The organism is Pseudomonas sp. GW822-FHT07A10, assembly GCF_058798795.1.
Window position 1 is genome coordinate 1 of record NZ_JBXAKV010000023.1, and the last position, 55,998, is coordinate 55,998.

At 57.2% G+C, this 55,998-nt stretch carries 56 protein-coding genes and 3 pseudogenes (1 of these 59 only partly in view); 34 read left to right on the top strand and 25 right to left on the bottom strand.

Annotated features, from left to right (window positions below):
* The 4 genes from AC1RL4_RS27375 to AC1RL4_RS27390 form a co-directional block, all read left to right on the top strand.
* A partial coding sequence (locus AC1RL4_RS27375; RefSeq protein WP_493120573.1) for a DUF637 domain-containing protein occupies positions 1-3,655 on the top strand: 3,655 nt, incomplete at its 5' end.
* On the top strand, positions 3,652-4,503 hold the full coding sequence (locus AC1RL4_RS27380) for a PoNe immunity protein domain-containing protein (RefSeq protein ID WP_230172379.1): 852 nt from the start codon (positions 3,652-3,654) through the stop codon (positions 4,501-4,503). The genes AC1RL4_RS27375 and AC1RL4_RS27380, both read left to right, overlap by 4 nt.
* A 437-nt stretch (positions 4,504-4,940) precedes the next feature.
* Complete coding sequence (locus tag AC1RL4_RS27385; protein ID WP_230172381.1) at positions 4,941-5,498, top strand: hypothetical protein; 558 nt, start codon at positions 4,941-4,943, stop codon at positions 5,496-5,498.
* Positions 5,489-5,698 carry a hypothetical protein gene (locus AC1RL4_RS27390; RefSeq protein WP_230172382.1) on the top strand — a complete coding sequence of 70 codons (210 nt, stop codon included), beginning with the start codon at positions 5,489-5,491 and terminating at the stop codon, positions 5,696-5,698. Before AC1RL4_RS27385 ends, AC1RL4_RS27390 begins: the two co-directional genes overlap by 10 nt.
* A gap of 56 nt (positions 5,699-5,754) precedes the next feature.
* Here the strand turns inward: AC1RL4_RS27390 and AC1RL4_RS27395 are convergent, their stop codons facing one another.
* Positions 5,755-6,042, bottom strand: coding sequence for a helix-turn-helix domain-containing protein (locus AC1RL4_RS27395; RefSeq protein WP_230172383.1), 288 nt, complete (start codon positions 6,040-6,042; stop codon positions 5,755-5,757).
* Positions 6,043-6,096: 54 nt separating this feature from the next.
* Here AC1RL4_RS27395 and AC1RL4_RS27400 point away from each other — a divergent pair.
* From AC1RL4_RS27400 to AC1RL4_RS27435, 8 genes and pseudogenes are all read left to right on the top strand, one after another.
* A pseudogene (locus AC1RL4_RS27400) lies at positions 6,097-7,812 on the top strand (two-partner secretion domain-containing protein); the annotation flags it as partial.
* A gap of 520 nt (positions 7,813-8,332) precedes the next feature.
* Positions 8,333-8,764 carry a hypothetical protein gene (locus AC1RL4_RS27405; RefSeq protein ID WP_225609346.1) on the top strand — a complete coding sequence of 144 codons (432 nt, stop codon included), beginning with the start codon at positions 8,333-8,335 and terminating at the stop codon, positions 8,762-8,764.
* A gap of 319 nt (positions 8,765-9,083) precedes the next feature.
* A complete protein-coding gene (locus tag AC1RL4_RS27410; RefSeq protein ID WP_230172384.1) occupies positions 9,084-9,731 on the top strand; it encodes a transposase in 648 nt (215 codons plus the stop codon).
* Positions 9,732-9,818: 87 nt separating this feature from the next.
* Entirely contained in the window at positions 9,819-10,376 is a 558-nt protein-coding gene (locus tag AC1RL4_RS27415; protein WP_230172385.1) for a hypothetical protein, read from the top strand.
* 484 nt (positions 10,377-10,860) lie between these two features.
* Entirely contained in the window at positions 10,861-11,175 is a 315-nt protein-coding gene (locus AC1RL4_RS27420) for a hypothetical protein (RefSeq protein WP_177325213.1), read from the top strand.
* Between the two features lie 314 nt (positions 11,176-11,489).
* Complete coding sequence (locus AC1RL4_RS27425; protein WP_096480013.1) at positions 11,490-12,485, top strand: isocyanide synthase family protein; 996 nt, start codon at positions 11,490-11,492, stop codon at positions 12,483-12,485.
* Positions 12,485-13,201: an HAD family hydrolase gene (locus AC1RL4_RS27430; protein ID WP_230172386.1), complete on the top strand. Its 717-nt coding sequence runs from the start codon at positions 12,485-12,487 to the stop codon at positions 13,199-13,201. Before AC1RL4_RS27425 ends, AC1RL4_RS27430 begins: the two co-directional genes overlap by 1 nt.
* 27 nt (positions 13,202-13,228) lie before the next feature.
* On the top strand, positions 13,229-14,989 hold the full coding sequence (locus AC1RL4_RS27435) for an isocyanide synthase family protein (RefSeq protein ID WP_230172387.1): 1,761 nt from the start codon (positions 13,229-13,231) through the stop codon (positions 14,987-14,989).
* Positions 14,990-15,061: 72 nt separating this feature from the next.
* Here the strand turns inward: AC1RL4_RS27435 and AC1RL4_RS27440 are convergent, their stop codons facing one another.
* Complete coding sequence (locus tag AC1RL4_RS27440; protein WP_230172388.1) at positions 15,062-15,355, bottom strand: fructose-bisphosphate aldolase; 294 nt, start codon at positions 15,353-15,355, stop codon at positions 15,062-15,064.
* Between the two features lie 507 nt (positions 15,356-15,862).
* Between AC1RL4_RS27440 and AC1RL4_RS27445 the strand changes: the two genes are divergently transcribed.
* Positions 15,863-16,285, top strand: coding sequence for an HD domain-containing protein (locus tag AC1RL4_RS27445; protein WP_230172389.1), 423 nt, complete (start codon positions 15,863-15,865; stop codon positions 16,283-16,285).
* A 109-nt stretch (positions 16,286-16,394) separates the two neighbouring features.
* Here AC1RL4_RS27445 and AC1RL4_RS27450 read toward each other — a convergent pair whose 3' ends face one another.
* Entirely contained in the window at positions 16,395-17,810 is a 1,416-nt protein-coding gene (locus tag AC1RL4_RS27450) for a purine-cytosine permease family protein (protein WP_230172390.1), read from the bottom strand.
* A gap of 460 nt (positions 17,811-18,270) precedes the next feature.
* Here AC1RL4_RS27450 and AC1RL4_RS27455 point away from each other — a divergent pair, with 460 nt between their 5' ends.
* Positions 18,271-19,182, top strand: a complete 912-nt coding sequence (locus AC1RL4_RS27455) for a LysR family transcriptional regulator (protein ID WP_018930232.1) — start codon at positions 18,271-18,273, stop codon at positions 19,180-19,182.
* A gap of 15 nt (positions 19,183-19,197) precedes the next feature.
* On the opposite strand, the gene argE is transcribed toward AC1RL4_RS27455, so the two are convergent.
* From argE to AC1RL4_RS27480, 5 genes are all read right to left on the bottom strand, one after another.
* Entirely contained in the window at positions 19,198-20,349 is a 1,152-nt protein-coding gene (gene argE, locus AC1RL4_RS27460; RefSeq protein WP_230172391.1) for an acetylornithine deacetylase, read from the bottom strand.
* On the bottom strand, positions 20,346-21,023 hold the full coding sequence (locus tag AC1RL4_RS27465; protein WP_019579502.1) for a DUF1028 domain-containing protein: 678 nt from the start codon (positions 21,021-21,023) through the stop codon (positions 20,346-20,348). The genes argE and AC1RL4_RS27465 overlap by 4 nt, the downstream gene beginning before the upstream one ends.
* 156 nt (positions 21,024-21,179) lie before the next feature.
* The gene (locus AC1RL4_RS27470; protein ID WP_018930235.1) at positions 21,180-21,596 is read right to left on the bottom strand and encodes a RidA family protein; all 417 of its coding nucleotides are present in this window, start codon (positions 21,594-21,596) and stop codon (positions 21,180-21,182) included.
* Between the two features lie 24 nt (positions 21,597-21,620).
* Complete coding sequence (locus tag AC1RL4_RS27475; protein WP_230172392.1) at positions 21,621-22,931, bottom strand: flavin-containing monooxygenase; 1,311 nt, start codon at positions 22,929-22,931, stop codon at positions 21,621-21,623.
* Between the two features lie 518 nt (positions 22,932-23,449).
* On the bottom strand, positions 23,450-24,244 hold the full coding sequence (locus AC1RL4_RS27480) for an NAD(P)H-dependent oxidoreductase (protein WP_096480018.1): 795 nt from the start codon (positions 24,242-24,244) through the stop codon (positions 23,450-23,452).
* An 85-nt stretch (positions 24,245-24,329) separates the two neighbouring features.
* Between AC1RL4_RS27480 and AC1RL4_RS27485 the strand changes: the two genes are divergently transcribed.
* From AC1RL4_RS27485 to AC1RL4_RS27505, 5 genes are all read left to right on the top strand, one after another.
* Positions 24,330-25,223, top strand: coding sequence for a LysR family transcriptional regulator (locus tag AC1RL4_RS27485; protein ID WP_230172394.1), 894 nt, complete (start codon positions 24,330-24,332; stop codon positions 25,221-25,223).
* Positions 25,224-25,318: 95 nt separating this feature from the next.
* A complete protein-coding gene (locus AC1RL4_RS27490) occupies positions 25,319-26,107 on the top strand; it encodes a DeoR/GlpR family DNA-binding transcription regulator (protein ID WP_018930239.1) in 789 nt (262 codons plus the stop codon).
* Between the two features lie 61 nt (positions 26,108-26,168).
* Positions 26,169-26,405 (top strand): hypothetical protein, encoded by a 237-nt coding sequence (locus AC1RL4_RS27495; RefSeq protein WP_007942075.1) that lies wholly within the window; start codon positions 26,169-26,171, stop codon positions 26,403-26,405.
* A gap of 123 nt (positions 26,406-26,528) precedes the next feature.
* The gene (locus AC1RL4_RS27500) at positions 26,529-26,756 is read left to right on the top strand and encodes a hypothetical protein (RefSeq protein WP_007942076.1); all 228 of its coding nucleotides are present in this window, start codon (positions 26,529-26,531) and stop codon (positions 26,754-26,756) included.
* A 58-nt stretch (positions 26,757-26,814) separates the two neighbouring features.
* Positions 26,815-27,213 carry a YfeK family protein gene (locus AC1RL4_RS27505; protein ID WP_230172395.1) on the top strand — a complete coding sequence of 133 codons (399 nt, stop codon included), beginning with the start codon at positions 26,815-26,817 and terminating at the stop codon, positions 27,211-27,213.
* 16 nt (positions 27,214-27,229) lie between these two features.
* Here AC1RL4_RS27505 and chrA read toward each other — a convergent pair whose 3' ends face one another.
* Together chrA and AC1RL4_RS27515 are read right to left on the bottom strand one after the other, a co-directional pair.
* A complete protein-coding gene (gene chrA / locus AC1RL4_RS27510; protein ID WP_230172396.1) occupies positions 27,230-28,588 on the bottom strand; it encodes a chromate efflux transporter in 1,359 nt (452 codons plus the stop codon).
* Positions 28,589-28,618: 30 nt separating this feature from the next.
* Positions 28,619-29,470: a CAP domain-containing protein gene (locus tag AC1RL4_RS27515; RefSeq protein WP_028940197.1), complete on the bottom strand. Its 852-nt coding sequence runs from the start codon at positions 29,468-29,470 to the stop codon at positions 28,619-28,621.
* A gap of 183 nt (positions 29,471-29,653) precedes the next feature.
* Between AC1RL4_RS27515 and AC1RL4_RS27520 the strand changes: the two genes are divergently transcribed.
* Positions 29,654-30,274 (top strand): cell wall hydrolase, encoded by a 621-nt coding sequence (locus AC1RL4_RS27520; protein ID WP_230172397.1) that lies wholly within the window; start codon positions 29,654-29,656, stop codon positions 30,272-30,274.
* A 35-nt stretch (positions 30,275-30,309) separates the two neighbouring features.
* Here the strand turns inward: AC1RL4_RS27520 and AC1RL4_RS27525 are convergent, their stop codons facing one another.
* Complete coding sequence (locus AC1RL4_RS27525; RefSeq protein WP_230172399.1) at positions 30,310-31,656, bottom strand: PAS domain S-box protein; 1,347 nt, start codon at positions 31,654-31,656, stop codon at positions 30,310-30,312.
* 518 nt (positions 31,657-32,174) lie between these two features.
* On the opposite strand from AC1RL4_RS27525, the gene AC1RL4_RS27530 reads away from it, so the two are divergent.
* Positions 32,175-34,076, top strand: coding sequence for a potassium transporter Kup (locus AC1RL4_RS27530; RefSeq protein WP_050438308.1), 1,902 nt, complete (start codon positions 32,175-32,177; stop codon positions 34,074-34,076).
* A 57-nt stretch (positions 34,077-34,133) separates the two neighbouring features.
* Here AC1RL4_RS27530 and AC1RL4_RS27535 read toward each other — a convergent pair.
* Positions 34,134-34,468 (bottom strand): annotated as a pseudogene (locus AC1RL4_RS27535) (hypothetical protein).
* Positions 34,469-34,578: 110 nt separating this feature from the next.
* On the opposite strand from AC1RL4_RS27535, the gene AC1RL4_RS27540 reads away from it, so the two are divergent.
* Together AC1RL4_RS27540 and AC1RL4_RS27545 are read left to right on the top strand one after the other, a co-directional pair.
* On the top strand, positions 34,579-35,460 hold the full coding sequence (locus AC1RL4_RS27540) for a LysR family transcriptional regulator (RefSeq protein WP_096480022.1): 882 nt from the start codon (positions 34,579-34,581) through the stop codon (positions 35,458-35,460).
* 235 nt (positions 35,461-35,695) lie between these two features.
* Complete coding sequence (locus tag AC1RL4_RS27545) at positions 35,696-36,745, top strand: alpha/beta hydrolase family protein (RefSeq protein WP_230172401.1); 1,050 nt, start codon at positions 35,696-35,698, stop codon at positions 36,743-36,745.
* A gap of 136 nt (positions 36,746-36,881) precedes the next feature.
* On the opposite strand, the gene AC1RL4_RS27550 is transcribed toward AC1RL4_RS27545, so the two are convergent.
* Positions 36,882-37,043, bottom strand: coding sequence for a DUF2986 domain-containing protein (locus AC1RL4_RS27550; RefSeq protein WP_007942091.1), 162 nt, complete (start codon positions 37,041-37,043; stop codon positions 36,882-36,884).
* A gap of 227 nt (positions 37,044-37,270) precedes the next feature.
* Here AC1RL4_RS27550 and AC1RL4_RS27555 point away from each other — a divergent pair, with 227 nt between their 5' ends.
* Positions 37,271-37,993, top strand: a complete 723-nt coding sequence (locus AC1RL4_RS27555) for a tetratricopeptide repeat protein (RefSeq protein WP_028940202.1) — start codon at positions 37,271-37,273, stop codon at positions 37,991-37,993.
* Between the two features lie 119 nt (positions 37,994-38,112).
* On the opposite strand, the gene AC1RL4_RS27560 is transcribed toward AC1RL4_RS27555, so the two are convergent.
* A complete protein-coding gene (locus tag AC1RL4_RS27560; RefSeq protein ID WP_231380587.1) occupies positions 38,113-38,511 on the bottom strand; it encodes a hypothetical protein in 399 nt (132 codons plus the stop codon).
* 368 nt (positions 38,512-38,879) lie between these two features.
* Between AC1RL4_RS27560 and AC1RL4_RS27565 the strand changes: the two genes are divergently transcribed.
* Positions 38,880-39,785, top strand: coding sequence for a hypothetical protein (locus AC1RL4_RS27565; protein WP_230172407.1), 906 nt, complete (start codon positions 38,880-38,882; stop codon positions 39,783-39,785).
* 143 nt (positions 39,786-39,928) lie between these two features.
* Here the strand turns inward: AC1RL4_RS27565 and gfa are convergent, their stop codons facing one another.
* Positions 39,929-40,507 carry an S-(hydroxymethyl)glutathione synthase gene (gene gfa, locus AC1RL4_RS27570; RefSeq protein WP_019579486.1) on the bottom strand — a complete coding sequence of 193 codons (579 nt, stop codon included), beginning with the start codon at positions 40,505-40,507 and terminating at the stop codon, positions 39,929-39,931.
* A 300-nt stretch (positions 40,508-40,807) separates the two neighbouring features.
* Here gfa and AC1RL4_RS27575 point away from each other — a divergent pair, with 300 nt between their 5' ends.
* Positions 40,808-41,386: a DUF4337 domain-containing protein gene (locus AC1RL4_RS27575; protein WP_096480026.1), complete on the top strand. Its 579-nt coding sequence runs from the start codon at positions 40,808-40,810 to the stop codon at positions 41,384-41,386.
* 345 nt (positions 41,387-41,731) lie between these two features.
* On the opposite strand, the gene AC1RL4_RS27580 is transcribed toward AC1RL4_RS27575, so the two are convergent.
* The 3 genes from AC1RL4_RS27580 to AC1RL4_RS27590 all read right to left on the bottom strand — a co-directional run bounded on the left by AC1RL4_RS27580 (position 41,732) and on the right by AC1RL4_RS27590 (position 43,625).
* Positions 41,732-42,061, bottom strand: a complete 330-nt coding sequence (locus tag AC1RL4_RS27580; RefSeq protein WP_157755467.1) for a hypothetical protein — start codon at positions 42,059-42,061, stop codon at positions 41,732-41,734.
* Between the two features lie 62 nt (positions 42,062-42,123).
* Positions 42,124-42,444 (bottom strand): hypothetical protein, encoded by a 321-nt coding sequence (locus AC1RL4_RS27585; protein ID WP_096480027.1) that lies wholly within the window; start codon positions 42,442-42,444, stop codon positions 42,124-42,126.
* 323 nt (positions 42,445-42,767) lie between these two features.
* Positions 42,768-43,625 carry a hypothetical protein gene (locus tag AC1RL4_RS27590; protein WP_230172412.1) on the bottom strand — a complete coding sequence of 286 codons (858 nt, stop codon included), beginning with the start codon at positions 43,623-43,625 and terminating at the stop codon, positions 42,768-42,770.
* 546 nt (positions 43,626-44,171) lie between these two features.
* Between AC1RL4_RS27590 and AC1RL4_RS27595 the strand changes: the two genes are divergently transcribed.
* Together AC1RL4_RS27595 and AC1RL4_RS27600 are read left to right on the top strand one after the other, a co-directional pair.
* Positions 44,172-44,555 (top strand): tautomerase family protein, encoded by a 384-nt coding sequence (locus AC1RL4_RS27595; protein ID WP_138867792.1) that lies wholly within the window; start codon positions 44,172-44,174, stop codon positions 44,553-44,555.
* 509 nt (positions 44,556-45,064) lie between these two features.
* Positions 45,065-46,924 (top strand): ABC transporter ATP-binding protein, encoded by a 1,860-nt coding sequence (locus AC1RL4_RS27600; RefSeq protein ID WP_493120589.1) that lies wholly within the window; start codon positions 45,065-45,067, stop codon positions 46,922-46,924.
* A 122-nt stretch (positions 46,925-47,046) separates the two neighbouring features.
* Here AC1RL4_RS27600 and AC1RL4_RS27605 read toward each other — a convergent pair whose 3' ends face one another.
* The 3 genes from AC1RL4_RS27605 to AC1RL4_RS27615 all read right to left on the bottom strand — a co-directional run bounded on the left by AC1RL4_RS27605 (position 47,047) and on the right by AC1RL4_RS27615 (position 49,200).
* Positions 47,047-47,565, bottom strand: a complete 519-nt coding sequence (locus AC1RL4_RS27605) for a cysteine hydrolase family protein (RefSeq protein WP_019579474.1) — start codon at positions 47,563-47,565, stop codon at positions 47,047-47,049.
* Positions 47,566-47,872: 307 nt separating this feature from the next.
* Positions 47,873-48,298, bottom strand: coding sequence for a GNAT family N-acetyltransferase (locus AC1RL4_RS27610; RefSeq protein WP_019579473.1), 426 nt, complete (start codon positions 48,296-48,298; stop codon positions 47,873-47,875).
* A 47-nt stretch (positions 48,299-48,345) separates the two neighbouring features.
* Positions 48,346-49,200 (bottom strand): LysR substrate-binding domain-containing protein, encoded by an 855-nt coding sequence (locus AC1RL4_RS27615; protein ID WP_019579472.1) that lies wholly within the window; start codon positions 49,198-49,200, stop codon positions 48,346-48,348.
* A 106-nt stretch (positions 49,201-49,306) separates the two neighbouring features.
* On the opposite strand from AC1RL4_RS27615, the gene AC1RL4_RS27620 reads away from it, so the two are divergent.
* Positions 49,307-49,948: an FMN-dependent NADH-azoreductase gene (locus AC1RL4_RS27620; protein WP_028940215.1), complete on the top strand. Its 642-nt coding sequence runs from the start codon at positions 49,307-49,309 to the stop codon at positions 49,946-49,948.
* Positions 49,949-49,968: 20 nt separating this feature from the next.
* Here AC1RL4_RS27620 and AC1RL4_RS27625 read toward each other — a convergent pair.
* A pseudogene (locus AC1RL4_RS27625) lies at positions 49,969-50,109 on the bottom strand (Lrp/AsnC ligand binding domain-containing protein); the annotation flags it as partial.
* 335 nt (positions 50,110-50,444) lie between these two features.
* Between AC1RL4_RS27625 and AC1RL4_RS27630 the strand changes: the two are divergent.
* The gene (locus AC1RL4_RS27630; protein WP_081791062.1) at positions 50,445-50,951 is read left to right on the top strand and encodes a hypothetical protein; all 507 of its coding nucleotides are present in this window, start codon (positions 50,445-50,447) and stop codon (positions 50,949-50,951) included.
* A gap of 110 nt (positions 50,952-51,061) precedes the next feature.
* Here AC1RL4_RS27630 and AC1RL4_RS27635 read toward each other — a convergent pair whose 3' ends face one another.
* The 3 genes from AC1RL4_RS27635 to AC1RL4_RS27645 form a co-directional block, all read right to left on the bottom strand.
* A complete protein-coding gene (locus AC1RL4_RS27635) occupies positions 51,062-51,652 on the bottom strand; it encodes a helix-turn-helix domain-containing protein (protein WP_230172704.1) in 591 nt (196 codons plus the stop codon).
* A 53-nt stretch (positions 51,653-51,705) separates the two neighbouring features.
* Positions 51,706-51,867 carry a hypothetical protein gene (locus tag AC1RL4_RS27640; protein WP_230172414.1) on the bottom strand — a complete coding sequence of 54 codons (162 nt, stop codon included), beginning with the start codon at positions 51,865-51,867 and terminating at the stop codon, positions 51,706-51,708.
* Positions 51,868-51,985: 118 nt separating this feature from the next.
* Positions 51,986-52,846, bottom strand: a complete 861-nt coding sequence (locus tag AC1RL4_RS27645; RefSeq protein ID WP_230172416.1) for a LysR substrate-binding domain-containing protein — start codon at positions 52,844-52,846, stop codon at positions 51,986-51,988.
* A gap of 251 nt (positions 52,847-53,097) precedes the next feature.
* Between AC1RL4_RS27645 and AC1RL4_RS27650 the strand changes: the two genes are divergently transcribed.
* The 4 genes from AC1RL4_RS27650 to AC1RL4_RS27665 form a co-directional block, all read left to right on the top strand.
* On the top strand, positions 53,098-53,940 hold the full coding sequence (locus AC1RL4_RS27650) for a transporter substrate-binding domain-containing protein (protein WP_026286691.1): 843 nt from the start codon (positions 53,098-53,100) through the stop codon (positions 53,938-53,940).
* A 65-nt stretch (positions 53,941-54,005) separates the two neighbouring features.
* Complete coding sequence (locus tag AC1RL4_RS27655; RefSeq protein ID WP_230172418.1) at positions 54,006-54,728, top strand: amino acid ABC transporter permease; 723 nt, start codon at positions 54,006-54,008, stop codon at positions 54,726-54,728.
* A complete protein-coding gene (locus AC1RL4_RS27660) occupies positions 54,718-55,506 on the top strand; it encodes an amino acid ABC transporter permease (RefSeq protein ID WP_230172421.1) in 789 nt (262 codons plus the stop codon). Before AC1RL4_RS27655 ends, AC1RL4_RS27660 begins: the two co-directional genes overlap by 11 nt.
* On the top strand, positions 55,493-55,998 hold the 5' portion of the coding sequence (locus tag AC1RL4_RS27665; protein ID WP_019579456.1) for an amino acid ABC transporter ATP-binding protein. The gene runs 331 nt beyond the window's last position; 506 of the gene's 837 nt are visible here — the first part of the coding sequence; the start codon lies at positions 55,493-55,495; its stop codon lies off the right edge, out of view. Before AC1RL4_RS27660 ends, AC1RL4_RS27665 begins: the two co-directional genes overlap by 14 nt.

Consider the following 55,998-nt stretch of genomic DNA (forward strand, 5'->3'; position numbering starts at 1 on the left):
GGAAAATGCCGAGGTGAACGGCGAGCAAGTGCTGGTGCCGGTGCTGTACCTGGCCAACGCCAACAATCGCCTGGCCGCCAACGGTGCCCTGATCCAGGGCCGCGACGTGACCCTGATCGCCGGTAAGGATTTGAACAATGCCGGCACCTTGCGCGCCTCCAACAACCTGTCGGCCACCGCCACCAACGACCTGGTCAGCAGCGGCCTGGTGGAAGCCGGCAATCGCCTCGACCTGCTGGCCACCAACAACCTGACCAACAAGGCGGGGGGCATCATCGCCGGTCGTGATGTCTCGCTGACGGCCACCCGGGGCGACGTGATCAACGAGCGCACCGTCACCACTCATGAGAGCGCTAGCGGTTATCGCAGCGAGCGCACTGACTTCGCCGACAACGCCGCACGCATCGAGGCGGCTAACGACCTCACCGTGAAGGCGGGGCAAGACATCAACATTGCCGGTGGTGTCATGCAAAGCGGTCGTGACATGGACCTGAATGCCGGACGAGACCTCAACGTGTCTTCGGCGCAGGTCACCAACAGCGTGTTCCGCGACAGCAAGCACAACAGCAGCGACATCACTCAACTGGGTGCCAGCATCAGCGCCGGACGTGATCTGTCGGCCGATGCAGGGCGTGATATCAATGTCAGCGCCAGCCAGATCGATGCCAAGCGCGACATCGCTATGTCGGCGGTCGACAACCTGACCATCAGCTCGGCAGCGGATGAAGAGCACTCCCTGTCCAAGAGCAAAAAACTCACGGTTCAGGAAGATCACGTCAGCCAGGTCATGTCGGGTGTCACGGCGGGTGGCAACGTGAAGTTGGATGCCGGTAAGGATCTCGCGGTTATCTCCAGCCGCATTACCGCAGGCGATGAGGCGTACCTGGTGGCGGGTGACAAGCTCGAGTTGCTGGCGGCGAAAGACAGCGACTACTCGCTGTATGACATGAAGAAAAAGGGCAGTTTCGGCGCGAAGAAAACCAAGCGCGATGAAGTCACCGATGTGAAATACATCGGCAGTGAAATCACCACAGGCGGCAACTTGACGCTGGCCAGCGGTGGGGATCAGCGGTATCAGGTGGCGAAGCTGGAGAGTGGCAAGGACATCATCCTCGACAGTGGGGGCAGCATCACTTTCGAAGCAGTGAAAGACTCTCACCAGGAGAGTCACAACAAGAGCAGCAACAGCTGGGCGTGGACCAGTATGGAGAACAAAGGCCAGGTTGATGAAACGCTGCGGCAAAGCCAGCTGATCGCTAAAGGCCAGACGCTCATCAAAGCCGTTGATGGGTTACACATCGATATCAAAGACATCAACCAACAAAGCGTGAGCCAGGCGATCGATGCCATGGTGCAAGCTGACCCGAGCATGGCCTGGCTCAAAGACGCAGAAGCACGGGGCGATGTGGATTGGCGCCGGGTTAAAGAGCTGCATGACAGCTGGGATGAAAGCCATTCCGGGCTAGGTGGGCCGGCGATGATCATTATCATCATCATCGTCACCTACTTCACGGCCGGTGCAGCCTCCGGTTTCGTGGCTTCTGCCGCAAACGCAGGGGCGGGCAGCGCATTCGCCGCCGGCGCTGCAGCGACCGCAACGACGCAAGCGGTTGCCGCTGGCTGGGCGAACGCTGCCCTCACGGCCGTGCTCACCTCCGCAGCCAGTACTGCCACGGTCAGTACCATCAACAATAAAGGCGATCTTGGCGCGGTCGTCAAAGAAGTCTTCAGCGCTGACAGCATGAAAAACTACATCGTTGCCGGCGCCGTGGCGGGTCTTAGCACCGGTCTGTTTAACGATTGGACCAGTACCAGCACCGATTCAAGCGTCGCGTTGACTGACTCAACCAACGGGGCTTTGGCTAACACGGGCAAGGTCGTAGCTTCCAATCCAGGTGGATTGAGCAGTCTGGGAGGTATCGCCCAATTCACCGCGAACCAGGCTCTGCAAAACACCACCTCTGCGTTGCTCAATAAAGCACTTGGTCGCGATGGCAGCCTGGGTGATGCCTTGCAAAGCAGTCTGGTGAATGCGTTTGCTGCCTATGGTTTCAACCTAGTGGGCGATCTCGGGAACTACTACCAACTGCCAGAAAGTGGCCTCGCCAAAATCGGCTTGCACGCAGTGATGGGTGGCTTGGCCTCGCTCGCTGCTGGCGGTGATTTCAAAACGGGCGCGTTGGCGGCAGGGGTCAATGAAGCCCTGGTCGACGGTTTGGCCTCGGTCTATGCCGGGATGCCGAAAGCGGATAGGGATCGACTGTTGGCCATGAACTCGCAGCTGATCGGCGTGCTGGCAACTGCTGTTCAAGATCCGAATGCCGACATTGACAAGCTGCAACTCGGGTCTTGGGTCGCGCAGAATGGAACGCTGTATAACCGTCAGCTTCACGCAGATGAACAAGATTGGATTAAGGGACATGCCAAAGAGTTTGCTGAGAAAAATGGCATCAGCGAAGACGAGGCCATGGAACGCTTGAGTCAGCAAGCGCTCAAGGATGTCGACTTCCTGTGGCGATCAATTCTGAGTGATGGCGACGACAATGCAGCACAAGCGTTTTTGAGTAAATCTGGACAAACATTCACCAATGACCTCGGCGGACAACAAGCGCTGTTCACCGCAAAAGGGCAACAGCTGTTCCGGCCAGAAATGTTTGCGGATACAGCTGATCCGAAGTTCTATCAGCAGTTCGTTCAAAGCGGCGTAAACCGTGACCTGAGTGCAGGTTTGCTCAAAGAACTGAAGGATTCTGGCGTTGAGATAAAAAATGGTGCTGTAGATCTCGCAAAATTGGCCACAGAGCATCTCGATGTTGTACTGAATGGGTTGTGGGAGGGCGCCAAGGCGCTGCCCCAAAGCGTGGTGGACGGATTCGCGGAGAGTGGTCACGCGATTGGAGAAGGAACCGCCGTTAGCCTCAATGACGACCTTACCAACAAGCTGAACACCATCTACGGGCAGGATGTACATACCGCTCAAACCACGCTGTTGGCCATTCGAACGCTCCTCGCCGTCTCTGGCGCGGGGAGCGCAGCGAAAGTTGGGGGTAAGCTTTCGGAAAAGGCTGCCGAGGCTATCGGTAAAAAACTGGATGAGGTAATAGATAGCTTGGCGGAGAAGGCCTTCATAAAAAGTGGAGGCATTGTTGATAGTAAAGGCAACGCGCTGATCGATCTGAAACACCTCAGCAATGATCAGAAACGAGTCATCGGTGAGGTGTTCGGTGAAGCGACGGTGCGGCAAATAGTGCCTGAAGGCGAAAAACTGGCGAGAATGCAGGGGGCGGGCGAGACGGGCATTGACGACTTGTTTCGGGTCAATCGTCCGGATGTAGATTATGTGGTTATCGAATACAAGTTTGTCGGGGACCCCAAAAAAGGTGGCAACACGAGCCTGATAAACACGAACGATGGTAAACAGGGGAGTGAAAGCTGGACGCTGGGGTCCGGGCGGTTGGAAAAGGCAGTGGGAGAGCAACATGCATCTGATGTCATGCGTGCCATTGATGCTGGTCGCACTGAAACATGGGTTGTGCGGACGGGGGGGGATGGGTCCACTGAGATCCAGGTGCTCGATTCTTTAGGTAAGCCAAAGCTCATTGATACGTCCAAAATATTAACCTCAAAAACAAATCTTTCAGGAGCACAGCCATGATCCGGGATTCATTGGGAGGGGAGGAATATTGGGACAAATGGACAAAACACAGTGAAGAAAATATCACTAAGAATCTTGAGCAAATTAAAACCCCACCAGGTAATCCGGTCTATCGGCCTCAGTTTGTTTGGGATACGTCTAGGGATATTTTGCGCCTTATGCTTCGGCGGTATTCCCAAGGCGATCCTGTTCCCGAGATAAAGCAGTTGTTTCCAAAACTGCTTGATACTTGGGAGTTGTCGAACTCTTTAGCGGATGGGATTTGTGCAGAACATAATCTGAAAACCTGTCGCGACTGGGTCTTCGATCTATCCGATCTCAACCACTATATCTGGTGTTTTTGGCTGGTTGGACTGGCTCTCGTATTGCAAATTCCCGACGGTCAGTGGGGCCGACTATTGGCTCTCGTTGGTGAAGAAGGTAAAGACATTTTGCTGGATCGGGTAATCGTTAGTCGCCAGCCTTCACGCGTTGTTGGAGATGTTCTGCTGCATGACAAACCTTATGCCCGGTTGCTCAAGGCCATCGATGCACCCAAGGAGCAACAGGCGATATTGCTGCGAGAGTTTGTCAATGGTTGGTATCCAGAACTCAACCGACGCGGCAAGCAGCAGCCGTGGTGGTACCAGTATGGTGATCCTGAAAAGCACCCGCTAGAAAAGGGCAGCTATTTTGGACGTTGGTGCATTGAAGCTGTAGCGGCAGTCGCGGCTTTTAGATTGGATGACAGCCAATGCTTGGGACATCCGCATTATCCAGGCGATTTACTGCGCCCCAACGGCCCGAGCACACATTTGCATTCGCAAGAAACAAAGGCACGGAGTTGGCTTAGATTCTTTGGTATTTAAAAGTAAGCTAGGGGAGATGACTCGAGATAAGGAAAGGACAGATCCCTTCGTCTCACCCTTCGTCTCAGGAGGAGGGATTTCTACCTCGGGTGCGGAGTGGCTACTATCCCTTTGGTATTTGTCCAGCTGCAGCTATTGGTGAACGAGCGGGATTGCTGGCCAACCTCGGCTACGACCCCGACTTCAAACGCCTCGGCGATGGTTTGTATGAACAACGCCATCGCCAGCAAGGAGGCCCTCAATCTGTCGTTGGGAGTCAGCCTTACCTCGCAGCAAGTCGCGGCGCTGAGCCACGACACGGACTAACTCGGCACGATGCGGTTCGAGTAGCGGGAGGATTTGTGTCAACTCATTAGGGATCCCTCAGGGACAGACCACGTTTAAATCGGAGTAACTACTCCCTGCTTTCAGGATAATTGTGGTCTGTCCCCTGCTTTTTGCTGAATCAATTCTCTCCGGCGGACCTGCGTGAAATTTTCTTTGAGCCGACCCTGACGGAGCAAATCGTCGGGTTGGGAATCGATCTGTTTTTCCCAACGCCGACTGGTAAGGCGAAGGCGGCTGTTACAATATCGGAGGCCGTCAGCAAAGAAGTTTTGGAGGCCTTGGAGAAAAAGTTCGGTGCAGCATTGGCCGAGGGGACTGCAAAAGGCGCAGGCGATGCGGCAAGCCTAGCGAATGCCGCGAAGCTTCGTGGACAACTGACTGGACAAGAGATATCTGGTGGCCATGCATTCGAAAAGCATGTGATTCAGCAGGGTGAATACAAAGATCTGGGCATAACTACTCGCGAGCAGTTTGCCTCGCATATTGAAAGCGTCGTTAATAACCCAACCTCATTTCGTGAGTTAAGTGGTGGGCGTACTGCTTACTGGGACAATGTCAGTGGTACGGTCGTTATTAGGAACCCTAAAGCGGTTGATGGCGGCACTGCATTCCGCCCTGTGAATGGGCAAGCTTATTTTGATAGTTTGAGGTGGTTACTGTGGATATGATTAACTCTTCGCACGATTTAGCGAATGTTAGCTTTAGCCGAGACGAGCTTTTGGTCTTGAATGCGGCTTTAAATGAAATATGTAATGGGATAGATGTGTTCGAATTCGAGACGCGGATTGGAGCAGATCGTGAATTTGTAACTGGTTTGCTTCATGGGATTGGTTCGGTGCTTGATAATATGGATCATCTATCCGGCTGATTTTCGATGACCTTGCTCTACTGACACCGGCCTCGCGCCGGTGTTGTTTTATCTGCTTACTGCAAAACCTCCCTTCCTTCGCTGCTCGCTTTGGTTGTGGCCTGAGCGATCAAGGCATCAAGCATCTGCGCAACGAATTTTTGTTGGCTCTTGGGCAGTTGGTCGATGGCTTCCAGTTGCTGTTGCCATTTCGGAGCAGGCCCACGCTTACGCACAGTGGTTTCCTGCTGCTGACCAAATAGTTCTTCGAGTGTGGTCGAAAGCATCCGGGCCAGCTCCGGCAACGCCGCTACCTGGATACGCCGCTTGCCGGACTCATAGGCTTGGATAGTCTGCTGGGACACGCCCAGCCGTTCGGCCAGTTGGGTTTGGGTGGTGCCGTGTTCTTTGAGTTCAACGACACCGTACTCAAGGACTCTCGCGCTTCACGACTGGTGGCCGGGAAAAACTTCACCGTTCACGCCAATCAGGTCGAAAACCGTTACAGCCTGATGGCGGCCAACGGCAACCTCGACCTGACCGCTGACAGCCTGCTCAACCAGGGTGCCGCGTCACGCTCGGGACAGCGGGTCGTGATAATCGGCACCCCCGGTCGTATCGACAATAGTCTCTGGGACAAAATGGAGTTCATCGATGTCCCGGCGTTCAACGCGGCGACAGCGGCGGGTAATTTCGATGAGGTACGTTTCAAGGAACTGAGCGACCGGTCGAGCGACAGTCGGTTCGCGGTACAGAGCGACGTCACCACCTGGAATGAAAACGGCAACAACGTTTACGCCGCCGTGTTGCAAGCCGGTGGCAACGTCCGACTGAGCGTCACCAACACCATCCAGAACGGCACGCTCTACGACAACACCTTCGGCCAGTTGACCGGTTCGCTGAGCAGCGACCAGACCGCCTCGGTCGGCGGCATCAATATCAACTTGGGCAAACGTAGCACCGACGCCAGCGCCCAGGTGGCCAAGGATGTCACGCGCATCGAGCGCGTGGATGCCGATGGCGTGAAGCAGGTCAGCTTCGTCCCGGTCGACTTCCGGGGTGTGCCATTTGCCGCCGTAGACCCGACGGCGTCCTCGACATTCCGACTGCCCAAGGGGCCGTACGGCATGTTCGTGCAGAGCCGCAACCCGCAAAGCCGATACCTGATCGAAACCAACCCGGAGCTGACCCAGTCCGCGGCATTCATGAGTTCCGATTACCTGCTGGGCAAGCTCAACTTCAGCGCCGATGAAGCCGCGCGCCGTCTCGGTGACGGTCGCTATGAATCCCGTCTGATCAGCGACGCTGTAATGGCTAAGACCGGCCAGCGCTTTCTCGCCAGCGGCCTGAACGATGATAACGAGCAATTTCGTTATCTGATGGACAACGCCCTGGCCAGCAAAAACGAGCTGAGCCTGTCGCTGGGCGTCAGCCTGACTTCCGAGCAGGTCGCGGCCCTGACCCACGACATCGTGTGGATGGAAGAACGCATCGTCGATGGCCAGAAAGTGCTGGTGCCGGTGCTGTATCTGGCCCAGGCCGAATCGCGCAACGTGCGCGGCGGCAGCCTGATCCAGGGGCGCGACCTGACCCTGATCGCCGGCAACGACCTGGTCAACGTCGGCACCCTGCGCGGCACTCACGACCTGTCCGCCGACGTCAAAGGCAGCCTCTATCAGGGCGGCCTGGTCGAAGCCAACGAACGCCTGAGCCTCATGGCCACGGACAGCATCCGCAACGCCCTGGCCGGCGACATTCGCGGCAACCAGGTCAGCCTCACCACCCTCAAGGGCGACATCGTCAACGACCGCACCGCCATCGCCGTGGGCGAAGGCTCCGGCATGCGCACCCAGGTCGACGCTGGTGGCAGCATCAGCGCCCGCGACACACTGACGATCAAATCCGCCCGCGACCTGACCAACTCCGGCGCCATCAGCAGCGGCGGCGACGCCAGCCTGAGCGCCACCCGTGACCTCAACCTGCTGGCCACGCGCAACGAAAGCGAAATCCACGACATGGCAGAGGGCGGCCACCGCTCCACCATCATCACCACCGTGGAAAACCTGGCGTCCAGCGTCACCAGCGGCGGCAACCTGACCCTCAGCGCCGGCCGCGACCTCAACGTCATCGCCAGCACCGAAAACGGGGACAGACCACATTTATCGAGGGTTGGATAACGTGAAAAACGGGGACAGACCACGTTTACCCTAGAAGACTTAGCCACACAGGCGGGAATACCTCGTAATCTTGTGGGGCAGCCCTCTAGTATTTTGGGGGAAATCGATAGACGATATTAAACAGTCCTTCTCCATGGATGGTGCTACGGTTACGTCTATACCCGCAAAAGCCAGTTCATCAGGCAAGGGACGAAAGCGGGGACAGACCACATTTATCGAGGGGCTGGATAATGCTCCTTCAATTTAATCGTGGTCTGTCCCCGTTTTCCCTGTTTGTGGGGCGAGTGATTGGCACTACTACGCTGAAGGATGGAGGAGCCCCCACTTCTGTGATAAAAGTGTTTACCGACAAAGCCGGTAACCTGATCACAACCTTTCCGGTTAAGGCGGGCAATTGATGCGATCTCTCTCTCCGAAAGTCTGGCACGAGTTGCAATCAGCTGTTACGCGCATGAGTGATAAGTCCTCACTGAGGAATATGCTTGACGTAATCCTTTTGTGGTTGCGGCGCAATTATGAGTGCTTTTCTGTTGAGCCGTTCTCGACCTATAATTTTTATGAACTTTCCCATATAGATGAGAAGTTGATGCCTGTAGAGTTTTCTACTTTTAAACTTAGCGAATTAGCTCACCTTAAAAAAGTAATTTTACGCTACAAGTCCAAAGACGTAGAAGCTATCGCGCGCTTTTTGCGCGATACAATAGAAGAGTTAGTTACTATTGAGATTGATGAGCAATGTCCTAGGTGTGAGTCTCATGGTATGCGCATTTTTGTAGGAAAACAGAACGGATTATTGGCTTTTCAGTGTAATGTCTGTGGTCACGCCCATTACTCAGACGGATCTAAAGTCGAGGTAGGTGGATTGGACTTTGTACGCGAGGTTAGGTTGCGAGAGCTTGGCCTGATTTAATGGTGCAAAAGCAACTGGCGGGGCGGTAGACCGTGCTACTACTGGGATTGAGTGGGGCAAGGGTATTCAAGGTCAAGGAATGCCTTGGGAGGATTGAAAAACGGGGACGAAAAACGGGGACAGACCACGTTTATCCTGAGAATGGCAGAGAATGGGGGGCAGACTACGTTTTTCTGTGTCGCACTTTAGCGATCTGAAATAGTGTGAAATAGATAGGGAGATTGTTTTTCATAGAATTGACTAAGCTATTGGCATCATTAATTGTGAGCGGATTCACCATATGCCACGCAGAGCACGTCTCTTGATGCCAGGTGTCCCCTTGCATCTGATTCAACGAGGAAATAATAGATCAGTTTGCTTTTTTTCAGAGGATGATTACCTTTTTTATTTAGAGCTGCTTGCTGAACAGACCAACAAAAATTCGTGTGAAATTCACGCATGGTGTCTTATGACTAATCATATCCATTTGTTGATTAGCCCTCATGAGCACAGCAGTACCAGTTTGCTTATGAAAGGAATAGGGCAACGATATGTGCAATACATAAATCGTACATATGGACGTAGTGGGACTTTATGGGGAGGACGCTTCCGTTCGTGCCTTGTTCAAAGTGATAGTTATGTATTGGCCTGTTATCGCTACATTGAGATGAATCCTGTCAGAGCCAAAATGGTGACGCATCCTGCGGAATATCGTTGGTCGAGTTATCGTGCTAACGCACAATCAGAGTTTTCGCATCTCATTACCCCGCATGCTCAGTACCTATCGCTTGGGGACACAGATGTATCGACTGCTGAAGTCTATCGCGAGCTTTTTAGAGGCGAGTTGGAGATAGGATTGGTTGACCAGATTCGGGCTGCCACCAATGGCAACTATGTACTTGGTGGTTCGCGATTTGTAGCCGAAATTGAAGCTATGATTGGGCGACGAGCTCGGCGGGGATGCCCGGGCAGACCGAAAAAGCACTAGATTTTTTAGATGGAAAACGTGGTCTGTCCCCGTTTATACTCTTACTTATGTCCCCGTTTATACTGCTAACAATACGTGGGTGCCAAAATGACCCTGTCTAAAGAGTTTTCAATATCGTGGGTGGCACCAATTGTGCCATCTGTGTCACTTGCAGGAATACCATTGCATGTCGATGCGGATGTATTGAAGTGCGTGTTGTTAGGGTGTTTGGTTGATGAGGGTAACTCTCTATACCAATTCGATGGCTCTCCAGTGCTTCGTTTAAAGTTTTATAGTTTGGACGAAGGCGGAAATGGTGGCTATTCTTTTGCTCTGGCGGATGTAAGTGTTGTTAATGATTTAAATAAATTTATCCCTGCTTTATCAGTTGTGATTAAAAGTGGTGAAGTGTGCGCTGTTAAAGTTTATGATTTTAGCTTTTCTGGTGAACAGGCTCAAAGTTTAATTTATAAGGGTACCTTGCCGGAAGGTATTGGTTTGGGTGGTTTGGTTTCGGATTTATTATCATTTACAACTTTGGAGTTTGACGAGGCTGAAGAGTGGTTTTATACCGACGAGGACTATGGTGGGCTTGAAGTTACCGGCTGGGGAGTTTTTCTGGAAGATCATCCCAATCAAGTTATTACTGCTTTATGTGTGATATAGGAAAAAAGGGGGCACCCGCTAGCTGGTCTCGAGTCAAGGTTAAAAGCCGCCGCGCCCTGCAGAACGAAAACGGGGGGGGTGTCCAGAAGAAAAGGGGGACGGATTTATTTGTTTGGTAACGGAAAAAACATATCTTATGACGTGCGAGCAGTGTGGCGGAGAGTTGGCTAGTTTCAGACAAGGCAGCGCTCAGGGGGTGAAGTGTACTCGGTGCGGCTGGTCGGTAGTGACAACAAATATTCAGGGCGTTAAAGTTGATGAGACGAAGTATGAAGTGCGTTGTCGCGGTGACTATCAAGATAAAGCTCATATAAGAGCTGTTTCTGAAGTGACAGGTAGCAATTTTTTAACGTCAAGAAATATGCTCCAGAAAGGCCTTGTTCTAGTATTTGTCGGTCAGGCGGAGGAGGTTTTGCGAGTTCGAACTATTCTTGTGTCTGCTGGGGTTGTTTGTGAAATTACGCCTGATTTTAACTGGGTGTAAATGGGGCGTATTCTGAGCGCGGGAGCTCAGCCTGTTAGCCCTACATTGATGTGGGAGGGAATCCCTTTATTTGATGTTTCAGACGCGATTAGGCTAATTGAGTATTGTGAGGGTAATGATATTGCAGTTCTCGGCATAGAGGGGTTTAGAATTGCAGGCGATAAGAGAGTTCCAGATATGGATTGTATTGTGGGTTTTTCTGCATCGATAAATGAGGATGGGTTTGTTGGTAAGTCGCTAGAGGTGAGTAAGCGAATTATAAAGGAAGTAGATGATTTGGAAACTTTGCTAGAGTTTTTGTTGGTTAAAATTTAGTGAGGAAAGGGGACGGATTTATTTGTCTTGTCTGGTTTGTCCCATCCTGAACAAGGTTCACACCTTCCGATCTATTTTTCAGGAGAGCGTAATGGAATCAGGACCAGACACACTTGTGTGGCCGCAGTATGGCCTTGCCAGCCTGGACGTTGCATGAGCCTGTGTGAGGGTTTTTCGGTGATTTTGGTGCCGTAATATTCCGGATTGCCACGATTGACAGCCCTCACAACTTGTAGGAATTTAGCCGCCCGCAGGTAAGGGATATCTGCTGATGGCCAAAAGATGGCCGTTGTTCACAACACAAAGGATTGTCTATGCAAGGTTCAAACACCGTTGCTCAACAGGTGTGCGGTCAGCTGGTGCACGAGCATCAGAACACCCCACACATGAACATTGCCGAGCAAATCCTCGAATGTCTGTTTCGCCGTCGTAGCCTCGCCCCGGGGCAGGATCACGAACTGTCGTCGCAGGTGCTGGAACCCCATCTGACCAAGGTCATGCAGGCGGTCGAGAGCGGTCGCAAGATTGAAATGGTCTTGCCAGCCTTTCCCGGCAAATCGCCCAGCCGCAAGAAAACCCTGAGTCATCTGCCCGATCTTGCTGAACATCATGCTATCGATGAGTTAAACCGCCTGTGCACAGAGATCCAGGAGATCTACGCACCGGGGGCGCTGATTCATATCTGCTCCGATGGCTATGTGTTCTCTGACTTGGTGCATGTTCCCGATTCCGACGTCAAGGCCTACACCGACGCTATTCAGGACTACGCCGAACAGCACTATCCCGGCACGTTCGCCCATTTCGACCTCCGGGATGCCTACCCTCAGCTGGATTGTCTGGACGCCATGCGTGAGGAGATGATGATCGAGCACGGTCAGTCATTGATCTTGTTGCAGCAGCGCTTCAAGGATGATCCGCACATGATGTTGATGTACTGCGGCATCCATCGCTTTCTTTCCGAGGATTACTCGGGACTGAAAGTATTCGCTGGCATGAGCCTCAACGCAGTGAAGAAGGTCGCCAAACCGGCCTCTCAGCGGGTGATCCAGCGCAGTGAAGCCTGGGGTGCGCTGTTGCAGGCGCGTTACCCGCATTGCCTGCGTCTGTCGATTCACCCGCAGCTGGCGGTCTCGACGAAGATCGGTATCCGGTTGGTGCCAACCAGTGACCTGTGGCGTACGCCCTGGCATTCGGTGGCCATCAAGCGACGGGGTGTGGTCACGCTCGAAAAACGCAGCAATGTCGATGAGCGCTATCACCGCCTGGTGTTCCGCAAGGGGCGTCCTTGTCACTACGCCAGTGCTCAATGATGGCGTCTCGGTTGCGGGTCGAAGCCGTACTCTTCGATTTGGACGGGACTCTGGTCGATACCTTGCCCGATATCACCTGGTGCTTGAACCAAGTGCTGCTCGAACACGGTTGCCCGGCGCTGACCTCGGAAACAGTGCGCGGATACATCGGCGGCGGCACCACGGCGATGAGCGAGCGGGTCGCCGCGCAGTTTGGCATAGTCGATGCGGTCGCCTTGCACCAGCGCTATGTGGCGCTCTATCAGCACAACCTGGTTCAATTTTCCCGTCCATTCAGCGGTGTCTTGGAATTGCTCGAAGGCTGCCGACAGTTACAGCTACCGCTGGCTATCGTGACCAACAAGGCCGAGGAAATGGCGTTGCAGGTTTCCACAACGTTGCTGCCGCAGAATGCTTTCGGGCCAATTCTGGGGCATCGCGCAGGCAGGTCGCTCAAACCGCAACCGGAGGTGGCATGGGAAGCCGCCCGGCGGTTGTCGGTTGATCCGCAACGCTGCTTGTTCGTCGGTGACACGGAGATCGATCTGCAAACGGCTCGTGCTGCAGGCATGTATTCGGCGGCAGTCACTTGGGGTTATGGCCTGACACCAGACTTGCAGGCCCAGGCCCCGAACTTGTGCTGTGAACACCCGGCCGAATTGCTGCGCATTTTGCAGCAAGCCTGCGGGGCTGCGCATGCGTTCACCGAGCATGGCGACACCGTCAAATCCTATTGATACACACACCCTCAAGGAAGTTGTTCTATGGAACATAGAGACGCCTGGATCGCTGCCGTCAGCGATTTGCTGGCCGGTTATCTGCTCAAAGGCACGGATGATTGTTTCGACACACAAGGCAGGGCGCATCTGGCGCTTCGATTGGGGCACTGCTTCGATCAGGGCCTGCCAGTGCGTCTGGTTTTGCCAGGCTTTCCCTGCAAGTCGCCAAACGCCAGCGACCAGACCTTCGGCGTGCTGCCGGACTACGGCGAGGTCATGGCCATCGAGCGCCTCGACCAACTCGGCCAAGCCATCGCCGCGTTGCACGCACCGGGCTGCGTGGTGTCGATCCTCAGCGACGGCACGACCTTCAATGACATCGTCGGCGTGGCCGACGACGTTCGCGCCGCCTACAACCGGGCGTTGCGTGAACTGTGCACCACCCACACGATTGAGTGGGTCAGCATGGAAGACCTGTTTCCCCAGGCCCAAAGTGCCGAGTCGGTTCGCGCCAGCCTGATCAAGCAGGCCCGTCTACCGTGGAAAAACCTTGGCGAACTGATCGAGCAGAGCCGCGACGATGAGTCCCTCAGCCGGGCGCATGACAACCTCTGCAGTCACCTCTACAACGACCTGCGTCTGTGCCGCGAAGACGGGCAGAGCGAGGACGAGTACCTGCAACAAATCAACTTCAAAGCCTACCAAATGATGTATCGCGGGCAGGCATTGAACGCGGCAGTGGACCGTTTCTTTGGCGATGACATTCGCTTGTCGGTCCATCAATACAGCAATGCCGGACCCAAATTCACCTTCGGCCTGGCCGAAGGACTCAAGCGTGTGTACAGCCCCTGGCACGCCGTGCCGGTGTGCAACCTCGACGGCAGCCAAACCCTTCGCACCCGTGCTCAGGTCGACCTGGACCACCATGTGCTGGTCACCTATGAGGGGCGGCCATGGCTCTACCATCAAACAGAAAACCCGCAGGCCCAAGGCTTCGAGTACGAACTGCAAAAACTTCCGCTGTTTGGCCTGGTGGTGCGAGACACGTTGGGGCTGGGTTTCGAACGACTGTCCACCGGCCTGCTGGAAGCTCTGGTGGAAACCTTCGGTTTCGTCTGCCTCAAAGGCTGCCGTTTCGACGACCAGGATAGCTTTGCTCGCAGCTGCGAACGTTTCGGCACGCTCTACGAATGGGCCTTCGGTGCCGTTCACGTGGTCAAGCCTGCGGACAAACCCCAAGGTGTGGTGCACTCGCTGGAGAAAACACCGTTGCACTGGGACCTGAACATGCTGCCCGACAGCGACGCACAAGTTCAACGCAACCCGAAATTCTGCGCCAGCAAATTCATGCTGTACTGCAAGACCGCGCCGCAGCCGGGCGAGGGCCAGACCACCATCGTCGACAGCCGCAACGTACTGCGCAAAGTCGGGCAGCAAGTCGCCCGACAATGGCAGGGCGTGAACATCACCTACTACACCAAAATGACCTACTTCGGCGGCTCGCCGCGCATGTACAGCCTGGTGGACCACCACCCCCGAAGCGGCGAGCTCATCCTGCGCTACCAAGAGGGCACCGACTCGACATTGCAGACCTTGAGCCAGTCGGTGCAGGACCATGACGAGCAGGCTCAGCAGGCGTTGCTGGAGCAGGTCAATGCGCTGGTTTATGACCCGGAGTGTTTGATTGCTCATCAATGGAGTGAGGGTGATCTGGTGCTGATCGACAACTATCGGACGTTGCATGGGCGACTGCCGATGTCGGCGGGTTCTTCGTCGCGGGAGTTGTGGCGGGTGCAGGTTTACTGATTGTTGTTGTCAGAGTCGTTGCAGGAAGCAGAAAAACCGCAGTAATGCGGTTTTTCTACGACTGAAATTTAATCACTGCCCCTTGGGCGTATCGAACCCACGCTGCTCAATCACCCGAAACACATCACTCACATCCTGAACCATGATCCGGGCGATGTTGGTGACGGTGTTGATGTCGTGTTCGGCGTAGTCGGGGAGGCTGGTGCAGGCCATGAGGTTGAGGTATTTGAGGACGGCGTTTAGGCGTTCGCTGAGGCAACTGTGGAGTTCGCGTATCGGGGCGTCGGCGTCGATGAGGAGGACGGGGTGGTCGGTGGCGAAGTGGGACATTGGGGTGTAGTGGCGGAGCGGGTTTTGCGTCGTCATGGTGTTAATCCTAATAAAAGTAGAATTGCCACCGTTCTGCTGCGAAACAAAATGGGTGGCAGCTATGCGCGGGTTCGCAGACCGGAGGATTAACACCAGGACCCGGCAGACCCGAAGGTCTCCCACGCACAACCGCCATAAAACGATACGCAGCCGGGAGTCGGCCGTGCCTGACGGAACAAGGTGTCAATCTTAAGGGCTGCGAAACCCTATCGCCAACTGATGTCAGCGACAGACCCACTCTAGGCACCGATTTTCATAGCCGCAACCGGGCTGTAGGACGCCCGGATGGTCATTTTGGCGAGGTGGTCTTCCCTGTTCTGTGGCATAAACGCAGTAAAACCGGGCGTCGCGGTGTGTCTGAGGAAACGGGCTATCAGTGTTCGGGGTTTCTTCGCAGCCCAGCGGGAGCAAGCTCCCTCGCCACAAAGGGCAGATTCCTACATATTTTGCAGACTTCAAAAATCATGGCCGCGCCGTTACGGCATTTAACCCGAGGAGAATCCCATGAGTCAGTCACTGGAACGCGCCATTGCCATCGCCGTCGCGGCGCATGAAGGGCAGGTGGACAAGGGCGGGGCGCCTTACATCCTGCATCCGCTGAAAGTGATGCTGCGGGTGAACACGCTGGAAGAGCGCATCGTCGCGGTATTGCATGACGTGGTCGAGGACTGTGGCATCAGCCTCGACGATCTGCGCAAGGAAGGCTTCAGCGAAACGGTGCTGACGGCGATTGCATCGGTAACCAAGGTGCCGGGCGAGTCCTACGAGGCGTTCGTCGAGCGCGCGGCGCAGAACCCGATCGGGCGGGTGGTGAAGCTGGCGGATCTGGAAGAGAACAGCGACTTGTCGCGGATTGCGCAGCCGTCCTGGGAGGATCTGGAGCGCGTTGAGAAGTATCGGCGGGCGATGGGGGCGTTGCGTTCGTAGCGGGTGTTGGTAACGCGTTGCGGGCGTTGCGGATGTTCCACAGCAAGAACGGCTTGCCGGCGATGGTGCTTTTGAAGGCCTCATCGCGGGCAAACCTCATCCCACAGGGTTACAGACTGTTGGCCAGTTTTCCGGTAGACAGCCGACGTCTGTAAGCCGTGTCGCGATTCGCCAGCCAGTAATACAGCGGAGAGGTAATCAGCAACCCCACCACCCAGGACAAATCTGCCCCATTGATGTGCGCCGAGATCGGCCCGACATACAGCGGTGTGTTCATGAACGGAATCTGCACCGCAATCCCGATCGCATACGCCAACAACGCCTGCGGGTTGTACCGGCCATAGATCCCGCCATCGACCTGGAAGATCGAATCAATGTCGTACTGACCTTTATGAATGGCATAGAAGTCGATCAGGTTGATCGCGGTCCAGGGCACCAGCACCACGAGCAACACCAACACCATGTCGACGAAGTGGCCGATGAAGTCTGCGGAGGCGCCGACGGCGGCGAAGCAGCAGCCGGCGAGGACGATGACCGAGATCACGGCACGGCTTTTGGCGGTGGGGATCCAGCGGTAGGCGAAGGTTTGTACCAGGGTGATCAGCGACAGCACGGCGCCGTAGAGGTTGAGGGCGTTGTGGCTGATGACGCTGAGCAGGAACAGCACGAGCATCAATGGGCCGATGGAGCCGGTGGCGAGTTTGACCGCGTCCATGGTGTCCATGCCGACGGGCGTGGCGAGGACTGCGACGGCGCCGAAGATGAACGACAGGCTGGAGCCGAGTGCCGAGCCTAGGTAAGTGGTCCAGAACGTGGCGGCGACGGGCACGTCTTCCGGCAGGTAGCGCGAGTAGTCGGACACGTAGGGGGCGAAGGCGATTTGCCAGAGCGCGGCCAACGATACGGTGGCCAGCCAACCGGAGATGTTGAAGTTGCCGCGGGTGAGGAAGTCGGCGGTCTGTATGTGGGTGAGGATGTAGCCGAAGCCCAGCACGATGCCGATGCCCAGCACCCAGGTGCCGATGCGGTTGAGCACGTGGATGAAGCGATAGCCGATGATGCCGATGATGCCCGACCCGAGCGCGCCGATGACGATGCCCACTGGCACCGGCACGCTGTCGACCACGCCGTGCAGGGACTTGCCGGCGAGGACGATGTTGGAGGCGAAGAAACCGATGTACATGATGCCGGCGATCAGCACCACCAGCAGGGCGCCGAGGGAGCCGAACTGGGCGCGGCTTTGGATCATTTGTGGAATGCCCATTTGCGGGCCTTGCGCCGAGTGCAGGGCCATCAGCACGCCGCCGACCAGGTGGCCGACCAGAATGGCGACGATGCCCCACACCAGGTTCAGCTGGAACAATTGCACGCCGAGGGCGCCGGTGACGATGGGCAGCGGCGCGATGTTGCCGCCGAACCAGAGGGTGAACAGGTCTCTTACCTTTCCGTGGCGATCTTCCGGGGGGACGTATCCAATCGTGTGTTTTTCGATGAGCGGAGCGGAGGGTGTTGCTGCGGTGGACATGGTGAACTCCAAGGCAAGGATGAGTACGTGGTCGTACTTCGGTGAGCGCCGCGCGAGCGACGCTTTTCTTGTTGGAGCGATGATGTGCAATGCGTCGGGATAGATAAATTAGTAAGTTTGTTGCTTCAAACCTTAAAAAATATATGCCCGGGGTTTGGGTGTGTCGGGTATGTTCAGCCTTGATCCTGAGCGTCCTTGGATACTCCGTAATGCCTGGTTTTGTTACCTGTGGCGAGGGGGCTTGCCCCCGCTCGGCCGCGAAGCAGTCGTAAAACCGCTGCATGCGGTGTACCTGATACACCATGGTTGCAGGTTTTGGGGCCGCTTCGCGACCCAACGGGGGCAAGCCCCCTCGCCACAGAGTTGTGCGTCGACTGATTCCGCAGGCTTCGCCAGCTCTTACAGTGATTGTGTTCCGCGGAAGTTTTTTGATTTTGATGTGTTGTGTCTGGAGGTCCCCATGGCCGCTTACAACCTGCGACAGCTTCGATATTTCGTCACCACCGCCGATTGCGGCAGCGTGGCGGAGGCTTCGCGCAAGCTTTATATCGCGCAGCCGTCGGTGTCGACGGCGATCAAGCACCTTGAAGAAAGTTTTGGCGTGCAGCTGTTTATCCGGCATCACGCCCAGGGTGTTTCGCTGACGCCGAGCGGGTCGCGGTTTTATCGCAAGGCGCTGGAGCTGCTGCGGGTCGCGCATGAGTTTGAGCAGAACGCGCTGGCGGACAACGACGTGGTGGCGGGGCAAATCGATATTGGCTGTTTTGAAACGGTGGCGCCGCTGTACCTGCCGCGTTTGATCGCCGGTTTCAAAGAGCGCTGGCCGGGTGTGGAGATCCGTATTCGCGATGGCGAGCAGCAGGAATTGGTGCAGGCGCTGACCGCCGGCAGCATCGACCTGGCGATGCTGTTCGAACACGATCTGGACAGTACGATTGAGACAGTGCCGCTGATGCCGCCGCAACAGCCCTACGCCTTGTTGCCGGCGGATCACCGCTTCGCGCAACAGGCGAAAGTGTCGCTGAATGACCTGGTGCTGGAGCCGATGATATTGCTGGACGTGGTGCCGAGCCGGACCTACTTCGTGAGCATCTTTGAAGAGCGCGGACTGACGCCACACATCGTGTTCAGCTCACCTTCGATCGAGATGGTGCGAGGGATGGTCGGGCGCGGTTTTGGCTTTTCGATTCTGGTCACGAAACCGTTTTCCGAATACACCTATGACGGGCAGAAAGTCGTGTGCATACCGCTGGCCGAAACCGTGACCGGTTCGGGTCTGTCGGCGGCATGGTTGAGAAGGTCGCAGCTGACCAAACCGGTGCAGCTGTTCGTGGATTACTGCCAGGAAGAACTGGCCCGACTGTATACCTGAGCGTCGGGCCAATCATCAGCGGCTGATTGATAACAGCATTCGTTGCAGCATTTCATCGCAGCCGTTCAATTGTTTGAGGCTGACAAATTCGTCCGGCTTATGACCCTGATCCATGCTGCCCGGACCGCACACCACTGTCGCAATTCCCGCAGCGTCAAACAGACCGCCCTCGGTGCCAAATGCCACCGTACCGAACTCCCCAGAACCGGAAAATGCCGCGATCAGCTCAGCGGCTTCGCTGTGCGCATCGGTCGCCAAACCGGGGTAGGCCGACAATTCACTGAAGCGGATTTCACTCTGATCACTCACGGCGCGCATGCGCGGCAATACTTGCTGCTCGGCGTAGGTCTTCAATTCTTGTGCCACCTCGCTTGGATCGTGTGAGGGCAGGGCGCGGATTTCAAAGTCGAAGCGGCAATCGGCGGGGACGATGTTTAAGGCCTTGCCGCCGGAAATCACGCCGGTTTGCACGGTGCTGAACGGCGGATCGAAACGGGTGTCGTGATGCTCCGGTGCCTTGAGCCTGTGGCCAATCCGCCCCAGTTCGCCGATCAGTTCGGCAGCGTATTCAATCGCATTGACCCCGAGTGGCGCGTACGCTGAATGGCAGGCTTCGCCATGAATGTCGCAGCGCATCGCCAGCTTGCCCTTGTGGCCGAGCACCGGTTTGAGTTCGGTGGGTTCGCCAATGATGCAGAGCATCGGTTTGACCGGGCGCTGTTCGAGGGCTTTCAAAAGCGAACGAACGCCGAGACAGCCGACTTCCTCATCGTAGGACAGCGCGATGTGCACCGGCAGTCGCAGCGAGGCCTTCACCAGTGACGGCACCAGGGCGAGTACGCAGGCAATGTAGCCTTTCATGTCCGCGCTGCCGCGACCGTACAGTTTGCCGTCACGCTCGGTGAGCTTGAAGGGCGCAACCGTCCATGGCTGGCCGTCGACGGGCACCACATCGGTGTGGCCTGACAACACGATGCCCGGCTGATCCGCCGGGCCAATGGTGGCGAACAGATTAGCCTTGCTGCGCTCGTCGTTGTAGATCAGTTCGCAAGGCACCTCGAATCGGGCGAGGTAGTCGCGGACGAACTCGATCAGCTGCAGATTTGATTCGCGGCTGGTGGTGTCGAACGCCACCAAGGCTTCAAGCAAATCGCGGCTGCTGCTCATCGGTCGTCTCCGGCGACACCGTAGCCAGGGGATTTGTCGGGGGCGAGGGCGCGGTCGATGTAGTCCTTGACCTGTGGGCGATAGGCGTCCCACAACTGCTGCAATTTGCCTATCGGATCTTCATCAGCCCAATCGACCCGCAGGTTGATGATCGGCCAGGTCAGTTCGCCAACCACTACAACGGCAGCCGAATGCACCGGCCCGGCTTCACCGCCTGCGACCACCGCCGCTTTCATCGCGGTGAGCAAGCGATCGGTCAGTTGGCCCTCGCCATGTTCGTACGCCTCGACCATGGCCTCGATCACGGCTCGGTCCGCGAGCATGTTGCCGGCGGCCACGCATTGCTCGCCCGACACGGCGTTGTGGTTGCCCAGGGTTTCTGAGCCGCTGAAATGCGCGGTGCGACCGAGGTGGTCAATCGCCGTGATTTGTCGGTATTGGCTGTAGCCGTTGCGGGTCAATGCCTTGTCCAGAGCCTCGGCAGGTGCGAGGCCTTGTTCCATGAGGGCGAGGGTTTCCGGGCCGAGGGATGGCAGGGTGATATTTTGTGTGGAGACCGCGCCGACACCGGGCAATAGCCAGGGGCAGCGGGCGCCGACGGCGATGCTTGAGGAACTGATTGCAATGCCGAACTGACCGGTTTCGGGGCAACGGGCGGCGATGGAGAAGGTCATGGTTTTGCTCCTTGGTTGGCCTTGGCAAAGTTGTTGTCTGTGCGGGCGTCTTCGCGAGCAAGCTTCGCTCCTACAGATGATCAGGGTCGTTCATGAAACAGCGATCTACTGTAGGAGCGAAGCTTGCTCGCGAAAGCCGCGACTCGGTCTACCTGCTTACTCAGGAATCACCGCAATCACATCAATCTCCATCAGCCACTGCGGCTGCCCCAGTGCCGACACCACCAACCCGGTGGAAATCGGAAACACCCCTTTGAGCCACTTGCCCACTTCCCGATAAACCGGCTCGCGGTAACGCGGGTCGATCAGGTAAGTGGTGGTTTTGACGATGTGGCTGAGGTCGCTGCCAGCTTCTTCCAGCAACTGTTTGACGTTGCGCATGGCTTGCTCGGTTTGCGCACGCGGGTCGCCGAGGCCCACCAGGTTGCCTTCGAAATCGGTGCCGACCTGGCCGCGAACATAAACGGTGTTGCCGGCCCGCACGGCCTGGCACAGGTCATTGTCCAGGCTCTGGTTCGGGTAGGTTTCCTTGGTGTTGAACATGCGAATACGGGTATGGGTTGGCGTGGACATCTGAGGCTCCTGAAGAACTATTCGTTAAGCGCTGACGGTGGTTTTATGCGCGATGGAGGCGGTTTCAGCTTCGCGTTGCAGGGCATCGCGGTAGTCGTGGTATGAGCGCTGAATGGCGATCTGATCAGCCACGTACTTGGCGTCGTGCCAAACACCCCAGATGAACGAAGAGCCGCGACGGGACTGCCACGGCAGGCCGAGGAAATACACCCCAGGCTCGCTCGACACTCCGCGCTGATGCTGCGGCTTGCCGTTGTCGTCGAACGCGTTGACCTTCAGCCAGCTGTAATCCGTGGCAAACCCGGTGGCCCAGATGATCGACGTCACGCCAGCCTTGGCCAGGTCGAGTTCAAGAATCGGGTTGGTGACGCAATCCGGATCCGGGAAGGTATGCCGCGCCTCAGGTTCTTCCGGCAGGTCCAGGCCATTGCGCTCGACGTAGGCGTCGGCGGCATTGAGCAGCGCCAGATAGTTCTCATCGCCGCGTGCCAGGTTGTCGGCAAGGTTGGGCTGGAACGTCGCCACGCTGCCATTGAACGATTGGGTCAGACCCACCAGCGTCATTCCGCGATGGGCTAGCCCACGGAAGTCCACCGTACGGCCACCATGCGCGCCGCTCACCGCGATGGTCACGTGTTCCCGGCCGGGTTTCATGGCGGCCTGATCCCACTCGCCGAGCACGCCCAGCCACCAGCAGAAATCACGGTTGCGATAGGCGCGAGGAGGGCGATCGTGCGCACCCACCGAGAGGTAAACCTGCTTGCCGGCACTCTGTAATTCATCGGCGATCTGCACCCCGGACGAGCCGGCGCCCACCACCAGCACGGCGCCCTCTGGCAGTTGCTGCGGGTTGCGGTATTCGGCGGAGTGGATCTGGGTGAATGGCTGATCTTTCGGTGCGATCGGCGGAATAACCGGACGCTGGAAAGGTCCGGTGGCGGCCACTACGCGGTTGGCCTCGATCACGCCTTCGGAGGTTTCAATGGTGAAGCCTGGACGGCCGACATTGCGCTCGACTTTCTTCACGTCCACGCCGGTGCGGATGGGGGCGTTGAACTTCTTCGCGTAGGCTTCGAAATAATCCGCCACCCGTTCTTTCGGGGCAAAGCCGTCGGGGCTGAGATCGTCGAACTCAAGGCCCGGAAACCGATCGTGCCAGGCCGGGCCGTTGGCCACCAGCGAATCCCAACGACCGCTGCGCCAGCGTTCGGCGATGCGGCTCCGTTCCAGTACGAGGTGAGGCACGCCGAGTTTGCTCAGGTGTTCACTCATGGCCACGCCAGCCTGACCGGCGCCCACAATCAGCGTATCTATTTTTGTTTTTTCAGTGGTCATCTCTATACCCATCGAAGTTGGAATCAGGTCGGTTGTGGCCTGCCATTTCTTGGGTCAAGACTAGGGATCACCCCTGGATCGGTAAAATATTATTAAGTTGGTATTTGAATACAAATAACCGATGCAGCGCCTGCAAAGAGGTGTTGGAGACGGTACGGAAGTCCGTCCCCACCTCGTTAGTATTTTTCCATTTACCGATCATTCCCCTTGAAAACAATCAGTCTAAAAACCCCGACCCAGGCCTCGAAGGGTTTGCTATTCTGAGGTTGTAGGTGAAGACGCAGACTGATGCGCAAAGGGATAGCGAGGAGGCGTGGGGCGCGCTCCCAAGGGTACACGGTTAGAAAGATCTCCGCGCTGAGATCCAGCCCTTATGCCGTGTGAGGCAGAACAGCCCAAAGCTAAAAATCCTGTTCTGTGAGAGGCCCGATAAATCTCGTAAGCCAGAGACCAGCACTGGCCACCTACATCGAATTCCAAAGCCCGCGTTGTGCGGGCTTTTTCGTGTTCGCGATCTGCTACAACGAATGTGCCGCCTGACTGACGTGAGCCGCAAAGCCCGTCTGATCCGCAGCAATCTCATCACGCAACGTGAGTTGCGGAATGTCATACGCCCCTGAATTTTGCGCCCGGAAAGCAATCGGCGCGGTTTCCCAGAGGTCATCCAGCCGTTGGCCGAGCGCCTCACAAGTTGCTGAAAATCTCGCCTCATCCATTCGGCTGGTCCGATAGATCACGAACGGTGGCAGCACGTCGAAGCCGGGGTAGAACAATACGCCATGCTGGATCGGGAATAGCACATCGTCGATCGGCCCATTGATGCCCCGTGGGCTGTAATGAGATTCCCAGCCACCCGTGGTGACGATCAACATCGCCCGTTTGCCCGCCAGCGTGCCTTCCCCGTAACGGTCGCCCCAGCGCGCGTCGGAATGCTCCCCTACGCCGTAGGCAAAACCATAGGCATAGACGCGTTCCACCCAGCCTTTGAGGATCGCCGGCATCGAGAACCACCACAGCGGAAACTGCAGAATGACGGTATCGGCCCAGAGCAGTTTTTCCTGTTCGAGGACGATGTCCTGTCGTTGCCGGCCTTCTTTGAAGGCACGCTTGGAGTCTTGCGACGGATCGAACCGTGCGTCGGCAGGCCGGCCGAAACTGTCATCGGCGTCCAGCGAGGCTTTCCAGTCCATCGCGTATAAATCCGAGACCTGCACCTGGTGGCCGGCAGCTTCCAGGCGTTTGACGGTAAAGTCCTTGAGCGAACCGTTTAATGATTTGGGTTCGGGGTGGGCGTAAACGAGCAGAACATTCATGGCTGAGTCTCCGTTGTCAGAAGCCAGCAGAATCAGGTCTTACCCGGTATATTGGAAATGAATAACCAATATGCCAGGTATTGTCATGAATAATCTGCGACGTCTGGACATCAACCTGCTGCTGACGCTTGATGTCCTGCTCTCGGAACACAACGTGACCCGTGCGGCGCAACGTCTGAATTTATCTCAACCTTCGGTGAGTGTTCATCTCGCCAAATTGAGGGACATATTCAGCGATCCGTTGTTACTGCCAGGGCCTCGGGGCATGCGGCCCACGGCCCGGGCCGATGAGTTGCGCGAGCCGTTACGCCAGGCACTGGAAGCCCTGGAGCGCGCGGTGTCGCCCGCCAGTCCTTTCAACCCGGCCGAGGCACGGCAGACGTGGAATGTCATGGCGTCGGACTACGGCGAGTCGACCATCATCTTGCCCGCGTTGGCCGGGCTGCGTTCGGCTGCACCCGGTACGCGTCTGGCGGTGTTTGACCTGATGCCGTCACAACTGGCCAGACAAGCGGAACAGGGGGCAATCGACCTGGCGTTTCATACCACCGAGGATGCTCCCCCAGGCTTGCGACGTCGTGCATTGTTTACCGAACGCTATGTGTTGGTGGGGCGTGCTGGCCATCCGTTGTTGAAAAAGCGGCCGACCCTCGCGCAGTTCTGCGAACTCGACCACGTCATCGTATCCCGGGATGGCGGGGGCTTTCAGGGTGTCACCGACCAGGCGCTTTCCCTGCTGGGCATGGCGCGCCGGGTGGTGCTTTCGCTCCCCCATTTTCTGTTTGTCCCGTCGGTGGTGGAGAGCACCGATATGGTCGCGATGCTGCCAGCGCGCCTGGTTCGCGATACGCATGCCTTGGCGATGATCGAGCCTCCCCTTGAAGTTCCGGGATACGAGATGTCGATGCTCTGGCCCGAGCGCTGTCACCGCGACCCTGGGCATCAATGGTTGCGTGAGTTCATCGTGAGTGCCTTGTGATGGGTATCAATCAAACACAATCCCTTGTGGGAGCGCCTTGTGTTCAATGAGGTGTTTGGCTAATCTCGCACAAACACGCAAAAACAGGCATAACCATGCACGCTGAGCATTCCTCCGCCGAACTCCCCCAACTGCGCCGCCAAAAAATCCTGCTGATCCTCGAACGTGACGGCAAGGTCATGGCTTCCGAGCTGAGTCAGCATTTCGCCGTGTCCGAGGACACCATTCGCCGGGACCTGTCGGAGCTGGCCAGTGCCGGGCTGGTGCAGCGGGTGCACGGCGGGGCGTTGCCGCGTCCCAAGGACACGGGCAAGGATTACTTCACTCGGGTCAGCGAAACCGACGAGGTGAAAACCCGGTTGGCGCAGCTCGCCGCGCGCCGGGTCAAGGACGGCCAGATCGTGATGTTCGATTCCGGGAGCACCACGCTGCAGATCGCACGCTCGCTGCCCACTGACATTGTCATTACGGCCGTCACCGCGTCGCCGATGATTGCGATCACCTTGGCCGAATACAAAGGCATCACGGTGATCGTCGCCGGTGGTCAGCTCAATCCCGCGACTATGTCCTCCAGCGGCCATGAAACCTTGCGGCTGATCGAGGGCATCAAGGCCGATCTGGTGTTCACCGGGGTCTGTGCCATTCATCCGGAAGTCGGCCTCAGCTCGCTGCATTTCGACGAGGTGCCAGTGAAACAGGCGATGCTCGCCAGCGCCTCCCACGTGATTGCCGTAACCACCGCGGACAAACTGGGGGCGGTTGAGCCCTTTGTGGTTGCGCCTTGTGCCCGTGTGCATACGCTGATTACCGAGCGTCACGTGGCCTCGGGCAATCTTGAGGATTATCAAAAACTGGGGATCGAGGTGGTGCAGGTAAGCGTCTGAGCGTCATCGCGCTCGGCGCCGCATGGGTTACGCTGATAGCAACGACGGGAGGAATGCAGTCATGACTGAGCGTCATATAACCCACTCGGAAACGCTGTCGAACGGATGCACGATTGAGGTCAAAGCCGAGATACTGAGAGACGGTTCGCTGAAGATGTTCATGGGGGTCTATTGGCCGGACGGCTCGGCCATTGTCGAGGACAAGCATCCCTCGCCGCATCTGCTGGACATGGAAGCGGCGATGGAGTGGGCCATCGAAAAAGCCAAAACCATCGGTAACAGCCAGAGAACGCTTTAAGGCCCGGCGATAACGGAATCATTGATCGGCTTGAGGGTCGTAATTATGGGTTTGAACGCACTGCGATCGATTCGCCGCTAGCGTCACCTCATCCCCGTAGTTCTGACCTTTTAGGACGTTAAAATGAAGCGCACCGCGATAATGACCCTGGCCATTGCAAGTACTCTCCTGCTGGGAGGTTGCTTTCCTTACTGGGAAGAGGGAGACAGGTACGATCGGGATCACCGTGAATACCGTCGCGACCATGACCGTGGCTATTATTACCGTGATGATCGTGGGTATGACCGGGATTACGATCGTCGTGATGATCGCCGTCGGCACCGCGATCATGACGACCGAGACGACGATTGACCTGTCTGCGCCCAGCTCCAGAGCGGCCATCACCGCTCTGATCTCCTGAGGAATAATCATGCGAAGGCTGACTGGGCATATTGTTGCACCCCTCACTCAATGGCTGATGGCGGCCGGTATCGGCCTGACCGTCGTGGTGTTCAATGCACAGGCACAAATCCCACCTCAAGCCACTCAGGAAATAAACAGCTTGCTGGACTTTGTCGAGCACAGTGAATGCCGGTTTGTGCGCAACGGCAGCGAATACGGCGGCCCTCAAGCCCGGGCGCATCTGGAGAAGAAGCTGGAGTACCTTGAAGAACAGGACAGGGTGAACAGCGCCGAAGACTTCATTGAGCTGGCGGCCACCCAAAGCAGCATGAGTGGCCGCGCCTATGAAGTGCGCTGTCCGGCAGGCATACAACCGGCCAACCTCTGGTTGAAGACCGAGCTACAGCGGCAACGGAAACTTCATTGATGGTCTTGTCGGCGCGTTAGCGCAGCAGATGCACCGCCAACCCGATCAACCCGCAGCCCATCAGTACCTCGATCACCCCCCGCTTGAAGCGGAACAAGGCGATGGCCGCTGCAATGGCGATCAGCGCCGAAGGCCAGTCGAGTTGGCCACTGAAGCCCTTGGGCCAGAGCACGTGATAGCCGAAGAAGCATGCCAGGTTGAGGATCACGCCAACCACCGCCGCGGTAATCGCGGTCAGGGGGGCGGTAAGCCTGAGTTCGTTGTGCGTCGACTCCACCAACGGGCCGCCGGCGAGGATGAACAGGAACGACGGCAAGAAGGTGAACCAGGTGACCAATGTGGCGGCGAGGGCGCCGGCCAGGAACAGTTGATCCGGGCCGAACACCTGATGAACATAGGCGCCGACAAAACCGACGAAGGCCACCACCATGATCAGCGGCCCGGGGGTGGTTTCGCCGAGCGCCAGGCCATCGATCATTTGCGTGGGTGTCAGCCAGCCATAGTGGCCGACAGCACCCTGATACACATAAGGCAGCACGGCATACGCGCCACCGAATGTCAGCAACGCCGCTTTGGTAAAGAACCAGCCCATCTGGGCCAGGGTGCCGTCCCAGCCGAACAGGGCGGTGAGAACCCCCATCGGCAGCCCCCACAAGACTGCACCCACCAACGACAGGCGCAGCAATTTGAAACTGCTGAAACGGGCGTGTTCGGGCGTCGGGGTGTCGTCATCGATCAACGCCGGGCCGAAGGACTTTTTCGCTGCGCTGTGACCTCCGGTCCTGAATCGTTCAGGTGCCAGGCGGCCGCCGAAGTAACCGATGATCGCGGCGCCCAGCACAATCAACGGGAACGGCACATTGAACACGAAGATGGCGGTGAACGATGCCGCGGCGATGCCCCACAGCCAGTTGTTCTTCAATGCCCGTGAGCCGATCCGGTGGGCCGCCTGCACCACAATCGCGGTCACGGCCGGCTTGATCCCATAAAAAAGTCCGGCCACCGCCGGCACTTCGCCAAAGGCGATGTACACCCACGACAGCCCGATCAGGATGAACAGCGACGGCAACACAAAGAGCCCGCCGGCAATCAGGCCGCCCCACGTGCGGTGCATCAGCCAACCGATGTAGGTCGCCAGTTGCTGAGCCTCCGGCCCGGGCAGCAACATGCAGTAATTGAGGGCGTGCAGAAAGCGCCGCTCCGAGATCCAGCGTCGGCGCTCCACCAACTCCTGATGCATGATCGAGATCTGTCCGGCCGGCCCGCCGAAGCTGATGAAGCCGAGCTTCAGCCAGAACAGAAACGCTTCCCGCAGGCTAATTGCTTCAGGCTTCGACAGATCCTGTTCGACGGTCGAAGAGGGGGCTTTATTCAACTGGCGATTCCTTTTTCAACTGGCGATTCTTCACGGCGTGCCAAACATCGCCGTCCAGTAAATACCTGCGTCACTCTTCGGGTCCACCGCATAGGCTGCACCCAATTCGCGAAATTGTGGGTTCATCAGGTTGGCGCAATGCCCCGGGCTGGCCAGCCAGCCATCGACCACCTTGCGCACCGTGTCCTGCCCAGCGGCGATGTTCTCACCGACCTGCTGGCCGGCGTAACCCGCCAGTTCAGCCCGATCACCCGGCGTGCGGCCGTCGCGGTCCTTGTGATCGAAAAAGTTTTGGTTGGCCATGGCCCGGCTGTGGGTTTCGGCGGCTGACCCGAGCGTGGCGTTCCAGGCCAGCGGCGTGGTGGCGGCGAAGGATTGGGCACCGCACTGGCGCGCTTGCGTGCGGGCGCTGTTCATCGCTTCAAGGAGCTTCTGTCCCTCCGCCTGCCAATCGCCCAAGCGCCCAGTCAACAGCGGGCGCGCCAGCACGATGCGCCACTCGCGGCCCTCCCGGCTGACACCGATATCGACAAATTGCGGGTCCAGCACCACCCGGCAGAAGCTCTCCTGAATCGCCTTCATCGCGGCGGGCGCATCACGCGGGCCGGACAAGCTGATCGCCTGCACATTAACCATCGGATACGCCGCGCGGGCCAGTGCCTGCTGCAGGTCACCGATGCTGTTGGCGGACAGCACCAGGCGCGGATCGCTGGCCAGCGGTGGTAACTCCGAAGACGCCTGTCCGGCACAGCGCTGTACCTGGCTGCGGTAAACGTTGATCGACTCTACCAGCTGTTGTTCATCGGCCGCCGATGCGATGACGCTGAACACCAACCCGAATGACAACACGCCAAGATGCAAAACGGATGACAGGCTGCGCATGAAAATCTCCCCCTGAACGGACTGCGCTCATGATGCGCGAATACACCCCTCCGGATGCAATGCCTTTTCGCATCCAAATGCAGTTTATTGCCTGCCTGTCGGTATGAATTGCGGCTACTACAATCAACCCAGGTCTGCGATCGTTTCGTTGCTCACGAAGTTTTCAATCAGAAGGGTCGGAACATGCGATTCAAAGGGGTAGCCACCTGCTTCGCAAGCATCCTTCTGTGCAGCCAGGTGTGGGCGACCGACCAGGAGCAAAAAAAGGAAGTGGCCGAAGAAAAGGCGCAGGTTCTGGAGCAGAAAGCAGCAGAGAAGGGCAGCGAAGTTCCGGTGCCCAAATCCGAGGTCATCACCCCCTCCGAAGCGCAGGCGGTCGATCCGGCGGGAGTCGCGCCGCTGGAGGATGCCATTACGTGTCTTGCACGCAGTATCTACTGGGAAGCCAAAGGGGTGACTGCTGCCGACATGGAAGGCGTCGCCAGCGTGGTCATGAACCGGCTCGGGCACGAAGGTTTTCCGGATACGGTGTGCGCCGTGGTCAAGCAAGGTTCCGAAAAGCATGCCTGCCAGTTTTCCTGGTGGTGCGACGGGCGTGCGGATCAGGTAAAGGAAGACGACGAATATGCCATCGCCAAGGAGATCGCGCGCAAGGCACTCAACAAGCAACTGACGGACCGCACCCACGGTGCCTTGTATTTCCACGACAAAACGGTGAAGCCCGACTGGGCGAAGCAGTACATCAAGACAGGCGAGACCCCGAAATTTCTGTTCTATAAACCTGGCGGCGGGACGGCAAAGTAGGTGCGAATCGCTTCGCACCACCTGGAGCCAACCCTCTACTGGCCGCTTATGTTACGGGTGGGAAACGCTACGGTGATGGTCAGCCCCTCGCGCTTCCAGTCACGGCGGATTTCGCCGTGAAGCTGGCCATGCACGGTCGCTTTGGCGAGAAGGGTGCCGAAACCGGTGCTGTCGGGTTCCCGGTCAATGAGCGGGCCATTCCTTTCGCTCCAGACCACGGTGAACACCTCCTCACTCTCGCTGCACGAAATATCCAAAAGCCCTTCAGGCAAAGAGAGCGCCCCATATTTCGCGGCGTTGGTTGCAAACTCATGCAACAGCAGAGCGAAGCTGGTGACTGATGCACCGTCAATCGTTATGTCAGGGCCGGTCACGAAGGCGCGTGACTGGCTGTTATCCCCGCCATCGGCATAAGGCGCGAGAATGGTTTGTATGAGGGCATGCAATGTCGTTGGCTGCTCGTTACTCAAACCGTGCGGTATGGTCAGGGTATGGGCTCGCGCCAATGCGTTCAGCCGTGCGCAAACGGCGGAGGCGAGTTCACCGGGGGTCGTTGCCGAACGTGCGCTCAGTGACACCACGCTGTTCGCCAGGGTGAACAGGTTTTTCACCCGGTGATCCATCTCTCTGATGAGCAGGCTCTTTTGTTCTTCCGCCTGTCGTCGCTCGGTGATATCGCGAGCGATTTTGGCCGCTCCGACAATACGGCCTTGCCGATTTCTGATGGGGGAGACGGCGAGAGAGATCTCGACCAGGCTGCCGTCTTTGCGCCGCCGGAGGGTTTCATAGTGTTCGATGCGCTCGCCTCGACGGATGCGCGCCAAAATGCCGGGTTCCTCATCCCGCCGATCCAGGGGGATGAGCATGTCAATGGGTTGGCCGACCGCTTCCTCGGCCGTGTAACCGAAGAGTCGCTGGGCGCCAGCGTTCCAGTTGGTAATCGTGCCGTTCAGGTCTTTGGCGATGATCGCGTCGGCGGACGATTCGACCAGCGCGTCATGGATCAGCGCGGCCTCATCGGCAACGGTCTGGTCGGTCAGATCGATCAGCATGTTAACGGCGCCTATCAGGCCGCCTTCTGCATCGAATATCGGCGATGGGCACGCCAGAAAGCGTACGCGTGTGCCATCCGGACGCTCGGCGATGGCTTCAAGCCCTCTGACAGGACGCTGCTCCTTCAATGCCATGGACATGGGGCATTCATCGTGGGGCAGCGGCGTGCCGTCAGGCCAAAAGAGCTTCCAGGAGCCGCAAAAGGAGCTCTCCCCAAGCGCCGGGGTCACTCCCCACAGCGCCACCGCTGCACGGTTGTAAAAGGTGATCAGACCCTTGGCATCAGTGGTGTAGATGGCCTCGGGCAGTGCCTCAAGGACATCGCTCAACCCGAGGTCGTGAAGGGACGGGGAGGTTTGCTCGCTACCTTCTGAGGGTGTACAGGTAGCTCCAATAGCGGTGTCGTCGTCATGGACAGGCCCTTGGCTCATTCGCAAACTCCATGCTGGTGGTGCCTTGGCACTCGATTCAGGTGATTCGGGTTGAAATACAGGATATAGCGATGTGGCCAGGTCCCGGAAAGAACCTTGCCTCTAATTAAGGACAATTTTTGGTCGCGCACAAGAAACTTGATCGAAATTCGCTCGCTGCTGTCCGTACATTTTTACGCTTTCTTTACGGTAGGTGTTTTCCCCTGCGAGGATACTTGCCGCGTTTTTTTGATCGTCGACAGGCCTGCAAAACTCTCCAGGTCGCCTGAACGAACGGCATGACACCCATGGACTAATCTCATTATCAGGCCGTGGGGTTTCATGGCTGAGTTCCAATGCTTACCCGGTAGCCCCGCAAACCCTCTTGCTCGAAGGTGGCATGCCATTTATTTCCTTCAATCTCAGAGAAGCTACCCGTGAGCGAAACAGCGATCCCCGCCCATGAAAACTCCCACGCCAAAACATCAGGAGTGGGCTTGCTCGTCGCCGCGGTCGGCGTGGTTTATGGGGACATTGGTACCAGCCCGCTTTACACCCTCAAGGAAGTGTTCGCCGGCCACTATGGCGTCCAGGCCAATCAGGACGGTGTACTGGGCATTCTGTCGTTGATTTTCTGGTCGCTGATCTGGGTCGTCTCGATCAAGTACGTGCTGTTTATCCTGCGTGCCAACAACCAGGGCGAGGGCGGCATCATGGCCTTGACGGCACTGGCACGCCGGGCCTCGGCGCCGTATCCGAAAATGAGCCGGAACCTGGTGTTGCTCGGGCTGTTTGGCGCGGCACTGTTTTACGGGGACAGCATGATCACCCCGGCCATTTCGGTGCTCTCCGCGGTTGAAGGTCTACAACTTGCGTTCGAGGGCATCGGGCATTGGGTCGTTCCGCTGTCCGTTATCGTTCTGGTAGCACTTTTCCTGATCCAGAAACATGGCACGGCGCGTATCGGCATCCTGTTCGGCCCGGTCATGGTGCTGTGGTTCGTGGTGTTGGGCATTCTCGGTACATACGGCATTCTGCAACGCCCGGAAGTGCTGCAAGCGCTCAATCCTGCTTGGGCGGTGCGATTCTTCGTGGTTCATCCGGGGATTGGCATCGCCATTCTGGGCGCCGTGGTATTGGCATTGACCGGTGCTGAAGCGCTGTATGCCGACATGGGCCATTTCGGTCGCAAACCGATTGCCCGCGCCTGGTTCATGCTGGTGCTGCCTGGCCTGGTGCTCAATTACTTTGGCCAGGGTGCGTTGATCCTCGGAAACCCGGAAGCGGTACGCAACCCATTCTATCTATTGGCACCCGACTGGGCGCTGCTGCCGATGGTCGCGTTGTCGACGCTGGCCACCATCATCGCCTCCCAGGCGGTGATTTCCGGGGCGTTCTCACTGACTCGCCAGGCCATTCAGCTGGGTTACGTGCCGCGTATGTTTATCCAGCACACCTCCAGTCAGGAGCAGGGGCAGATTTACATCGGCCTCGTGAACTGGGCGCTGATGGTCGGCGTCGTGTTGCTGGTCATCGGCTTCGAGTCGTCCAGTGCGCTGGCGGCGGCGTATGGCGTGGCGGTGACGGGGACCATGTTGATCACGACCATCCTGTCCTCGGCCGTGGTCCTGCTGCTGTGGAAAACACCGCGCTGGCTGGCGATTCCGATGCTGTTGGGTTTTCTCGTGGTCGACAGCCTGTACTTCGCCGCCAACATATCGAAGATCTTCCAGGGCGGTGCGTTCCCGGTAATCGCCGGTATTGCCCTGTTCATTTTGATGACCACCTGGAAGCGCGGCCGCAAGATCATTGTCGAGCGACTGGACGAAACCGCTCTGCCGCTGCCGCTGTTCATCAGCAGCATCGGCGCGCAACCACCCCATCGAGTGCAAGGTACCGCGGTATTTCTGACGGCCAGATCCGATGCAGTTCCCCATGCGCTGTTGCACAACCTGTTGCACAACCAGGTGCTGCACGAGCAGGTGGTATTGCTCACCGTGGTGTCTGAAGACCGCCCGCGTGTGCCTGCGGATCAGCGGTTCGAGATCGAGTCTTTTGGCGAAGGGTTCTTCCGGGTCAGTCTGCACTTCGGCTTTATAGAGGAGCCCGATGTGCCGCTGGCGTTGAGTCTGTGTCATTTGAAAGAGCTGGATTTCAGCCCGATGCGCACCACCTATTTCCTCAGCCGCGAGACGGTCGTCCCGACCAAGCGTATCGGCATGGCCCGTTGGCGCGAGACCCTGTTCGCGTTCTTGCTGAAGAACGCCAACAGCAATCTCAAATACTTCAATTTGCCGCTCAATCGTGTGATTGAGCTGGGTACGCAGGTTGAGATGTAGCGACTCATCCCTGTGGGAGCGGCGGTGCGCTGCTCCCACAGGGATTGCACCCAATCTTTAGCCTTGAAGTGCTTCCATCAGCACTTGCACCAACTGCCCACCTTGCGGCGTAGCCCAGCTTCCGGCGAGTTCTGCGATCAGCTGGTTGGTGGTGCTCAGCGTCACGCCGCCTTTATCCATCCGCCGCAGGGCGATGTCATCGGCCATCACACTCCTTCCATGCTGGAAGTCAGCACCACCGGCAATTTCAGAATGCTGGCCGCTTTGGCGAGCATCAGCGCGTTGCGTTTAAGTTCTTCGAACGGGATGGATTTCACCCAACCCATCGTTCCCACCTGGTGATCGATCAACAGCAGGGCGGCATTGTCGGCACTGAATTTTTCATACGTCATGATGATGCTCCTGGCGGTAGGGTTGCGGCATGGGGCTATCATTGATCAATCCGAATCCGGGATAAACCGGGTAAAATCGAAATGACTGATCCACTTATGGAGCAATAGCTTTGGAGTTTCTCAACGACATGGCGCTGTTCGTCGAGGTTGTGAAGGCGCGCAGTTTCCGCCGTGCGGCCGAGGCGATGGGCATGCCGAACTCGACGCTGTCGCGACGGATAAGTGGCCTGGAGAAAGAAATCGGGCTCAGGCTTTTGCATCGCACCACGCGCAAGATCGAGCTGACCGAAGCGGGGCAGTTGTACTTCGATCGCTGCAAACGCATCGTCGAAGAAGCCCGGCTTGCGCACGAGCAGCTCGGCGAAATGCTGGCCCGCCCCAGCGGTGTACTGCGGGCCTCTTTGCCGGTGGATTTCGCCAATATCTACCTGGCGCCGCTGATAGCGGAGTTTGCCCGGCTGTATCCCGGCATCAGCTTCGAGCTCGATCTGACCCCGCGTCAGGTTGATCTGGTGAGTGAGCCGATTGACGTGGTCATCCGCATGGGGGAACTCGCGAACTCGAACCTGATCGCCCGCAAGCTCGCCAGTTTGCGCCGCGGTCTTTACGCCTCACCCCGTTATCTCGAACAGTACGGCGATCCCGTCCAGCCCTCGGACCTGACTCACCACGAATGTCTGCGTCTGCGCGGAACCCGTGCTGAGCGCTGGGTACTTTCCAGCAGTGAAGGGCAGGAGGAGGTTGAGGTGGGCGGTCGATTCGAGCTCAACAGCGTGGGGATGATTCGACGTCTGGCGACGCTGGATCAGGGTGTCGCGTTACTGGCCGAAGGCATCGTTTTGCAAGACCTCGCCGATGGCACGCTGCGCAGAGTCTTGCCGCAGTGGCAGGCTTCGCCCGTCTCGGTTTATGCCCTCACCGAGACGCGACTGTTACCGGCGAAAACCCAACGGTTTATCGAGTTTCTGCGTGAGAAATTGCAGGATGCTTAGCGGGTGGTGACTGCCTTTCACTGGGCAAGACACGCGGGAAAGCGGACGCTCAGCCTTCTCTCTAAAAGACCGCGAACAGAGTTAACGATGTAAGTTATGCCCGGCGGTTCGATCGTGGGCTTTAATGTCCGTGCTCACTATGCAGCCACGTTAGCTTCGACTCCGTACGAAGGTGGATTCGCCTGGCGGCGGGTTCAGGTTGCCATGCATTTGTCTAATCAAGGAAGAAACGACATTGAAAATAGCTTTCGGCGTCCTGTTGTTGACCTGTCTGACTACTCTCGCACTCGCTGACGAGAACCCTGTCGGCTTCCAATCTTCCACACTGACGGACTCGAACAGTGACCGCTCACTGAAGATGGCCGTTTGGTACCCCAGTGCAACTACCGCCGCCACGCAATTGATCGGCGATGATGTGGTGTTTGTCGGTGCTTCTGCCGTTCGTAACGCGCCGCCAGCTGCTGGCAAGCATCCATTGTTGGTGCTCTCCCACGGGTACAGGGGGAATTGGAGCAACCAGATCTGGCTTGCCAGTGCCCTGGCTCATAGGGGTTATATCGTTGCCGCGATCAATCACCCTGGCACCACCACTCATGACCGTAGCCCTCAAGCAGCGGCGCAGTTATGGCAGCGGCCCGTTGATTTGCGCCGAGTCATTGATAGGGTTACGACTCAACCAGAAAAATTCGGCTTGGTCGCCAATGACCGAATTGCAGTAGTGGGCCATTCACTCGGCGGCTGGACCGCCCTGGAGATAGCCGGCGCTCGTTTCGATCCAGACCGCTTCGCCCTTGACTGCAAAGCTCACCCGCAGTTAGCGAGTTGCACCGTCTACGAAACGATAAACCCTGCAAGCACCTCAAAATCAAAGGCCGCGTTGGCCGCCGATTTGCGCGATAAACGCGTCTCTGCTGTGGTCACATTGGACCTGGGCCTTTCACGGGGCCTGACCGATGAAAGCCTGGCGGCGCTGCCGGTACCAACGCTGGTGATCGCTGCCGGTGTACCGTCGCGCGAGCTTCCTACTGAGTTGGAGTCTGCCAACCTGGCCAAACGCTTGCCTGCGGCGACAAGCCGTTACGTCGAAATCAGCGACGCAAGCCATTTCAGCTTCTTGTCGATGTGCAAACCTGGCGCGCAGAAACTGCTCGAAGACGATGTACCAGGCGATGGCATCATTTGCCTGGATGGCGACGGCGGTCGCTCACGTGGGGTGATTCAGCAGCAGATCACATCGCTGATAGCAGAGTTTCTTCAGTCATCCTACAAAGAAGCAAGTTTGTAAACTCGTGCTAAGGGAACTGCTGCAGCTCAACAAAAAAACCGCTGTAGCAGTTTTGGCGCCCGCGCAATCTGTCAGATCGGTTGGGCAGGGATGAGCGCTCTGGGTTGGAAGCTATCAGTCGCGAGGGTTACGTAAATCAGCTCTCAGCGGAAATGATTGAGTCCTGACTGGCTTCAGCTGCCAGCTTCAATCGGTCAGCTTTACTAATGTATTTAGTCTTGCTTTTCGGTGCCAATTTGGCACTGGCCTTTTTGGCGTTAGCCTTTAACAGCTGATTTATTTTTTTACGGCGATTCATATTTTTTGCTCGGTTTGTCAGTGCTTGAATGATACCAGCTTAAAATTTCAGGAAAAAATGATACCGGTTGCGGTGACCTGCGGATTCCACGCCGTCCGCAGTGGCTGTAGCTGCGGGAACTTCAGGGTACAGGCCAGGTCAATGGGGGCCCTGTATCGCAGATACCGAGCAGCGCTGGTGGCCTGTTTTATGACAGTGCCGTCCGAGATCAGCCGAGTCCACCCCTGATGCCAACTAAAAATTTTCTACCGGGTCTCATCCTGGCGTTCTGCGCCGTCGCGTCGCTTTGTTCGGTTGCTGCCGAGCGAAGGGCGACTTCGCAAAGTAACAGCGCATCAACCACCCTGATCGAAACCGCCTCGCGGCAGTATGGAAATGGCCAGTTGGACCAAGCCGCTGCCACGCTGGAGCGTGCCCTGCATATCCAGCCGAACAATCCAGCGACACTGCATTATCTCGGTGTGTTGCGTCTTCAGCAGGGGCAGTACCAGCAGGCTGAAACGTTGGCGGTGCGCTCGAACATGAGGGTTGGCAGCAACGTAGCGTTACGCAACCGCAACTTCCAATTGATCCAGGCGGCGCAGCAGGCCAACGCATCGAGCACCTCACCCAACGCCAAAGAGGACCAGGTTGCAGTACAGAAGGGGCTCGAGGAGGAGGCTCAAAGGCTCCGCGAAGCAGAAATGGCCGCTGCTGAACAAGCCGCTCCGAATACTGGGCGCGATGCTGGCAACTTCGCTCGCAAAATGCCCGAAGGAGAATTGCAATCGGCTTCCGTCGAGCCAGCGCCCACGTACGATGAAGTTGAGATTCCCCGCGGCCATTGGCCGCCTCCGGGTAAATGCCGAATCTGGTTTCCTGATCGCCCGCCCGGGCATCAGCCCCCACCCGGCAAATGCAAGAAGCTACGGCATCGGGTTCCGTTGGGAGCCTATCTGGTACACGGATGAGTTTCTGAGTGTCTTCTGGCGGGTCGGCGGCGGTCCAGCTTCGACCGTCGCGTCACATCAATTGTCAGACTTCCGTCTGTTCCGCCATTCCCAAGGCGTCATCGACCTCTATTCCCAGGCTAGCGACGATAGTAGCGGTGATCGTCCTCGTAGCGGTGCCGCATGGGCCGATCATCGTGGCGCTCCCAATAACGATGGCGTTCAGCTTCTCGACGGGCTTGCTCTCTGCGCCACTGTTCTCTACGCCATTCGTCTCGGCGCCAATCGTCTCTACGATCGTGCCAACGGCCGTCATGCCAGTATCGGTCGTCATGGGCCAGCAAGGGGCCAGGCTGTTTGCCAGCCATACTGGCCAAGGTTGGCCAAGGGTTGCCGGCGGCCTCGACCGGAGCCTGAACGGCTGCCACTTCAGTTGCGAAAACAGGGGTTGAGGTCTTCATTTGTGTTGCTGATGCGGAGCCCACTGCCGCGAACGCGAACAGGCCGAAGAGCACCATCCGTGGGTCATGGAATTTCATGAACGAAGACAACCTCTGATTGACAATGGACGTGTGGCTATCTGACTGCGGGAAGCCTGCGAGGTCGCGCTTACCGAGGATGTGCCTGTCCACATAGACCGATAAAAAGAGAAAAGTTCTAGGACACCGCGGCTTAAATAGCCGACGATCTCATTGTTCGGCTTCTTTGAGGTTTGCTATCTAGTGTCGGCTTCTGGCTGTTAACTGCCTGCCAAGAACTGTCATAAGCGTCCCATTCATGGCTTGACGGTCGCCTGTTGCTCACGTCCCCGGGGCCTGATCCGCGCTTTTTCGCCTCACCTGCCACTTTCGCCACACTCGGCGTGGATCTAAAGTCAGGAGGGCGCATCTTCAGGGGACTTCCAGTCATGTACAGCTCGCTTGCCATACCGAGCACCGCTCGCCAATTGCATGACCGGATCTATGCTGGCGAGATCATTCGCTTCACTGACCTGCAGCCCATGACGGCGCTGGTGGAATATACGCGTGCGTTCCTCGAAGACGCGCTGCATCCGTGGTCGCCGCAACAGATCCATCGCCATTTGAGCCACCCTGAGCAGACTGAGCGCTTTGCGAAAATTCAGAACGACTTCGCAGGCTCGGCTGAGGTCCAGCAGCGCTGGCAGGACGTCGTGCAAAGCCTTGGCATCGCCCCCGATACCCTGGCCTGCGATCGCCTGCATTTGCGTTTTCAGCCACATTGCGAGCCAGAGCAGTCGACACCGCGTGCCCGCACGACGGCCACCATCGCGTTTCACCGCGATACCTGGGGGTCGAATATCTATGCACAAACCAACTGGTGGGCGCCCATCTATCCCATCGCGGCAGGGCGTACCGTCGCCTTGTATCCAGGCCTCTGGCAGCGACCGCTGGGTAATTCGAGCGCAGATTTCGATATGCGCGCCATTTTGCAGCGATCCCATCGAGACGGCCGCAATGCCGTGGATGCCGACGAAGCCATTCCTCATCTGTTGGAAGCGGTCGACCCGCAGGAGGGGATTGCCGTCGATATCGCTCCGGGGAGCCTGATCGCCTTTTCCGGGGCTCATGCCCATGCCGGCGTCGGCAATAGTACCGGGCTGACTCGCATCTCTTTCGAGACCCGATCAATACTGATCGCCGACCTGTTGGCCGGATTGGGAGCGCCCAATGTCGATGGTCACGCGCCGTGGAAGACTATTGGACTGTTTCGCCGAATGAAGGATGCGCAACGCCTGAACGAGATCCTTGGCTGCGGCTTTATCGAGCCCTATCTGCGGCCAGCAGAGCCCTGACGCTGGCGCCGCTAGTTGCCTGGGGAAAGACCGGTGTGCTTGCGGTGAAGCCATTGCCGCGGTCCGGCGATCCGGCAATTCCGCTCCCACAGAACTGGTGAATCGGACCGCGGTCCGGAAAAGAAACCGCGGCGACCGATCAATCAGGCGGCGGGGAGCAGGCCTTTCTGTCTGGCGACATGAGTCGCCATTGCGTCCATCAACTCCGGGGACAGGCAGTCATAGGGTTCCAGGCCGATCGAGCGCAAGCGCTCGCGGATAGCCTTCATTTGCGCTGGCGGCGTGCCGGTTTCGATGATGGAGGACACGAACGCCGCGAATCCCGGCGCAGCCCATCCGCGCTGTGGCGAAAGCTCGGTGTGGACGAAGTCCAGGCCATAAAACGCATGGTCCTTGTTCTCGATGCGCCCAAAGAGATGGGCGTGACACTGCTTGCAGGCGTGGCGTTGGATGGTGGCGGATTCGTCGACAATCTCCAGTTTTTCGCCGTGGGCAATGACGCTGACCTTATCTCGAGGCACCACGGCGATAACGGCGAATGTCGCGTTTTTGGGTTTCCAGCATTTGCTGCAGCCGCACGCGTGGTTATACAAAGTTTGTGCGTCGATCTTGACCTCGACCTTGTCGGTCGCACACAGGCATTGCAGGGTGCCACCTGTGAAATTCGCGGCGGCGGGTTGGATGCCATTGTCCAGTGCAGGGTGAAGTTGCAAGGTGCTCATGCTGGCGTCTCCGTTTCAGGGTGTCAGACAAAAGTGCCTGGGGCCGTGCCCCAGGCCGGTAGTTCATCGGAACTCGATGACGGCGCAGATCGATTTGCCTTCATGCATCAGATCGAACCGCGGCGGATTTCGAAAAGGGCACAGTGCATAAACGAGTGACCTCCTTCGGTGCGACCGGTTGGTTACCCAGATCAAGAATAGTCTGCAACGGACTACTGGCCGCCAGTCAATTGTGTCCAAAGAATCAGGGACAATTCATAATGCTGTCCATCTCCACTAACACCTCCAAGATCGACACCCATGCCTGAAGAGTTCGAAGTCCCCAGCCCACACGAGCAACATATTGAGCACACCACCCATCATGCGCATGCACAAGGCGACAGCTTTGCCAGCAAGATTGCGGTGATGACAGCCATCATGGCGACCGTCGGCGCCCTGATGAGCTATCAGGCCGGCTCAACGGAGAATGAGGCGGCCATGGACAAAAACAACGCCGCTATCCAGAAAACCGAAGCCGCCAACGAGTGGAGTTACTACCAGGCCAAGTCCAGCCGGCAGAACCTGTCGGATCTGGCAAGCCATCTCCCAGGGCTGGATTCCGCCCATTATGTTGCTGAGGCGCGGCGGTACGGGGAACAGAAGGAGGAGGCGCGCAAGAAGGCTGAAGCATTCGAACAAAGGGCAAGAGAGTGGGACGAGAAGTCAGAGCAGGCGTTGCATCAGCATCACCGCTGGGCCCAGGCAATGACAGCGATTCAAATAGCAATTTCACTGGCGGCCATTACCTTGCTGACGCGTAAGGAATGGCTCAAGCGGCTCTCGTTTGGGGCCGCGGGTGTTGGCGTCATGTTGGGTTCGCTGGCTTGGCTGCATATCTGAGCGAGGCGCTCAGACGTTCACCTGTCGAATGCGACTGCTACTGGTCGATTTCTGCCCTTCACGAACGGCAGAAATCGGCCGAGTGTGTAAAAACGCTTCGCCAAAATTGAAGTGTGCACGTCTACGTTAAATCTGAAGTTTATCGGCACGTCAGCAGATGTGGATTTCGCGTAGAAGCACGATTTCCAGTCCGGTTTTGAGTACCTGTCGCGCTCAAAAACGTTTTTACACAGCCTCGGCCAGAAGCAGTCGTTGGCGATGGACGGCTTCCGGCCAAAAGCTGCCTGTCGAGTAAGCGGAAAAAGTTGACTGAAAAACCACATAGAACCTGGCCTTCAGGCAGGGTTACTCTTCTCTTTTCCAATGTCTAGCAATTCTGAAAGCTTTGTGTCGAAAGGATTGTGAAAGAACTTTCTGAGATGAGCATTGAAGCAATAGTTCGGATAGCTTTTGGTCAACAGGAAACCCATCATCTAGCCATTTGATTGCAAGTTGAGACCAATATTCAGAGTCAGACTCCAGCGCCGTTACAAGCAACTGGGACAACGATATTTCTTCCGGGATCGAGCTTTTTATGCCCAGCGTCGATACAGCAACTGAAAGGTTCTGTTTTACAGTCCCATATGACTTTTCAAGCAGTGGCAGCAGCCAAACATAACTGAAACGCAGACTCATTGTCTCAAGAACCCCATATAGCATAGTCGCTGACAGCTAATCCCGTTTTCGGGGTGACCGCATCACTCTGTCGTCGAAGCCAGCGCATTGTGTAGTTCTTGTCGGGCGAGAGGAAAACCCTCAAGCGTCATCCGGACGCTCAGCGTTTCGCGGGCTTTGGCCACCGATGCAGGCCCCAGGATCACAATGGCTCGTATGGCGACCCAACGAGTAAAATGGTTCTCTGGGTCTGAAACCAGTGAAAGTATCCTTTCAAAGTCCGCATCGTCGGATGCGTGCTCTGCCAACAACCTAGCAGTACCTAAGATATCAATTGGGTATGCAACTTGATGTACGCCCAGATACATCGCCCTGTCGATCAATTCGTCAAAAGAAGAGTCCATGGTGCCTCGTAAGGTAAACAAAAATCCCCCACGCACCTGAATCCACTTATCCTGTCAGATTCCACTAGTGGTGCGACCGTAACCTCCCAGCTTACCCGACCGATCATCCTGTGTCTGAGATCAGTAAATCATCGGCACAATTCTAAGCGTGGCGGGTGACGTGCATGTCAATCAACGCAATTCAGATGACTGGTTTGGGTCGACTGTCCCCCTTCACGACAGGCAGCAATCGGCCAGAAGCGGACACTCCTGACCGGTTGAATCCACAACCCATTGCAGCCGTTCGAGGCGTCTACGAAACCAGGGGCGATTCAGGCTTCACTTTAGAACTTGGGATAGTCGCTCCGAGATTTGGGTCGATCATCGTCATCAGGATCTGGGTCTTCGTCAGGAGCAATCGAATAACCAGAACCAGGTAGCATCGGCCCCGTCTGTCGAGCATTAGGGTCCACAGGTCGAAACCAGCTTTTGAAGGCTAACGCTTCCTCTTTAAGAAAATGCTCAATCCGTCTTTGCTGAATAGGGTTCAAGAACTTCCCAGCAATGCCTCGTCCCAGGGATTGGACTAGTGATTCGAGCTTTCTGGGATCTGGCTCATCGAAAATTTTCACTCCCTTGGTGCCGTAAATCAGCATCATCAATCCATTGCTCAGGATTGCCTCGGCACGAATCGCAGCGAAAATGCGCGCGAACCGTGTAGTTTGATCGCCACCAGTTGGGATGCTCTTCAACCAATCCAAAAGTGTCGTATGCTTTGGATAGTCTGGATACCTATCAGGAAGCAAAGACGGCACGGAGCGGTTTACCGACCCAAGCGTAAGGGTAGGGAAGTCAGTCGGCTGTGGTTTTCGGTAGTAGGCCAAGATATCTTCGTTGTTATAAACGTAGGCAATTGGAAACCCAGCACTTTCAAATCCCAGATACTCGATCAGTTGTTCGTCGTCGAATGCGAGTAGCTCACCGCTAGCGTGCACTTTCGTTTCGGCGAGCAACAGCGTCGAATCATCCAAGGTAGCTAAAAAGTCTGCGCAGACCTTCCGCAGGGAGCCACCTTGCTGATTTGCGTAATACTCCAATGCTGAGCAACGGATAGCATTGTCTCGGCAGTAGGCTTGGAGAGATGCCACTATAGCCGTCTGGACCTCGTTTTCTCTGGGCGTACGGCCCCTGTTCTTGCTCATTGACCCCTCGGTTCTTTTATCCTCATAACCATGAATAGTGAGATAGTGGCCCTGTGCCGTCAACCTAGCGACAACGAGCGTGCACCCAATCCGCTCTCCTGACTCCAGCACTAGGGATGATTGTGTCCGCAACCCTATGGACAAGTGAGCAGGCACGCTTATCACGATAATACGAATACATCAGGAAGCGCTTACCGGACGGGGCGACTTATCCTCCATCAAATCACCGTTTCTGGCCGATTTCTGGTCATTGTGAGTGGCAGCTTTGTGTCGACTGCTGCCCTTCGCGACAGGCAGAAACCGGCCAAAAGTGGACGGTGGACAAGGTGATGGCAAATGAGTAGTGTCACGGATGCTGCTTTCGACTCTAGAGGGCAGCAGGGCTCGCCGTCATCCAAGTAGCGTTTCTCCCTGAGCAATGTCGCATTTACCGCGACCACCTCTAAGCTAGACAAGGACTTACAGGACGACAAGTGGACTTTATACGACACGCCATCGCGACATGGCATGTCACCTATAGTAGTTATACGCTTGCAAGGAATCGCAATGATCACCGTCTATGGAATTGACTACAATTTAAATGCCAAAAAAGCACAGATGTCCGATGTGCTACATAATTGCATGACTACTGTTCTTGGGTTACCCGAAGACAAGCGTGCTCACCGTTTCGTCCCGCTAGATAAAACTAATTTTTATTACCCCGGCGGTAGATCTGAAAAATACACAGTAATCGAAATAAGCATGATTTCTGGGCGAACGGAAGAAACAAAAAAGAAGCTCATAAAGCAAATATTTACAGCCTTTGAGCGGAACTTGGCTATAAATCCGGTTGACGTTGAAATCACAATATTTGAGCAGCCAAGTCATTGCTGGGGATTCCGAGGGATCACAGGCGATGAGGCAACCTTGAGTTACAGGGTTAACGTATAACAAGCGGTTCAAGCCGTTCGCTTCGCTCTCCGGGACCGCGTACCGCGGCTCCTTGATTTATTTTCTCGACTCAAATCATCCAGTTTTTGGCCGGTTTAGGTCTTCCGGGAACGGCTGCTATTGGCCGAGGCTGTGTAAAAACGTTTTTGAGCGCGACAGGTACTCAAAACCGGACTGGAAATCGTGCTTCTACGCGAAATCCACATCTGCTGACGTGCCGATAAACTTCAGATTTAACGTAGACGTGCACACTTCAATTTTGGCGAAGCGTTTTTACACACTCTGGGCCGAAAGCGGTCCTTCGATGAACGTCCGTTCTTGGCCAGCCCCCTTCGATACCGGCGCATTTATCGCTGCCGACCGGGTTTCTGGCAGCGTATAAGAGGCCGCCCCCGGCAGCCCAATCCTCAGAGCGACCTGCCTAAGCGCCATACCTCTAACTTCGCAACCCCCTCAAAGCAACCGTTCAATGGCAGAATCTCCTCAACTTGATCGTTTTGGAGAACACCATGCTTCGTGCGTTTGAACGAAGGCTCGACCCCTTTCCTCCTGACGAGGTACCACCGCCACCCGACGGCCTGGCTCGCTTCCTGTGGGCCTGTACGCGGGGAGCGCGCGGTTACATTCTTGCGTTTGCGCTGCTCAGTGCCGGTGTGTCGATTTACGAAGCCTGGCTATTTTCCTTCCTCGGGCAGGTCGTGGACCTGCTCTCGACCTGGCAGGCAGGCGGTGAAGCGGCTGCGCAGGAAAGTCGCGTGTTGTGGGGCATGGGCATCATCATGGTGACCAGTGTCGGGCTGGTGGCGTTGCGCACCATGGTGCAGCACCAGATATTGGCGATTAACTTGCCGTTGCGGCTGCGCTGGGACTTCCATCGCTTGATGCTGCGGCAAAGCCTTTCGTTTTTTTCCGATGAGTTTTCCGGCCGGGTCACCACCAAGGTGATGCAGACTGCGCTGGCGGTGCGCGACATGCTATTCACCCTTATCGAGATCGCGCCCGGGATCGGGGTGTATTTCATCGCGATCATCGCACTGGCCGGCGGCTTCGCCCTGAAGCTGATGCTGCCTTTCATTGCCTGGGTCGTGTTGTTCGGGCTGGCCATGTGGTACTTCGTGCCCCGCCTGGGGAAAGTCGGGCAGGAACAGGCCAATGCGCGGTCGATGATGACCGGGCGTATCTCAGACGCCTACACGAACATCACGACGGTGAAGCTGTTCTCTCACTCCAATCGGGAAGCGCATTTCGCGCGTGCAGCGATGGAGGATTTCAAACAAACCGGCTTTCGCCAGATGCGCCTGGTCAGCCAGTTCGAGATCGTCAACCAGGCATTGGTGGTGGCGTTGATCATGGCGGCGGGGGGGTATGCCCTGTGGCTATGGCACCAGGGTGAGGTCGGCGCAGGTGCCGTGGCGGCAATCACCGCCATGGCGCTGCGCATTAATGGCATGTCGCACTGGATCATGTGGCAAATGACCTCGCTGTTCGAGAGCATAGGCACCGTGCAGGATGGCATGGCAACCCTTACCCGCGGCCCAAAGGTGCAGGATGCGCCGGACGCGGGCGTCCTGGTGACCTCCGGCGGCGCGGTCACCTTCGATAAGGTGAGCTTCAACTATAACGGCGAGCGTCAGGTGCTCGATGGCCTGAGCCTGCACATCCGTCCGGGCGAAAAGATCGGTCTGGTTGGCCGCTCTGGCGCCGGCAAATCCACGCTTATCAACTTGCTGCTGCGCTTTTATGACGTCGACAGCGGGGAGATTCGCATCGACGGCCAGAACATCGCACAAGTGACGCAAGACAGCCTGCGCGGCTCCATCGGTATGGTCACGCAGGATACCTCCCTGCTGCACCGTTCCATTCGTGACAACATCGCCTACGGCCGCCCCGATGCGACCGACGCGCAAATCCGCAGCGCCGCGGCCAATGCCCAGGCTGATGAGTTCATCAGCCAACTGAGCGACCGGCAAGGCCATACTGGTTACGACACCCTTGTGGGTGAGCGCGGCATCAAGCTGTCGGGCGGCCAGCGCCAACGCGTCGCGATCGCCCGGGTGATGCTCAAGAATGCCCCGATACTGCTTCTTGACGAGGCCACCAGCGCGCTGGACTCGGAAGTCGAAGTCGCCATACAGGAAAGCCTCGATGAAATGATGCAGGGCAAGACTGTGATCGCCATCGCCCATCGACTGTCCACCATTGCGGCCCTGGACCGGCTCATCGTCATGGACAACGGACGCATCATCGAACAGGGCACCCACACCGAATTGCTCGGGAAGAACGGGATTTATGCGCGGCTGTGGCAGCATCAAAGCGGCGGGTTTCTGGGTGAGGATCGGGAAGTGGTCGAGGCTATGGATCAGGTGTGAGCGTGAAGAGGGCGCAGCAGGGGGCGATAGGGGCGGGCCACGACCATTGCCACTCGGCAAAGGTTGCTGTCGACCCAAAGTAGGCAGATCGGCCCTGACTCGGACCGGTCTGTCGATGGCGGTTAGAAACACCAGTCCTCAGCATATACGACGCGACAGAATGGTCCTGCCAGAGTCGCATTGTGATGAGCAACAATCTCTTCAGCCTTCAGCGCAGGGGTGCTGTTGCAGGTGTGGCCATCGGCGATCAGCACTGCATCGAATCCAAAATCCCGTGCAGCGCGGCAGGTGCTGTCGACACAGTATTGGGTCTTCATTCCGGTAATGACCACGCCCTGAGCGCCACAAGCTCGTAGCTGATCGGCCAGACCAGTCTTGGTGAAGGCGTTGGGTCGGCTTTTCTCGAAGATCACTTCGTCGCCCTGTAGCTCCAGTTCCTCCACCAGTTGCGTCAACGGACTTCCAGACTCGATAGGCGAACCAGGTGGACCAATATGGCGTGCGAGAAAAATTGGCGCACCTGCACGCCGGGCTTTACTCAACAGGTTATTCAACGTGTCTAGCAGCGCTTCGCCAGCCCACGGTTTATCCGGACCATGAAACAACCCAACCTGCATATCGAGAATCAAGAGTGCATACATAGTGCTTTTCCTTGCGTTTGGACCAGCGACACAAGGGCAAAAGAAAAGGCCCTATCCATCACTGGCGGGCCTTTGAAGTTCGTATGTTATTGGCTCACGACACCTCTCACGACCCGCCTCTGGCGGTCGTGGTAGTCGTGGTCAAGGCAATTCGTGGCTGATTCATAAAGCTGACAGTAGCTGCACGGCACCGGGTTGGCAAATGAGCGCATGAAGGTGAGGACTGATTCACGATCGTTAAGGTTCGCAATTGGCCGATAGCCGTCCGCTGTAAAGCGCAACTATCGGCCCCGGATCGAAAACGTGGTCAGCACAACAACTTCTGGTAATAGAGCCGGGTATGTCCTGGTGGATAGTCTGCCAGGCGTCCGAATTCGGAGTAACCCAGTTTTCGATAAAAACCGGGAGCCTGAAAGCTGAAGGTTTCCAGCCAGATACCAATGCAGTGTTTTTTCTGCGCGACTTCTTCAGCCATGCGCATTAGCCGTTCTCCGATACCCTGACCGCGCATTGACTCGGGAACGCTGACAAGATCGATGAGCAGCCATCGATAAGAGATCTTGCCGTACAGCCCACCAATAACTTCGTTACTGTCAGCGTCTCGTAGCAACAGAGCAAAAGTTTCATAGGCGTCGTCCCCACCGTTGGCCAGGTTATGGGCCAGCAATGGGGTCAAAATTCCTAGTCGCTCTGCTTCAGACGCATTTTCCGAAAGCTGGATTTCTACAGACATGGCGCTCTCCCTGAGCAGTGAGTAACGGGGTCAACAAGGTATGATTCTTAAGTCCTGCGCGTAGAGCAATACTCCACAATGAGTTGAGTGACCGCTGCCACAATCGCCTGATCCGCTTCAGGAGCGCTGAACAAGCGAAACTGCGCATCCGGCAAATCCGGCAATCCTTGTTCCGCCCCAAGAACCGCCAGTCCTTGCCCCAACTGGCTGACTGGCATGGGCGCTACCGCGAAACCAGCAAGCGCCGCGGCTCGCAATCCGGCCGTGCTGCTGCACAACATCGCCGTTCGTTGGGCGATCCCCGCCCGAGCCAGTTGTGTCAGGGCCACCTCGCGATAAGGGCACGGCTCGGGGAACAGGGCCAGCGGCAACGGCGTCGGTAACTCGGTGACGGGCTGCGCCGACCAGGCCCACACCAGCGGTTCTTGCCATAGCAGCAGCCCCGTGTCGCTGGTTTCGCACAGAGAGCCGATGACCAGTTCCAGATGCCCTTGTTTCATCGAGGCCAGCAACGTGCCCGGAATGCCCACCTGCACGTCGATCTCCATCCCCGGGTACTGCGCTGCGAAATCCTGAAAAGTCCGCATTAATCGCGATTCGACAAAATCTTCGGATACCCCGATCCGCAGTCGCCCGTGAAACGGCGTGCGTGTCAGTTCTGCCCAGGCATCACGGTTCAGCGCGAGGATGGTGCGTGCATAAGCCACCAGGCGTTCGCCATCGGGCGTCAGTTGTTGGGAACGGGTGGTACGCCTCAACAGGGGTTTACCAATCTGTTCTTCCAGTCGTCGCACGTGCCCACTGACCGCGGACTGGGTCAGGTGCAGCTTCTCGGCTGCACGGCTGAAGCCTTCTTCATCGACGACCGTGACAAATGTCTTGAGTAGCAGAGCATCGAACATAGTTTGATATGTGATTAATTGGCTATTTATTTACGATTTATATTCCAAATTAAACTATGTTGCAATGTTTGCCGCCCCCCCCATCTCCCATTACCCGAGGCGTGCCATGACTACTCTTCTGCATATCGAATGTTCCCCGCGCAAACAGCGCTCGGCCTCCCTTGAAGTCGCCCGCAGCTTCATTGCGCGCTATCAGGAAAACACCCCGGACACCGAAATCATCACCCTCGACCTTTGGAACATGGCGTTGCCGGAGTTCAATGATCAGGCCATGGAGGCCAAATACGCCGGACTCAATGGCACGCCCTTGACCCCGGTACAACAAGACGCTTGGAACACCTTGAAAGATCTGGCCGCGCACCTGCACAGCGCGGATGTGCTGGTGATGTCCGTGCCACTGTGGAATTTCAGCATCCCGTACAAACTCAAGCACTTCATCGACCTGGTGTCGCAGAAAGACATCCTGTTCAGCTTCGATCCGGAGCGCGGTCTGGAAGGCATGCTGCACAACAAGACCGCTGTGGTGATGTATGCCCGCGGCCTGGATTTTTCGGCGCAATCGATCACCCCGGCAGAACGCTTCGACTTCCAGAAGCCCTACGTGGAAGCCTGGCTGAAATTTATCGGCGTGACGGATGTGCACTCGGTGACTGTAGAGAAAACTATCCTGGGGGAAGACGTTGACCTCGGCGCGCGTGAGGTCGCGACTCAACAGGCCAGAGGATTGGCGGATAGTCTTGGTCGTTGACGCTTCCACTGCACCGTAGGTTATTCAACGCCCAACGGGATATTCAAACCCAGCTTCACGGTGCTCATCGAAACAAGGGTTTTGAAGCGTTTGACGTTATTGTTCTCAAAGAACAGCTCGCGGGTCAGGTCGGTGTACTGCTGCATGCTCCTGACCGCAACAGCGCCAGCAGGCCTGGTTGCGAATGCACAAGCCTTGCTAGCTTCTGGCACGGGTAAAAAACTCTGCGCTGTTTAGATCGATTATTTCTTTCGGTTCTTTATATAGCGCTGGGTCGAATATCCATAACCGATAAAACCACGTCCTCGCTTTGATTCTGTATGCGATGAAATCGATAGGGGCGCTACAGCAGACAGCGGCGTCCCCGCCACGGCACTAAAGCGGTTTCAACATCAATTTCTGCTGCTCGGCCATCATCTTGTCGTCCCTTCGCCAGTCCTTAGAATCCGCCCCCATCAGCTTCGTCCAACTATCGAATCGCTTAGGGAGTTACACCATGATGAACGCCATGCAGATGCCAATGCCGATGATGAACACCAACATGTCGATGATGCCAATGATGGGCATGCCGATGATGATGGCGACCATGAGCTGCGAAATGATGGACGACGGCATGATGTGCAAAATGATGCCGGCTGCTGGCATGGACATGGCGATGTTCAAGAACAGCGCTGAAATGATGCAGATGATGATGAACTGCGGCATGCCGATGATGATGCATTGCGGCAACATGAGCATGATGTGCATGTCTCAGGCGAGCATGGCCATGCCAATGATGAACATGATGATGCCAATGATGGGCATGCCGATGCCGTCGATGAAGTGCATGATGGAATGCACCATGATGGCCGACGGCATGATGTGCAAAATCATGCCGATGGCTGGCATGAACATGGACATGATGAAAAGCTGCTGCGCCCTGATGATGAAAATGATGAACGATTGCAGCATGCCGATGATGATGAGCTGCAACGGCATGCCAATGATGTGCTGCACCTGCTGATCCTTGGCAGCAGACATTTAAAAGCCCCCGCGACCTGATGGTTGCGGGGGCTTTTTCATTCTGGCGACACCACAGATCCCACAAGGGATCTCGGTTCGGCGCGATGGAATTCAGTCCAGGCGTTCTGGGTAGGTCACCACCAGATAAGCCACGGCCTCACTGTCGGCGGGGTTACGATAGCGGTGGGGCTGGTCGGCGTAGAACAGGATCGAGTCGCCGGTGGACAGCAGGTAGCGTTCATCGTTGACGCTGATTTCCAATACGCCCTGTGACACCACCAGGTTTTCCTGCACACCGGGGCCATGCCCCTCGGAGTGGTCTTCGCCCAACGGGCTCAAACGCAGTTCGTAGAATTCCGATTGGCGTGCCACGTCGAACGGAAACAGTGCGCGGCTGACGAAGGCGCCACTGGCGCTGACCAGGCGTTTGCTCTGGTTCGCCGACAGCACCGCCACACCTTCAAAAGCCCGGTGCTCGAGAAACGCCGCCACCGAAACCTTCAGGCCTTTGGCAATTTTGCACAGCACTTTGATCGACGGCACGCTGCGTCCGGATTCGATCTGCGCCAGCATGGCCCGACTCACGCCGCATTGCCGGGCCAGAGCGTCGAGGGACAGATGACGCTTGCCCCGCAGCCGTTGCAGGTTCTGCGCGACCCGCTCGCAGATCGGCTCTTCTTCCAGTTGTTCGAGGTTATTCAAGTCCGTCACGGGTTCGTCCGTGCTCACCAGAAAACGCGAGGGTTGCTGCGCGTTCACGCGTGACGGGTCTCGGTCGATTGGGCAGCCTGGACCCACTGAAAAGCCTGCAGGCCGGCGTTGCGTGCGTACATTTCCCACATGGCCCGTGCCCGTTGCTGAGCCTGTTTGCGTTTGCGGTAGCTGGCGAAGTCAATGAGGTTGTCAGTCGGATTCATGGGGCACTTCACTGTGGTGATGAATGACGGGATGAGCTGAGAGTACGCGGATATTTTTATAACGATAAATACTGAATTTGTATTTATTAATGCTCTTTGGTTCTTATTAGTGGCCGCGTCAAAGCCCCCGACTGTTCCTGATCAACTCATAGGCCCGACGCACCAACGGGTTCACGGTGTTGGGCCGAATCCACAAGTGGTAGGTCACGTCCGGCAGCCGTGGCAGGCTATCGTTTTCGCCGAGCACGCGCATATCGGGGCCGAGCATTTCCATGCTTCTGGGCGTGACGCCCAGCCCGGCACGCGTCGCGGCCTTGATGCCGATCAGGTTCGACGCCAGGTACGCCTGGCGCCATGGAATGTTGGCGCGCTCCAGCGCCTCCAGGGCGTAGCGACGATAGATGCTCGGCTCATCCACCAGAATCAGCGGCAAAGGCTCACCGGGCGTATGGATGTACTGCGCCGAGCAAATCCACCACACCGGCGAGGTGCGCAAGGCGAAGCCTTCGAGCGTCGGGTCTTCGCGGGTGGAGATCACCATGTCGACTTTGCCCCGGTGCAGGTCATCCATCAGAAACGGGCTGCGGCCGACATCGATCTCCAGGCGCAAGCGCGGGGCCGAGCGGGCGATGTGGCTGAGGATCGGCGGCAGGATGGTGTCGGCGATGTCATGCGGCGAGCCGATCCGCAGCACACCGCTCAAGTTGCTTTCGCGCAGGGAATTCAGCGCATCGTCGTTGAGCGAGAGCATCTGCCGCGCATGACGCAACAACTGCAAGCCGGCTTCGGTCAGTTGCTTCTGACGCCCGCGCTTCTCGAACAGATTCACCCCCACTTGTTGCTCCAGGCGTTGCATGTGCTGGGTGACCGACGATTGCGTGCGGGCCAGTTGCGCGCCGGCCTCGGCGAAGCTGTGGTGATCGACCACGGCAATGAAGGTGCGCAGTAATTCGAGATCGAGGGTAGGTGAGGTCGGCATGGCCATTTCCGGGGCTGTTTTTATATCAAGGCTGCAAACATAAACATTACATTTGTTTATGTGTTTTTGGCGATGTTTTAGTGTTTAGATCGAGAATGTCAGTAATTACGGACGTTGTGAAGGTTGTTACTTGGAGTAAACACAGCAAGTTATAACGATATTAGATATTTGAATTTCCGTTACTTCAGGACTGTACCTAGGATGCCGCCTCATCAGGTCGGGGAACGCCGATCATCCATAAGGGGAAATCCATGTTGCTTGAGCGCTCACCTGTAAAACGCTGGTTGCCTGTAATGCTGGGCGCCTTGATCTCATTGGCTACCAGTGCCGGGGCTCAGGCTGATGCCACGCTGGACAAGATCCAGCAACGGCATGTGCTGACGGTGGGGGTCGTACTGTCCGGCGGCCCCTTCGGCAGTATCGATCCGGGTACTCAGAAACCACGGGGCTTGAATGTCGACCTCGCTCAGGAACTCGGTCGGCAGTTGGGCGCCGAGGTGCAACTGGTGCCGGTATTGCCCGCCAACCGCGTGCAGTTTTTGCAGCAGGGCAAAGTGGATTTGCTGATCGCCAACATGGAATGGACCGCCGAACGCGGTGAGATCCTCGGTTTTGTGCCAACGCCTTTCTACCGTGTCGGCGGTACCGCGGCGCTGCTCAAGGACAGCAAGATCACCCGTTGGGAAGACCTCAAAGGCCAGCCCGTCTGCACCTCCCAGGGCAGCAGCTACATCAAGCCGCTCACCGAGCTGGGTGTGGAGATCAAGGCGTTCAAGAGCTCGTCGGAATCCTTGCTCGCACTGCGTGGCAACAACTGCGTCGCGGCAGTGCATGACGCCACGCTGATCAATCCGCTGATTGCCGACAACGCCGAATGGCAGGGCTATCGCGCGCTGAGTCCGGAACTCAACCCGGCCCCTTCGGTGATCTGGACCCGACCTGGCGAACGCGACACCCAGGCCCGGCTCGACCCCATCGTCAAGGAACTGCACCGCAGCGGCTGGCTGATCGACGCCCAGACTCGCAACCGCATCACCCCCGCGTCACCGGCCTTGGTGGAGTTGCAGAAACAGTTCCAGGCCAACGGCGCCTGAGCGGTTCACCTTATCGTTTTCAACAGGCAGTCGAAGAGCTCGGCGGTCGCTCAAGGAATCACCGGATGGAACTGTTCGTCCACTGGGCCGCCGGATTCGGCCTGAACTACGGCTTTCTGCTGGACGCTTATCAGCGCGGAACCCTGGAGCAGGGCGCGCTGACCACGGTGCTGCTGTGCCTGTTCACCATCGTCGGCAGCCTGCTGGCGGGGGTCGGTTTGGCGGCGATGCTGACCTCGGGTAAAACCTGGCTGGCAAAACCTGCGCGGGTGTTTGTCGAAGTCACCCGCAACACGCCGACCCTGGTGCAGCTGTATTGCGCATTTCTGGTGCTGAATATGCTGCTGACCCAGGCCGTCGGCGCGGCCAACCCGCTGACGCCGTTCGCCTGGGTGGTGATCGTGATTTCGCTGCACAAAGGCGCGTTTCATGCCGAAGCCTTGCGCGCCGGCATCGAAGCCGTGCCGGCGGTGACAATGGAGGCGGCCAGTTCGCTGGCGTTCAGCAGCCGCCAGTTGTTGTGGAATGTGCAACTGCCGCTGGCCTTGCGCTTCGCCTTGCCGTCGCTGATCAACAACCTGATCGACCTGGTAAAAATGACCGCTGTCGCCTCGGCCATTGCCGTCGGCGACATCACCTACGCGGCGATCATGATCTGGACCCAGAGCGATAACGTGTTGGAGCTGATGATTCTGATCCTGATGTTTTTCGGCCTGCTGAGTTTTACCGTCAATTGTGTGGGACGCCTGCTCGAAGCGCGCCTGAGGATGCCCGGCTATGGCCATTGAATCGTCCGTCACTGCGCCGCTGGCCTGGCCGCGTCGGCATGGCGGCAAGTTGCTGCTGCTGGTGGGTAGCGTGCTCTGGTTGGTGTATTTCGTGCCGCACAGTCCGGTACTCAAGGCTTTGTTGCAATGGTCGCCGGCCTTGGTCGCCGGGTTAGGCCAGAACATTCTGATCAGTCTGGTGGCGATCGGGCTGGGCTCGTTGCTGGGATTGTTGGTCGGTGCCCTGGCATTGTCGCCGTTGTGGCTGCTGCGCTTGCCGGCGCGGATCTGGGTGCAGATTTTTCGCAACGCGCCGTGGCTGGTGCTGATCTATTTCACCACCTATGTGTTCCCGTTCGAGATCCACATCGGCGGCACTTATGTTTCGTTCCCGGACTGGGTCAAGGTCACGATTGGCCTGGCGTTGCCGGCGAGCGCCAATGTTGCGGAGATCTTCCGTGGTGCCGTCGCCTCGATCCCCAGTACCCAGTGGGAAGCGGCGCGATCCCTGGCCTTCACTCGCGGGCAGATTTTCCGCTCGATCATCCTGCCGCAGTGCTTCAAGCGCATGTTGCCGCCGTGGATGAACCTCTACGCGGTGATCACCATGGGCACCGCACTGGCGTCTTTGGTGGGCGTGCATGACGTGATCGACACCGCGCAAATCGCCAGCAACACGGTGAACCTCACTGGCTTCACCGTGGTGATTTACCTGAGCCTGCTGGTGCTGTTCTTTGCTTACTGCTACCCGATTTCCCGACTCACCCAACGCCTGGAGCGACGTTATGCCTTCTACTGAAACCGTCGCCGAGCCCTTGGTCAGCCTGCGCGACCTGCACCTGTCATTTGGCAGCAACCCGGTGCTCAAGGGCATCGACCTCGACGTGCATCGCGGCCAGGCCGTGTCGATCATCGGCCCGTCCGGCTCCGGCAAGTCGACGATCCTGCGCTGCATCACCGGCCTGTTGCAGCCCCAGCGCGGGAGCATCCGCGTCGGCGCCACCGAGGTTCACACCCTGGCCCAGGAAAGTCAGCGTATCGAATTGCGCAAGCGTGTGGGGTTTGTGTTCCAGCAGTACAACCTGTTTCCGCATTTGTCGGTGCTGGAGAACCTGGTGATCGCCCCGCGCAAAGTGCTGGGGCGCAATCGCGCCGAGGCCGAGAAAGACGCCCGCGCCTTGCTGGCCAAAGTGCGCATGGAGCACAAGGCCGATGCTTATCCAGGGCAACTCTCCGGCGGTCAGCAACAGCGGGTGGCGATTGCCCGGGCGTTGGCCATGCGCCCGGAACT

What these genes read in the sequence shown, in the direction of transcription:
- AC1RL4_RS27380 (WP_230172379.1), top strand. Translation starts at nt 3,652, where the DNA reads ATGATCCGGGATTCATTGGGAGGGGAGGAATATTGGGACAAATGGACA.
- AC1RL4_RS27405 (WP_225609346.1), top strand. Translation starts at nt 8,333, where the DNA reads ATGCTTGACGTAATCCTTTTGTGGTTGCGGCGCAATTATGAGTGCTTT.
- AC1RL4_RS27415 (WP_230172385.1), top strand. Translation starts at nt 9,819, where the DNA reads ATGACCCTGTCTAAAGAGTTTTCAATATCGTGGGTGGCACCAATTGTG.
- AC1RL4_RS27420 (WP_177325213.1), top strand. Translation starts at nt 10,861, where the DNA reads ATGGGGCGTATTCTGAGCGCGGGAGCTCAGCCTGTTAGCCCTACATTG.
- AC1RL4_RS27425 (WP_096480013.1), top strand. Translation starts at nt 11,490, where the DNA reads ATGCAAGGTTCAAACACCGTTGCTCAACAGGTGTGCGGTCAGCTGGTG.
- AC1RL4_RS27430 (WP_230172386.1), top strand. Translation starts at nt 12,485, where the DNA reads ATGGCGTCTCGGTTGCGGGTCGAAGCCGTACTCTTCGATTTGGACGGG.
- AC1RL4_RS27435 (WP_230172387.1), top strand. Translation starts at nt 13,229, where the DNA reads ATGGAACATAGAGACGCCTGGATCGCTGCCGTCAGCGATTTGCTGGCC.
- AC1RL4_RS27440 (WP_230172388.1), bottom strand. Translation starts at nt 15,355, where the DNA reads ATGACGACGCAAAACCCGCTCCGCCACTACACCCCAATGTCCCACTTC.
- AC1RL4_RS27445 (WP_230172389.1), top strand. Translation starts at nt 15,863, where the DNA reads ATGAGTCAGTCACTGGAACGCGCCATTGCCATCGCCGTCGCGGCGCAT.
- AC1RL4_RS27450 (WP_230172390.1), bottom strand. Translation starts at nt 17,810, where the DNA reads ATGTCCACCGCAGCAACACCCTCCGCTCCGCTCATCGAAAAACACACG.
- AC1RL4_RS27455 (WP_018930232.1), top strand. Translation starts at nt 18,271, where the DNA reads ATGGCCGCTTACAACCTGCGACAGCTTCGATATTTCGTCACCACCGCC.
- argE (WP_230172391.1), bottom strand. Translation starts at nt 20,349, where the DNA reads ATGAGCAGCAGCCGCGATTTGCTTGAAGCCTTGGTGGCGTTCGACACC.
- AC1RL4_RS27465 (WP_019579502.1), bottom strand. Translation starts at nt 21,023, where the DNA reads ATGACCTTCTCCATCGCCGCCCGTTGCCCCGAAACCGGTCAGTTCGGC.
- AC1RL4_RS27470 (WP_018930235.1), bottom strand. Translation starts at nt 21,596, where the DNA reads ATGTCCACGCCAACCCATACCCGTATTCGCATGTTCAACACCAAGGAA.
- AC1RL4_RS27475 (WP_230172392.1), bottom strand. Translation starts at nt 22,931, where the DNA reads ATGACCACTGAAAAAACAAAAATAGATACGCTGATTGTGGGCGCCGGT.
- AC1RL4_RS27480 (WP_096480018.1), bottom strand. Translation starts at nt 24,244, where the DNA reads ATGAATGTTCTGCTCGTTTACGCCCACCCCGAACCCAAATCATTAAAC.
- AC1RL4_RS27485 (WP_230172394.1), top strand. Translation starts at nt 24,330, where the DNA reads ATGAATAATCTGCGACGTCTGGACATCAACCTGCTGCTGACGCTTGAT.
- AC1RL4_RS27490 (WP_018930239.1), top strand. Translation starts at nt 25,319, where the DNA reads ATGCACGCTGAGCATTCCTCCGCCGAACTCCCCCAACTGCGCCGCCAA.
- AC1RL4_RS27495 (WP_007942075.1), top strand. Translation starts at nt 26,169, where the DNA reads ATGACTGAGCGTCATATAACCCACTCGGAAACGCTGTCGAACGGATGC.
- AC1RL4_RS27500 (WP_007942076.1), top strand. Translation starts at nt 26,529, where the DNA reads ATGAAGCGCACCGCGATAATGACCCTGGCCATTGCAAGTACTCTCCTG.
- AC1RL4_RS27505 (WP_230172395.1), top strand. Translation starts at nt 26,815, where the DNA reads ATGCGAAGGCTGACTGGGCATATTGTTGCACCCCTCACTCAATGGCTG.
- AC1RL4_RS27515 (WP_028940197.1), bottom strand. Translation starts at nt 29,470, where the DNA reads ATGCGCAGCCTGTCATCCGTTTTGCATCTTGGCGTGTTGTCATTCGGG.
- AC1RL4_RS27520 (WP_230172397.1), top strand. Translation starts at nt 29,654, where the DNA reads ATGCGATTCAAAGGGGTAGCCACCTGCTTCGCAAGCATCCTTCTGTGC.
- AC1RL4_RS27550 (WP_007942091.1), bottom strand. Translation starts at nt 37,043, where the DNA reads ATGAATCGCCGTAAAAAAATAAATCAGCTGTTAAAGGCTAACGCCAAA.
- AC1RL4_RS27555 (WP_028940202.1), top strand. Translation starts at nt 37,271, where the DNA reads ATGCCAACTAAAAATTTTCTACCGGGTCTCATCCTGGCGTTCTGCGCC.
- AC1RL4_RS27560 (WP_231380587.1), bottom strand. Translation starts at nt 38,511, where the DNA reads ATGAAATTCCATGACCCACGGATGGTGCTCTTCGGCCTGTTCGCGTTC.
- AC1RL4_RS27565 (WP_230172407.1), top strand. Translation starts at nt 38,880, where the DNA reads ATGTACAGCTCGCTTGCCATACCGAGCACCGCTCGCCAATTGCATGAC.
- gfa (WP_019579486.1), bottom strand. Translation starts at nt 40,507, where the DNA reads ATGAGCACCTTGCAACTTCACCCTGCACTGGACAATGGCATCCAACCC.
- AC1RL4_RS27575 (WP_096480026.1), top strand. Translation starts at nt 40,808, where the DNA reads ATGCCTGAAGAGTTCGAAGTCCCCAGCCCACACGAGCAACATATTGAG.
- AC1RL4_RS27580 (WP_157755467.1), bottom strand. Translation starts at nt 42,061, where the DNA reads ATGAGTCTGCGTTTCAGTTATGTTTGGCTGCTGCCACTGCTTGAAAAG.
- AC1RL4_RS27585 (WP_096480027.1), bottom strand. Translation starts at nt 42,444, where the DNA reads ATGGACTCTTCTTTTGACGAATTGATCGACAGGGCGATGTATCTGGGC.
- AC1RL4_RS27590 (WP_230172412.1), bottom strand. Translation starts at nt 43,625, where the DNA reads ATGAGCAAGAACAGGGGCCGTACGCCCAGAGAAAACGAGGTCCAGACG.
- AC1RL4_RS27595 (WP_138867792.1), top strand. Translation starts at nt 44,172, where the DNA reads ATGATCACCGTCTATGGAATTGACTACAATTTAAATGCCAAAAAAGCA.
- AC1RL4_RS27600 (WP_493120589.1), top strand. Translation starts at nt 45,065, where the DNA reads ATGCTTCGTGCGTTTGAACGAAGGCTCGACCCCTTTCCTCCTGACGAG.
- AC1RL4_RS27605 (WP_019579474.1), bottom strand. Translation starts at nt 47,565, where the DNA reads ATGTATGCACTCTTGATTCTCGATATGCAGGTTGGGTTGTTTCATGGT.
- AC1RL4_RS27610 (WP_019579473.1), bottom strand. Translation starts at nt 48,298, where the DNA reads ATGTCTGTAGAAATCCAGCTTTCGGAAAATGCGTCTGAAGCAGAGCGA.
- AC1RL4_RS27615 (WP_019579472.1), bottom strand. Translation starts at nt 49,200, where the DNA reads ATGTTCGATGCTCTGCTACTCAAGACATTTGTCACGGTCGTCGATGAA.
- AC1RL4_RS27620 (WP_028940215.1), top strand. Translation starts at nt 49,307, where the DNA reads ATGACTACTCTTCTGCATATCGAATGTTCCCCGCGCAAACAGCGCTCG.
- AC1RL4_RS27630 (WP_081791062.1), top strand. Translation starts at nt 50,445, where the DNA reads ATGATGAACGCCATGCAGATGCCAATGCCGATGATGAACACCAACATG.
- AC1RL4_RS27640 (WP_230172414.1), bottom strand. Translation starts at nt 51,867, where the DNA reads ATGAATCCGACTGACAACCTCATTGACTTCGCCAGCTACCGCAAACGC.
- AC1RL4_RS27645 (WP_230172416.1), bottom strand. Translation starts at nt 52,846, where the DNA reads ATGCCGACCTCACCTACCCTCGATCTCGAATTACTGCGCACCTTCATT.
- AC1RL4_RS27650 (WP_026286691.1), top strand. Translation starts at nt 53,098, where the DNA reads ATGTTGCTTGAGCGCTCACCTGTAAAACGCTGGTTGCCTGTAATGCTG.
- AC1RL4_RS27655 (WP_230172418.1), top strand. Translation starts at nt 54,006, where the DNA reads ATGGAACTGTTCGTCCACTGGGCCGCCGGATTCGGCCTGAACTACGGC.
- AC1RL4_RS27660 (WP_230172421.1), top strand. Translation starts at nt 54,718, where the DNA reads ATGGCCATTGAATCGTCCGTCACTGCGCCGCTGGCCTGGCCGCGTCGG.